Raw genomic sequence first — 56,079 nt, 5'->3', positions numbered from 1 at the left:
CAGCGGGTTGTCCTTCATCAGGTTGTCGATCTCGCCGCCGTCGGACTGCTCCAGCGCTTCTGCGCTGCGGCCCAGGGTGGACAGCAGGCGCTCGAGGAAGGCATCCCGCTGTGCGGCATCCAGAAGGCCCTGTTCGTCCACCGGCAGCGCCAGGAACCAGATCAGCGGGTCGCTCATGTCACCCAGGCGAAACACCAGCGCCAGGCGGGCACGACCCTGCCAGGGTTCCGGCCAGGGGACCTGGCCGCTCTCGAAGTCTGCCAGGGTCTCGAGCGCGCAGGGGTGCACACGCCGTCCCATATGATAGAGACGCACCTCGGCACCGGTCAGGGTGAAAAAGTCGTGAAGACGATGGATCGCTTGCATGGCCCCTCCGAAAGATCAGCGTGCACTCTATCGCGCCGCTCGAGGAGTGTCAGCCGTCCACGGCGGAAATTTGTGCATCCCTCGCACTGTATTTTGCTGCACCGCTGGTGAATTTTTGATCAAGCGCCGCGAAAGAGCGTCAGAAGCGGCTCGGGGTCATCTGTCAAAGGGTTATCCACAGGGACATTCAGCGCTTCTGTGAATGAATGATGGTGGGGATAAGTCGGTGAGGTGACAGTTAGCCGACGGCTGTCGGCGGTTGTTCCCGGGAAGGGCGATCGCAATAGCAGGAGGCTATGGTTCACCCTGGGATTTTTCACTGCGTCTGCTATCGATTTGGAATATAATGCAGTTCGTTTATTCCAAATCATGCTGAGCCATCGAGCAGCCCAGGATTGAAGTGGCGATGGATGCCTCCACCTGTCACCCTCCCGGGCCATGCCGCACTGGCCGCCCCAATCGTTTTCAAGGAGCCGTCCATGGTTCGTCATCTGGCTGTTTCTCTTGCCGCCGCAGGTGCCATCGGTCTCGCTGCCGGTGCCCACGCCGACACCCTGAAAGTCGGCATGTCCGGTGGTTACTTTCCCTTTACCTTCGTCGAGCAGGACACCCTCAAGGGCTTCGAGGTCGACGTGATGGAAGCAGTGGCCGAAGAGATGGGCACCGAGGTGGAGTTCGTCACCGCCAACTTCTCAGGATTGTTCGGCATGCTCGAGTCGGGGCGCATCGACACCATCGCCAACCAGATCACCATCACCGAGGAGCGTGAGCAGAAGTACCTGTTCACCTCGCCCTACGTGTATGACGGTGCTCAGGTGGTGACCAAGGAAGGCAATGACGAGGTCTCCGGTGTCGAGGATCTGGCGGGCAAGACCGTGGCCGTCAACCTGGGCTCCAACTACGAGCAGTTGCTGCGCGAGCTGCCCTACGCCGACGAGATCGATATCCGCACCTATGAGAGCAACATCGAGCAGGACACCGCGCTGGGTCGTGTCGATGCCTTCGTCATGGATCGCGTCAGCGCCACCCAGGTGATCAAGGAAAAGCCACTGCCGTTGGCGCTGGCCGGCAAGCCGTTCTCCGAGATTCGCAATGCGCTGCCGTTCCGTCAGGACGACCAGGAACTGCGCGACGAGGTCGACCAGGCGCTTGACACCCTGCGTGAAGATGGCACCTTGAGCGAGATCTCCGAGCGCTGGTTCGATGCCGATATCACCACGCCCTGAGCGGTGATCGACTCTCCATGAGCATTCTCGACCTCGACTACATGCTCGGGCTGGTGCCCATCCTGCTCAGCTACCTTCCCCTGACCCTGGGGATGGCGCTGGCCGGGATGGCGCTGGCTCTGGTGCTGGCCTGTGGCCTGGCGGTGATCCGGGTACTCAAGATCCCGGTTCTCAACGGCCTGACGCTGTGGTTCATCTCGTTCTTTCGCGGTACGCCGCTGCTGGTGCAGCTGTTCCTGTTCTACTACGGGCTGCCCCAGGTGCTGTCGTTTCTGACCACCATCGATGGCATCACCGCCACCATCATGGGGCTGACGCTGCACTTCTCGGCCTATATGGCGGAGTCGATCCGCGCCGCCATCGTCGGTGTGGATCGCAGTCAGACCGAGGCGGCCCTGTCCATCGGCATGACCAACGGCCAGTTGATGCGCCGGATCGTGCTGCCCCAGGCCACTCGCATCGCGGTGCCGACGTTGATGAACTACTTCATCGACATGATCAAGGCCACCTCGCTGGCGTTCACCCTGGGCGTCACCGAGCTGATGGGGGCGACCCAGAAAGAGGCCGCCGGCAGCTTCCTGTACTTCGAGGCCTTCATCACCGTGGCGCTGATCTACTGGGCCATCGTCGAGGCGCTGGCCTGGCTGCAGCGGCGCCTGGAATCCCGACTCAACGAGGCCTATCGTCGATGATCAAGCTAGAGCGACTGACCAAGCGCTTCGGTGATACCACCGTGCTCGACGGTATCGACCTGGAGATCCAGCAGGGCGAGATCATCGTGGTGATCGGCCCCTCCGGGACCGGCAAGTCGACGTTGCTGCGCTGTCTCAACTTTCTCGAGCAGCCCGATGGAGGCCGATTGACCTTGGGTCCGCTGAATCTGGACCTGACCCAGGCCAGCAAGTCCGAGATCCTGGCTGCCCGTCGACACACGGCCTTCGTGTTCCAGAACTACGCGCTGTTTGCCAACAAGACGGCGCTTGAGAACATCGCCGAGGGCCTGATCGTGGTCAACCGCTGGCCCAGGGCCAAGGCCCACCAGCGGGCACGGGAGATCCTCGAGCGCATCGGCATGTCGGACAAGGCGGACGCCTATCCGGCGTCGCTGTCCGGGGGCCAGCAGCAGCGGGTGGGGATCGGCCGCGCCATGGCCGCCCAGGCCGAGGTGATCCTGTTCGACGAACCCACCTCATCGCTGGATCCCGAGTGGGTCGACGAGGTGCTGGCACTGATGAAGCAGTTGGCGCGTGAACGCCAGACCATGCTGGTGGTCACCCACGAGATGGCCTTTGCCCGTGACGTGGCCGACCGGGTGGTGTTCATGGAGGGCGGGCGCATCGTCGAGCAGGGGCCTCCCTCGGAGCTGTTCCATGCACCGCAGGACCCGCGTACCCGAGACTTCCTGCGCAAGGTACTGCCCGCCGCCGAGCCCCTGTAGGCCGAATCGCTCATCCATCCGGCGAGATCCTCGTTCGAGAAAGTCTGCACGTCGAGTCGTGCCCTACGAGGTGCCGCATTTCCAGCGGTTTCTTGGGGGGCGCGTGTTGCTGCCGGGCTGGCCCTCGCTGGTCCGGCACGCGACAATGGCGTGCACCAAGCCCATTTTCAAAGCGGAGGCATCATGCCCACCGAACCTTCCGTCCACGACGCCCTGGGCGCGGCTCTGCGTGAGCTCGAGGCGACCATGAAGGCCGCCAACATGTGGCGTATGGACAAGCCGGAGGCCGCCGCCTTCAACAGTCGGCAGCCGTTCTGCATCGATACCATGTCGCTGCCTCAGTGGCTGCGCTTCGTGTTTATCGCCAGGCTCGATGCCCTGGTCGAGCAGCGTGCGCCCCTGCCCGCCAGTTGCGATGTGGCCCCGGCGGTGGACGCCTACCTGATCCAGGAAGGCGCGCGCGCCCAGGACCGGATGCTGTTGCAGAAGGTGATCGAGGATATCGACCGGCTGATCACCGAGAACTGAATCGCCGGTAACGGAAGAAGTCCCCAGCGAGGAGAAGGCGATGCCCTGGTACTTTGCCTATGGCAGCAACATGAACATTGAGCGTGTCGCCGCGCGCATCGGTGAGACCCGGCGTGTGCTGGCCGGCAGCCTGGAAGGCTACGCGCTGCGCTTCAACAAGGCCTCCCGGGTGCCGGGCATCGCCCACGCCAATGTGGTGCCGGCGCCGGGCGATCGGGTCGAGGGCGCGCTGTTCGAACTCCTCGAACCCGAGCAGATCCGGCAGATGGATCCCTTCGAAGGTTACCCGCACGAGTACGACCGTCATCGTCTGCCGGTGATTACCGAACAGGGGCCGATCGAGGCCTGGGTCTATATCGCCGGCGCCGAACGCCAGGGGGAGGGGCTGCGGCCCGCCCGCGAGTACCTCGAGCACCTGCTGGCCGGTCGAGACTTCCTCAGCGAGGGCTACCACCAGGCGCTGGCGGCGGTAGAGGCCGTCGAGCACCTCGACGATGCCACTCTTGGGCGACTGGGGCTGTCACGCCATCATCCCCGCTAAGGCTTGTACGATAAGTGCCTGCGCTCGGTAATACGGCGTTAAAAATCGCGTCAAAATGCTCATTTACACCTCGTAAACTGCGCTTTCTTACCGATTTTTGCCTTGTCTAACCATCGCTCGCCGGCTTTTCGTACTAAGCCTAGGCCTCTGCTTGCCCTGTTACCGCAGCCCCTCCCTCGAGAATTGCAGCGGCAACTGCCACGCGAGCGACCACAGAAGCCATCTTGTGACGGTGACAGCACAGCGCCCGCTCCTGCCAGGCAGGAGCGGGCGCTGCGTGTTAGCGGTCGAGCCCTGGATCAGAAGCGGTAGCTGATACCGGCCATGATCACGTAGGGGTCCACCTCGATCTCGCCGATGTCATCGCCGTTGAGGTCGACGTCGCTGTCGATATCCAGATACCACACCGCCATGTTGGCCGCCCAGTGGTCGTCGATGACCAGGTCGAGGCCCGCCTGGCCGGCCCAGCCCCAGGACTCTTCCAGATCGAGATCAGCACCTTCCAGCGCGATATCCTCGTCGGAGAAGTGGGTGTAGTTGACCCCCAGGCCGACGTAGGGCTGCACCCGCGCCTCGGTGCCACCGAAGGGGTAGTACTGCACGGTCAGAGTCGGCGGCAGGTGCTCGACGCTGGCGCCGATATCGGTGCCACCTACGTTCAGGTCGACGTCGTGTTCGAAGGGCTCGGCGGCCAGCAGTTCGACGCCGAACTTGTCGTGGAAGCGATAGCCCAGGGTGAAGGCGAAGCCGTTGTCGTCATGGACGTCGGTGTCCATGGTGCCCCCCATCAGAGAGCCGTTGTCGGAGTCAGGCTTGACCTTGGCCACACCGATGCGGGTATAGATGTCGCCCTTGCCGTAGGCGGCAAAGGCCTGGCTGCTGGCGAGGGCGCTGCCGGCGATGGCGGCGACCAGAGCAGTGGTGATCAGGGGATGGCGCATGGTGTTCTCCTTGCGTACTGGCAAAAGTGGGCGAGCCCGATTGCCAAGCAGTGTATGCCGCATCGAGAACGTGGTTATTGATCTACCTCAATACCTCCTTTGGTCGACAAAAATGAACCGGCAACGCACCAAAAAAGGCGCCTGGCAAAGCCAGACGCCTTCGATGCTGCGGTTGGAATGCGGCGCGATCGAGCTGACGGTTCAACCGCTTATTTCAAGAGCGCGCAGGCGCTGTTTTCAAGACAGCGCAAGCGCTTAGAAACGATAGGTGACGCCGGCACCGATGGTCATCGGATCGATCTCGGCCTCGCCAACATCGTGGCCGTCGACCTCGATATCGGAATCGACATCGGCGTAGCGGGCGTAGGTGCCGACCAGCAGGTTGTCTGTGACGCTGAGGTCGAGACCCACCTGGGCTGCGGCGCCGTAGGAGCTATCGAGGTCGGCGTTGAAGCTCTCGTCGGAGAAGTGGGTGTAGTTCATGCCCACGCCAACGTAGGGGTGGACGCGAGCGTTTTCCACGCCGCCCAGCGGGTAGTAGTTGAGCATCAGGTTGACCGGGGTACGGTCGACGCTGCCCACATTACCGCCGTTGACCGCGATATCGTGCTCCATGGCCTCGGAGCCGTTGAGCTCGACACCGAACTTGTCGTGGAACAGGTAGCCAGCGCCGTAGGCGAAGCCGTTCTCCTCGGAGACATCGAGATCTTGGTTGGCGATGTCGCCGTTGTCCGAGGTGGGATCGGCCTTCTCGAAGCCACCGCGCACGTAGATGTCACCTGCCTGATAGGCCAGGGCAGACTGGGCGGCGAAGGTGGTGGTAGCGAGCAGGGCTGCGGTGCCCATCAGTCGAGTCATGTTCATGCGGGACCTCCTTGATGATCCGATGGCATCCTTCCCGAGGGAAGTAACCTTGTACGCTTCGCAGTTTACGAACGGTGTTTCTAAATGTCTTGTAGAAATATTTAATTGGCCAGATAGCAGTAACTAGCCAGAATTTATGGAACTAAATCGACTTGGGCGGGTAGGTAATGTAAATGCTGTACAATTTTTTTGCACATTGTGGCGTAGACGTCGATGCGCGCTTGTGCACTGCATAAACGCTCGCCGTCCGGCGATAAATCGTCTTCACTGTGGGAGAAGACTCCGGAGGAGAGAGCGGGATGGTGGCCAGACGAAGGCGTGAGAGGTTGCTCGGCATGTCGACGCTGCCCTGGGGCGGGGCGGCACTGGTGCTCGCTCTGACCGCTCTGTTGGCGGTGTGGCTGCTGCTGGAACCCTGGCTGATTCGTGATCTCCCGACGCCGGCGAGGCTGGCCATGGTAGTTCTGGGCGTGTGGGCGCTGGGCGGGGGGTTGTCCATGCCGCTGCACTTCTCCGCGGTGCCCGGCTGGTGGCGTCTGGCGGGGGCCATGCCCTGGTATCCGCTGGCGCTGGTCAGCTTTATCGTGCTGCTGCTGTGTCGCTACGCCGGCCTGTTTTGAACGGGGCTGATGTGCACGGCTAAGGTGGGCAGGGCGGTTCGACCGTCAGTGAGCGTCGAGCGCCAGGTGCGTGCTGGATGTGTCCCGTAACGAAGAAGGCCGCCCGAGGGCGGCCTTCTTGCGTGGCAGACGATCACCGACGATCAGGCGTCTTCCAGGGTGTCGAACTGCTCGGTGATCTCCTTGCTCGGCTCGGCGGTCATCAAGCTCACCACCACGATGGCGATGTAGGCGAAGATCACGCCGGGCACGATCTCGTAAAGATCGAACAGGCCGCCGGACATCTCGGCCCAGGCCACCACGGTGATACCACCGACCACGATACCGGCCAGCGCGCCCCACTGGTTCATGCGACGCCAGTACAGCGACATGATCAGTGCAGGACCGAAGGCGGCGCCGAAACCGGCCCAGGCGTAGGACACCAGTCCCAGTACCGTGGAGTCCGGGTTCATCGCCAGCAGGTAGGCGATGACGGCGATGCCGATGACCGCAAAGCGGCCGACCCAGACCAGCTCGGACTGGCTGGCGTCGGGGCGGAACAGCGCCTTGTAGAAGTCATCGGTCAGGGCAGAGGACGACACCAGCAGCTGGGAGTCGGCGGTGGACATGACCGCAGCCAGGATGGCGGCGAGCAGCACACCGGCGACCAGCGGATGGAAGATGGCGTTGACCATGACCATGAAGATGGTCTCGCCGTCACCCAGGTCGCGGGTCATGTAGACCAGGCCCAGCAGACCGACCGCCATGGCGCAGACCAGGCACAGGCCCGACCAGGTCACGGCGATGCGACGGGCGGCGGGGATGTCGGCTTCGGAGCGGATGGCCGCGAAACGCGCCAGGATGTGCGGCTGGCCGAAGTAGCCAAGGCCCCAGGCCAGCGAACTGATGATGCCGATGGCGGTCAGGGTTTCACCGGTGGACGCATCGACGAACCAGCTCAGCATGTCGGGGTTCTCGGCCAGGATCTGCTGGCCACTGCCGCTGAAGCCACCCAGTTCGGTCAGGGCGATGACCGGCACGACCAGCAGCGCCGCTGCCATCATCAGACCCTGGATCAGGTCAGTCCAGGAGACCGCCAGGAAGCCGCCAAAGAAGGTATAGGAGATGATGGCCAGCGTACCGACGGTCACCGCGATGGTGTAGTCGAAGCCGAATACCGTCTCGAACAGCTTGCCGCCGGCAACCAGGCCGGAGCTGGTGTAGAACAGGAAGAACAAGAGGATGAAGACCGCCGAGATCACCCGCAACAGCGGTGCCTTCTCGCGAAAGCGCTTGGCGAAGAAGTCCGGCAGGGTCAGGGCGTCATTGGCCTTGAAGGTGTAGACGCGCATGCGCCGGGCGACAATCAGCCAGTTGAGCCAGGTGCCGATCAACAGGCCCACGGCGATCCAGGAGGCCGACAGACCGCTGACGTAGGCCGCACCGGGCAGACCCAGCAGCAGCCAGCCCGACATGTCCGAGGCGCCGGCAGATATCGCCGACGTCCAGGGGCCAAGCGAGCGGCCACCAAGGATATAGTCGGACAGATTGGTGGTGCGCTTGTAAGCAATGATACCGATGACCAGCATCAATATCAGATACAGCGCGAACGTGATGCCAATGGTGGCGTTGTTTTCGACCATGGGAGCGTTCCTTGTGGTTTTTGTCGTGGGTGGTTGGCGTTCTCAAGTCACCGGCCCTGTGTCGAGCGCGATGATCTCCCCGTGTGGGCGCGGTCGTCACGCGCGTCCCTGCGATCCGGCGCTCCCCTCGGGGTAGTGGGTGAGCGCCGGTTGCCGACGGTGCGCCGACCGTCGGGTGAGTGCGTTGGACCAGCAGGCCAGGGCCTGACTTACTCGTCCCCTAGCGCCAGCAGCGAGGCGTTGCCGCCGAGTGCCGCCGTGTTGTTGGTCACCGTCTTCTCGGTGGCGAAACGCAACAGGTAGTTGGGGCCGCCGGCCTTGGGACCGGTGCCGGAGAGCCCCTGACCGCCGAAGGGTTGAACGCCTACGACAGCACCAATGATATTGCGGTTGATGTAGACGTTGCCAACGCGCACTTTCCGCGCTATTTCATCGGCAAAGGATTCGTTGCGGCTGTGCACGCCGAAGGTCAGGCCATAACCACGCGCGTTGATCGAGGCGATCACCTTGTCGAGCTCGCTGGACTTCCAGCGCACCACGTGCAGCACCGGGCCGAACTGTTCACGCTCGAGCGCATCGATACCATCGATGGTGAAGGCCGCCGGGGCGACAAAGGTGCCTTCACTGGTGTGCTCGGGCTTCAGCGGCGTTTCGCTGATCAGACGTCCTTCACCCTTCAGCCGATCGATATGCGCCTGCAGGTTCTTGCGCGCGTCCTCGTCGATCACCGGGCCTACGTCGGTGCCGAGGTCGCGTGGGTCACCCACGTGGAGTTCGGCCATGGCGCCGTCGAGGATCTGTAGCACACGGTCGGCGACGTCGTCCTGCAGGTAGAGCACCCGCAAGGCCGAGCAGCGCTGTCCGGCGCTCTGGAAGGCCGAGTGGATGACGTCGGCGACGACCTGCTCGGGCAGGGCGGTGGAGTCGACGATCATCGCGTTCATGCCGCCGGTCTCGGCCACCAGTGTCGGCAGCGGCGCATTCTCACGCTCGGCCAGGGCGCGGTTGATGATCTGGGCGGTATCGGTACCGCCGGTGAAGACCACCCCGGTGATCCGCGAATCGCCGGTCAGCACGCTGCCCACGGTGGGGCCGTCGCCGGGCAGCAACTGCACCACTTCACGCGGCATGCCGGCCTGGTACAGCAGCTCGACCACCCGGTGGGCAACGATCGACGTCTGCTCGGCGGGCTTGGCCAGCACGGTATTGCCGGCCACCGCGGTGGCGACCATCTGGCCGCAGAAGATTGCCACCGGGAAGTTCCACGGGCTGATCGCGGCGAACACCCCCTTGCCGCCCATGTGCAGACGATTGGACTCGCCGGTGGGGCCGGGCAGCTCGGTGGGCTCACCGAAGATCTCCTCGGCGCGCACCGCATAGTAGCGACAGAAGTCCACCGCTTCGCGGATCTCGTCGACGCCGTCGGTCAACAGCTTGCCACCTTCACGCGAGCACAGCGCCATCAGCTCCGCCAGGTGCTCTTCCATCAGGTCGGCGAAGCGCCTCAGGATGTCGGCGCGCTCCTTGACCGGGGTGACCTCCCATGCCGGGAAGGCAGCCCAGGCCGCGTCCACCGCCCGCTCGGTCTGTTCGCGGGTGGTCCACTGCACGCTACCGACCACCTGGCGACGGTCGTAAGGACTGGTGACTTCGTGGGTCTGGGCGGGGTCCTCGGCGACCTCGAAGGCCAGCAGCGGACGCGCCTGGTAGCGGGTATCCATGTGCTTGCCCATGGCCTCCATCAGCGGCTGGTACTGGCTGTTGATGGTCAGGTTGACGCCGCGGGAGTTGGGGCGGTGCTCGCCATAGATGTCGCGAGGCAGCGGAATCTGGGGATTGGACAGGCTGTCGAACTGTCGCAGTGTCTCGATGGGATGGACGCACAGCGACTCCACCGGCACCTTGGGGTCCACCAGCTGATGCACGAAGGAGGAGTTGGCACCGTTCTCGAGCAGTCGGCGAACCAGGTAGGGCAGCAGGTCCTTGTGGGCGCCCACTGGGGCGTAGATACGGCAGTAGGTGCCTTCAGGTGCACGCTTTAGCGCGGCATCGTAGAGTGCCTCGCCCATGCCGTGCAGGCGCTGGAACTCGAGGGCTCGGCTGGTGTGGTTGGCCTGCTCGAGGATGGTGGTGATGGTATGGGCGTTATGGGTGGCGAACTGCGGGAAGATGCGACCCTTGGTGGCATCGGACAGCAGGAAGCGCGCGCAGGCCAGGTAGGCCACATCGGTGGATGCCTTGCGGGTGAACACCGGATAGCCGTCGACGCCGAGCTGCTGGGACTCCTTGATCTCGGTGTCCCAGTAGGCACCCTTGACCAGACGCAACGGGATCTCGTCACCCTGGAAGTCGGCCAGACGGTTGAGGTAGTGCAGCACCGGCAGGGCGCGCTTGGAGTAGGCCTGCACCACCAGACCGAAGTGGCCCCAGCCGCGGCAGATGTCGCTCTCGTAGACGGCGCGGAAGACCTCCAGCGACAACTCCAGGCGGTCGACCTCCTCGGCGTCGATGGTCACCGCCACGTCATTGTCACGGGCCAGCTTGGCCAGCTCCTTGACGCTGCCCACCAGCTCCTCGAGGACCTGTTCGCGGCGGCCAAACTCGTAGCGCGGGTGCAGCGCGGACAGCTTGATCGAGATCGACGGTGCCGGCGTCCTGTCGCCCAGGTTGCGGCTGGTCTTGCCGACCTGGCGGATGGCGGTGGCGTAGTCGTCGAAGTAGCGGCCGGCATCGCGCCGGGTACGGGCGGCCTCGCCCAGCATGTCGTAGGAGTAGGTGTAGCCCTTGTCGAACAGCGGCTTGGAGCGCTTGAGCGCTTCGTCGATATCACGCCCCAGCACGAACTGCTTGCCCATCACCTTCATGGCTTCGACCATGGCCCGGCGAATGACCGGCTCGCCCATGCGGTTGACCATCTTGTTGATGAAACCGCTGGGCTTGCCATCCTTGGGCTTGTCCAGGCTCACCACCCGGCCGGTCATCAAAAGGCCCCAGGTGGAGGCGTTGACCATCCAGGACTCGCTCTTGCCGAGGTGGGCCTTCCAGTCGGCCGGGCCCAGTCGATCTTCGATCAGCGCATCGGCGGTGGCCTTGTCGGGGATGCGCAGCATCGCCTCGGCCAGACACATCAGCATCAAGCCTTCGTGGGTATCCAGGCTGTACTGCTGCAGCAGCTCGTCGATGGTATCGACGGCGGTGTCCATCTCGCGCACTTCGCGCACGAGAGAAGCCGTCTTGTCGGCGACGCGCTCGATGTGCTCGTCCTTGCCATCGATCAGCTTGATCAATTCACTTACGAAGGCGTTTTCTTCGACCACGTAGTGATCGCTGATGCGCGCAAAGAGTGTATCCAGATCCTGCTGCCAGGTGGAGTTGTCGAGCATATTGTTGGCGTTGAGCATGTCAGTCCCCAAATGGTGAACCGCCGCGGGCGGAGAAAGGGCTTGCCGCAAAGTCGATCGCGGACGTGCAGTCGCGCAATCCGGGCATGTTGGCAAGACTAGGTTGCATGCCTCTTCCATGCTTGCCAAATGCACCGAAGGATTTGGCAAATCCACGGGCGTTATCGACTAACCCTAGCTTTAATGTGCCGATTTGGCAGTCAGATGGTGGAGATTCGGTGACGAAATCTCGCTGACATGACGTCGCGTCTGGCTGGGAGGATGGCCGTAATGCTTGCGGTAGGCGCGGGACAGGGCGCTCTGGTGGGCGAAGCCGGTGAGGGCGGCGATTTCCGACAACGGCAGGCGACTGCGCATCAGCAGCTGACGTGACGCCTCCAGGCGTCGACGCATCACGTACTGCCAGGGTGACAGGCCCGTCTGGGCGCGGAAGCGTTCGGTAAAGTGGGTTTCGCTGAGGCAGGCGAAGGCCGCCAGATCGGCGACCTTGAAGCGACGCGCCAGGTGATCGTCGATGTAGCGGTCGAGCGCGCGCAGGTCGATGCGCCGGTGGTGCATCGCGCCGGTTTCATCGCCGGCCAGACGCGCATGCAACGAGCCCAGCAGAGTGGTCGCCAGGCGCTCCTGATGCAGGGCAGGGACGGGGCCCTCTAGCGCCAACTGATTCATTTCGGCCACCACGAAACCCAGGAACTGTTTCAGAGGTGCGTCCAGGGTGAAGAAACGTGGCGCGTCGAACAGCCTGGCCAGTTCATGATGATGGCCGGTGAGCGCCAGGGCGTCATCGGGAAGGTCGAGGATCAGTTGGCGGTTGTTGCCGGTGCCGGCGTAGTAGTGGAGGTGGTTGGCGGGCACGATGCAGCCGCAGAATGCCTCGATGGTGCCGCCAAGGCCTTCGATGTCGAAGTCGGCGCGCCCGGCCAGGGCGATCACGATCTGATGGTAGTCGTGGGAGTGATGCCGGGTCGCGGTGTCCAGGGGGATCTGCCTGATGGCGCTGCTCATCGGGGGGCTCCCGCAGGCGGTAACGAGGACGTCATCATACCCGATGGGTACAGGATTCTCACTGACTGTCAGTCCCCCCTGGGCTGCTCCCTGAGGCGGATACGAGCGGCCAGGTGGTCGCGCAGTGCACGCAGGTCCTCCTGTCCGGCGCTGTCCAGCAGGGCCTTGCCTCGGGTCACCCGGCCAAAGCGCCCGTGTTCATCGACCAGGCTGCGAGCGCGGCGTCGGACGCCGTCCAGGTACTCGTCGTGGCGAATCGGATAAAGGATGACGGCATTCCATTCATCTTCGCCAACTGTGCTGTCGAGAGCACGGTCGAATAGGTCAAGCAGGTGCTGTGGCTCGGTGCGGTATCGTGGCGTGCCGGACAGCATCAACACCGCGAGCACCGCGACGAAGACGACCAGACAGACGACGAACACGAGCAGAAACAAGGACAAGGTCATGGCACGGTAGATCGCTTGAAACGGGAAAGGAGGGCTGATCGCAAGGCTCTCACATCCAGCCGCACATGTCGCGGGTCCCGATCTGCGTTGACGCTGGTGTGGTGGCAGGGGCGTTCATTGCATATTGTTACATTATGGATGGATGTGAGGCCGCACGACCTCGAGATCGTCGTCGGGGTGACGGCCTGTCCGGCCATCCGCCGCGACACCAGCTCTGACCCCCGTTCTGAACAGACAGGAATGCAGAGAGGAATGCCGAAAGTAGAGGGACACCGGGCAATAGCATGGCGTGCCGGCCAGTATCGCACCATCGCCGGCCATGATCGTCAGATAGTGTTCCGCCCTTGTATTTCCGGAACCGTGTAAACGAGGAGATGTGATGGCTCTGTTGGTCTCCCTGCTGCTGGCTGTCGCGCTGGGGTGGCTCGCCCAGCGTACCGGTCTTTGCATGGTGCGTGCGGTTCAGGGGATACGCATGTGGCGGCCGGGTCTGTTGCTGACCATCGTCGGCTGCGGCGTCTGGTTCTGGCTTGCCAGCCCCCTGTTCATCCATTTCCCTCTTGGCGAGGTGCTCAGACGTCACGCGATCGGGTGGCCCTTCGCCGTCGGTGGGCTGCTGTTTGGCCTGGCCGCGGCGGTCAATCATGGCTGTTCGATCTCGACCCTTTCCGCCCTGGCGCGGGGGCAGTGGCACATGCTCGCCACCATTCTGGGCTGGGTTCTGGGGTGGTGGATGCTGTACCTGGGCGCCCCTGATATCTCCTACACCCGTCTGACGACGACCTTCACGCCGGCCTGGTGGCTGGTACTGAGTATCGTCGCAGTCTCGCTGCTGGCGATCTGGCGGCTGTCGCCGGCTCACCGCCGTATCTACGCGGGTGTCATGGTGTTCGGCGCGGTAGGCGGTCTGTTGGGCGTGCTGGAACCACTGTGGTCACCGAGCCAGTTGATTCGAGACGTCACCGAGCGGCCGCTGGCGATGGACATGGCCGTCGCCTGGCCTAGCCTCGGACGCGTCCTGATCAGCGTCGCGATCCTGGCGGGAATGCTGGTAGCGGCGCGAGCCCACTTCCGACCGGGCGAGTATCAGGGGGCCCTGGGGCGCTGGGTGAAGCATCTGCTGGCCGGAATCGTGATGGGCATCGGCGCCTCGCTTGCGCTGGGTGGCAACGATCTACAGCTATTGATCGCGTTGCCGGCAGGCTCGCCGGGAGCGGTCGTCGCCCTGATCTGCATGATCGCCGGCATCTGGATCGGGCTCGCCATCGAGGAACGTTGGGAGCGACGCCAGGACCGGGACTAGGCGCGGCCAATGGCGGTCGGCAAGCATCCCGACAGCCGATTGTCAGACTGGCGGTGCGACCAGCGCTTGACGCTCTGCGGCTGGCACTGTCCCTCGAATGTCAGCCGTACAAGGTTCAACTGGCCGATGGCAACAGCACCTTGAGCGCGGCGATGCGAGCGTTGAGCACCTCGATGGCGACCTCGAGAGCCTCCCGTTTACGCGTTATCTGGCCGATATCACCTTCGTCGAAGGCCTCGTTCAACTCCTGCTGGCGCTGTTCCACCATCTGCTGACCCTCCCGTACGCGTGACTCGGCCTGGCTGAGCACGTCTTCGCCGGTGCAGCCGCTTCGGACGCCATCCAGGGCGAGTTCCAGCTCATTCACCCGTGCGGTGTCCTCGGCATGACGCGCGAAGGCGAGGTCATGCTCGAGTGCCTGCGCGCGCTGATCGCAGCTATCCCTCGCGCCATCGGCCATGGCAAGTGTGCTCACCAGCAGCCAGACAGGCGTCAGCAGCAGGGTGTGGCGGTAAAAAGGCATACGGCGTCCCCACGACTTTATGATTGTGGCGCCAGCCTAGCGTGCGAAAACCGAGCTTGAACAGGGGCCCATCGAAGGGGGGCGTAGTCTTTAAGTATGAGGCCGATTCAGCGGTAGCGGCATGAATGGCGACATGCCGGGGCTCGCAGAACCCGGGGCGCTGAACAGGCAAGGCCAAAGCACGAGACAGTGCTCGAAAACGACGCCTGATCGCAGGATGGGGGGGAGGTCAGGGGAGCGCGCAGCGGGAAGGGAGCGCTGTGAAAGGCAGAGCGAAGCGAAATAAAGGACGCTGCGAAATAAGGGGCGCAGCGGGTCAGCTTGCGAAGAAAGGATGCAAGAGCACTGTGACCGAGAAAGGGGAGGCCCTGGAGCGGGTGAAGGGAATCGAACCCTCGTCTTAAGCTTGGGAAGCTTCTGCTCTACCATTGAGCTACACCCGCAAGGCGTTTTTGATAGTAATCTCCGTTGGTTACGCCTTGCAAGCAAAAGGCTCGTGCGGCGTGATTTTCGTCAACCGGACGAGCCCGGAGCCACGCCGCAGTCATCTGGCTTGTGGTGGCGACAATGACTGCGGTGCGGTAGTGATGCCTATCACACGCCACGATCAGAGCTTGCGAATCGCCGCCGAGACGTTGTGGGCGCCGTCCAGGATCTCGCGTATCACCAGTTGCGCCTCGCCGACCCGTTGCTGGCTGAGGTCACTGCGGGTGGCCACCTCGGTGATCTTCTGGTTGGCCAGTCGAATGCGTTGGTTGTTGTCGTTGAGCACCTGGGTGATCTGCTCGGCGGCGCGGGTGGAGCCCTGGGACAGTTCGCGAACCTCCTGGGCCACCACCGCAAATCCGCGGCCATGCTCGCCAGCGCGCGCCGCTTCGACCGCCGCATTCAGCGCCAGCAGGTTGGTCTGCTGGGCGATCCGCGAGATGGAGTCGGTTATGTTGTTGATCGCTCGCGTCTGCTCCTCCAGGGCGGCCACGATGGCTTGGGTCGCCTTGATCTCGTCGGCGGCCTGGCGCGACGACTCGACAGCCTCTTCGAGCTGGACCAGACCATTGTCGGCGATGGTCTCGGTCTGCTCCGCGGTGACTCGGGCGGACTCCACGGCACTGCGAGCGGCATCGTCGGCCTCGACAGAGCGGGTGATGTCGGTGGCGAACTTGACGACGCGTGTCACCCGGCCGGTTTCGTCGATCACCGGGTTGTAGGTGGCCTCGAGCCAGACGGTGCGCCCACTGGCGGTTATGCGTCTGAAGCGTCCCTGCTTGAAGGTGTTGGCGGCCAGTTCCTGCCAGAAGTCGGGGTGATCTCGATAGAAGGTATCGTCGCAGAACATCCTGTGATGCCGTCCAAGGATGTCGTCGAGACGATAGCCCATGGTGGTCAGGAAGTTGCCGTTGGCACGCAGTATTTCGCCTTCCGGTGTGAATTCGATCACCGCCATGGACGCGTCGAGGGCGCTGAGCACAGCATCCTGACCGGACGCCGCAAGGCGATCGTCGGTGACGTCATTGGCAATCTTGAGAATGTAGTGAATCTTGCCTCGAGCGGAGCGCACAGGAAGGTAGGTCGCCTCCAGCCATAACGGATTGCCATTGGCGTCGATGCGGCGAAAGGTGCCGGTTTTCGACTGGCCGTCCGCCAGCCCCCGCCAGAATGCCTCGTAGGCGGGGTCCTGATGCACCTCTGGCGGGCAGAACATGCGGTGGTGCTGGCCGCGTATCTGATCGAGCCGATAGCCGACGGTGGCAAGAAAGGCATCACTGGCTTCGCGGATGGTGCCGTCGGGACGAAAGACAATACAGGCGGTGTGGCTAGTCAGTGCGCGATACAGGGCGCTTATTCTTCTGGCCGATACCATCAAGTTACCTCGGGAGTGGAAGGTGCTGGGAGCAAGGTCGAAGCAGGTTCTTGTTTTTTCTTTTTAAAATGCCTTTTCCATCCTGGAGCCGGCACTGGAGCCGAACGAGTATCGGCCGATATCGCGCGAGCTTTAGTATCTTGCGCGCATAAATGAGGGAGAGCGCCTGGCCGCGCAGGAAAAGCCTGCGGGTCAAACGATGGAACACGGCGAGTTGGGGGCAGGAAGGCAGCGGCCCGCCACCATTCGGTGCGGGCCTGACGGAAATAGGCACAGGGAAAGGAAAAGGCAAGACCGCTTGGGTTGCGGACAGCAATACCCGGTAGGCCTTTTCGGGTCAGCGTCGACTTGAGTGTCAGAGCGAACCGGCCAATACCAGCGTCAGTCCGTAGGCGGCCACGCCGGCAGCGACCGGCCAGCCCAGCGATCGCGTTCGATACCATACCGCCAGCGTCGCCAGTACCCCCACGCCAGTGGCGCTCCAGCTGGCGATGCTCGGCTGTGCTGGTACCAACGAGACGCCCAGCACGGCGGCGATCATCAAAGGCCCCAGCACCGACAGCCACTGCGGCATCGGTTCGACGCTGTCTTCCGTCTGGCGCTCGGCGAGACGACGGCGCATCCATATCAGGGGCGCCATTCGCATCAGCAGGGTGCCCAGGGTGGTCGCTACCACCGCCATCCACAGCGTAGTGGTCATGATCGACTCCTTGTGACCGGTGAACGTTTGACGATAAAGAAGCAAAGTGCGCCGCACAGAGCCGCCAGGGGGATGCCGGCATTGGCCACCCCCAGCACCGCCAGCAGGGCGCCTGCGGCGATGGTCACCAGGGTCGCCAGGCCCCAGCGGAAGCTGGACAGGCGAGGCACCACCAACACGAGAAACAGGGCAGGCAGGGCAAAGGGCATCACCTCTCCCAGCAGCGGCCAGCGTTCTACTACCCATTCGCCCCCCAGTGCACCCACTGCGGTACCGGCGATCCAGGCCAGCCAGGCCAGCAGGGCGGCGCCGGTGTACCAGCCAAGCCGAGCCGCCTCCGGCAGTTGCGGCAGACGCGTCAGCGCCAGGGCGAAGACCTGGTCGGTCAGACCGTGCATCAGTGCAGGCCACCAGCGGCTCGTGCTCATCGAGGCGGCAAGGTTCGGGGCGTAGACCACGTGGCGAACGTTGATCAATAGGGTCATGGCGACCACCAGCCATAGAGGAGCGCCACCTGCCACCATGCCGACGAACACGAACTGGGAGGCGCCGGCATAGATCAGGGTAGAGATGGCGACGGCTTCCCAGGCACTGAAGCCCGCCTGGACGGCTACCAGGCCAAAGGAGATGGCGATGGGGATATAGCCGCCGAGCAGCGGGATCGCCTCGCGGACGCCGGTCACCCAGGGGCTGGCACGCAAAGGAGTCGTCGTGGTGGTCATCGAGAGGTTTCCGGTGGATGGTAGACGATGGTCAGGGTGGCGGAAGTGGCCTGGTTGTCGGACGCGTAGAGGTGTGGACGATCCGCCGCGAAGGTGACGCTCTGGCCCGGGCCCAGGGTGTGGCTCTCGTGCTCGGGGCCGGTGGTCAACCGGCCGGAGATCACCGTGACGGTCTCGTGCACGCCCGCGGGGTGCGCTTCGCTGAGCCGATAGACGTCAGGGTCCAGGCGCATCCAGTAGACGTCGACGGCCGGTTGGCTATCGCCCTGATCGATCAACTGGACCTGCACGCCCTGGTCATCCAGCGCCGTGGTCACGGGTTTTATCAGGGTGCCGAAAGGCACCTCGAGGCAGCTCGCCAGGCGCCACAGGGTGTCCAGGGTAGGGTTGCCGTTGCCCTGTTCCAGCCGAGACAGGTTCGACTTGGCGACGCCGGCGTCGCTGGCCAGGCGGGATAGCGACCAGCCACGCAATTGGCGCAGATGCTGAAGATGCCGGCCGAGTGCTTCGGCATGCAGCGTGTCGTCGCTTGAGAAGCTAGCTTGGGAGAAGGGCTCGATCATGAGGTCACTGTTCGGTTGAGCTGTTGTTCCATTTATCGAACGTTCTGTAAAAGGAACATAGGACGAATGTTGCGATGGCGTCAAGCCTGAGCTCGCACTGGGGCGGGAGAAGACTCATGCGCTGTATCCGTCATGGACCAAACCGCAAGGGGCGTGATTACGTCGTCGGTGACGTGCACGGCCAGTACGCCCAGTTGATGGAAGCGCTGGAGAGAGTCGACTTCGATGTCGCCCGGGACCGGCTGTTCTGCGTCGGTGATCTGGTCGACAGGGGAGAGGCATCGCTCGCCTGTCTGACGCTGGCGCTCGAGCCCTGGTGCTTTGCGGTGATGGGCAATCACGAACAGATGGCGATCACCGCCCTGGCCGAAGGCGGAGGAATGGCCTGGGATCTGTGGCAGCGCAATGGCGGCAACTGGGTCTTTCTCGATGGTGTCGAGGAGGCCCGTAGCACCATGAACGCCGCCCGCCCGCATCTTCCGCTGGCTCGGGAAATCGTCGCGGGACATCGTCGCCTGGGCGTGGTGCACGCCGATCCACCCGACGACTGGGGCCAGATCGAGCAGACCTCGTCCGAGCACCTGCTATGGTCGCGGCGTAGATTCCGACGTGACAGCGGCGGCAGCCTGGACTCGACCCGCGTCGAGGGCGTCGATGCGGTGGTGGTGGGGCACACCATCGTCGAGGCACCGCTGTGGCTTGGCAATGTGCTGCATCTGGATACCGGTGCCTGTGCCGGCGGGCGCCTCACGCTGGCCGCTGTTGACGACATCCTTGATGCCATTCCCTGATCGACCTGGCCGGCGGTGCCCGTTGATGGCCGTCGCGTAGTGGCAGAGTCGATCTCTTGCCACAGACCTTGGAACCGACGCAGAACGCTGTGGTCAGTAGGGCGCTTCTCTCACCGCTGTGCACCGTCGGGCCCAGGAGAGGAAAAAAAATTTTCGATGAAAGGAGAACTTTTCTGGTGACGACTGTCATATGTGGTACAGACAGCATGCGCGATGGCAGTCGTTAGCAGTGTTGATCTGGTTTGCTAAATCGATCGTTGCGCCTCATGGCTTCCATGGGGCGTTTTTTTTGCTTGGGCGAAGGTGCTCTCCCTCTCTTCCCTTTCCATTGGGCCCGGGCATATCAGGCATGCTCCATGAACGCCCCTTACGGTTTGCACAAGCGCCAGGGGCATCTGGAGGATCGGGGAGGCCGATGCAAGGCGGTGGTGCCAGGCAATGGTGTCAGCGTTGGCGCTACCGACAGCACGCCCACCGCCGGCATCGTGATGCCGGCGGTGGGCGTCTACAGAAGGCGTTGCGCAACAGGAGGGGTCAGGCGCTTCGTTGATGGCGTCGCATGGTGAGCACGGCGGTAAGCACGTCGCGGCGGGTGACGATACCCACCAGTCGGCCCTGTTCGGTGACGGGATACACCTTGGGTTTTGCTCCCAGCATTTCCTGGGCCAGATCGACGATGCTCTTGGTGGGAGACACCGACAGCACTTCGTTACGCATCATTTCATGGACCAGCGGTGCCTCGTGATCCAGATAGAGGCTCTCGATCACCTTGCCCAGCACGTCCTGCTCGGAGATGAAGCCGATCAGGTGATCGCCGTTGTCCACCACCGGGGCCCCTGGCAATCGGTGCAGAGCGAGACCTTCCGCCAGGGTGGAAATGGAGGTCTTGCCGCTGACGCGGTAGCAGTCCTTGGACATGATGTCCCGGACGATCGATGGAGGTGCCTTGTGTGGCATAACCGCTCTCCTTTGAAGCGGCCCGGCGCCATGCGTCGGGCCCTTGACCGTCAAGCGCCTGGACCGCACTCCAGGCAGCGTTCGGTGATCGCCGGACCCCTGCGCAGATGCACGTTGAGGTCCCTCAGTGCTGTTCTCAGGCCTTCTTCGACCACCGGGTGGTAGAAGGGCATTTCCAGCAGGCGATCCACGGTCAATCGTTGGTCGATGGACCAGGCCAACAGGTGGCCCAGGTGTTCCGCCCTTGGGCCGAACATTTCCGCGCCGAGAAGAATTCCCGAGCCGTGCTCAGCGTAGAGCCTCAGCATGCCTCGGTTCTGCCGCATCACCGTGGACCGTCCCTGATCCTCGAACGAGACCTCACCGATGGCCACGTTGGTCAGTTGTTCATCCCGACGCTTGAGTTCAGCGTAGCCTACTCCAGCGCTTGCCATCTGCGGATCGGTAAACACCACCGCCAACGGAGTACGCCTGCGACCGGCGCGAATATCCGGGTAGCGTCCGGCGTTTTCGCCTGCGATGCGTCCCTCGTCGGACGCCTCGTGCAGCAGGGGAAGATCCTGGTTGGCATCACCGGCGATAAAGATCGGTGCGGGCGAACCGTCATCGAAGCGACACTGCATGGTCAGCGGATCGAACACCGGCACACCGCGGTCGTTGAGTTCCAGCCCGGTCTTCGGCAGGTCCAGCTTGTCCACGTTGGGCCGACGTCCGGTGGCCGCCAGCAGGTAGTCGAAACGCTCGGTCTTCTCGGTGTTGCTGTCGCGACAGTGGAAGGTCACCACCACCTGATCGCCGTCCCGGTCGACCTTCTTGACGGTGGCGTCGGGGTCCAGCGGAAACCCTGTGTTGAACTCCTTGTCGGCGAGCGCCTTGAGATCGGGGTCGCCGAGCGGACCGATGGCGCCGCCGACGCCGAACATGCGCACTCGCACGCCCAGATGGTGCAGCGCCTGACCGAGTTCGAGGCCGATGACGCCGGGCCCGAATACCACCACCGACTCGGGCAGGTCATCCCATTCGAACAGGTCGTCGTTGATGATCAGGCGATCCCCGGCGGCATTGAGAAAGTCGGGCCAGGAGGGGCGGGAGCCGGTGGCGATGACGATGCGCTTGGCCTTGATACGCGTATGGTCGCCCACCACCAGGGTGTTGGCGTCTTCGAAGCGAGCTGCACCGACGATGCGGTCGTCTTCCTCGATGCGGGCCATCGAACTCAGTACGCTGCCGACGAAACGATCCCGCTCCCGCTTAAGGCGTTGCATGACTGCGGGGCCGTCGACGCTGACGCCGCTGACCTTGACCCCGAAGCCCTCGGAGTCACGTGCCTGCTGGGCCACGTCGGCGGCGGAAATCAGCAGCTTGGACGGCATGCAGCCGACCCGTGCGCAGGTGGTGCCGTAGGCGCCGGATTCGATCAGCACCAGCTTGTCGGTATGTTGTCGCGCCGCGTGCCAGGCACCAAGGCCGGCGCTTCCTGCTCCGATAATGGCGATCTCGACCTGTCTTTCCTGCATGATGTCTCTCCTGGGAGCTGAACATGGCGCTGTGGGGAACCCGTGGGGGTGACCTCTATCAAAACAGTAGGACAGTTGAGGCGGGTTTCTCTATCAATCAGGCGTTGCTGTTACATCAAAGCCTGTATTGGCACACTGAAATGGGCCATCGGAGATACCGGTGGCGTCATTCGACCCTGGAGGTAAGTTCTCTGATGGACGCGCGAGAGTATCTGGCCCGCAAGGGGCTCGACGGTGAGCGAGATAAGGAAAGGCCCAACACCCTCGAGGAAAAGGCCTGGGACCGAGCGCGTGAGTCCCACGACCATCGTCCCAGGGCCGGGACACCCCATGACTGGGAAGACTGGGAGCGTTACCACGATGTCCTTGCCGAAGGCGCTGAAAGCCTGGAGCAGAAGATTGACGCCGAGGCCCATCGCCAGGCCCAGGAGCAGGCAGCGCGTGACGCGCAGCCGCAGCGTGCGCAGGCTGGGGCGATGGATAACACTGCAAGTAGTCCTGCGCATAGCCCGGAAAGTGGCCCGGCAAATAGCCCTGCGGTGGAGCACTTCACCCCACCGCCTGCGCCCGAGCAGAAGGAAGGCACCGATGCGCATGCGTCCAGCACCAGTGACGAGGCCGTGACATCCTCGCCCCAGGTGGCGTCGGCGTTGATGGCGTCGCCAGCGGCCCGGCTCGCCTTGATGGTGCTGGTGCTGCTGATGCCCCCGCTGGCGGTGGCGGTGGCCGAAGGTGGTTCGCGCCGGATCGCGATTGCGTTCCTGCTGACCCTGCTGGGCTGGCTGCCTGGGGTGGCGTACGGGGCCTGGTGGTTGAAGCAGGTCAATCATTGAGACGAGCAGGGCTCAGAGGGGGCAAGCGTTGGGCCGAAGAGGGTGTTCGCGTATACTGCCGTAAACCTTTTTGACTATTGGGAGTTTACGGTGGGCTATCTGGTGGTGGTCACCGCCCTGTGGGCGTTCTCGTTTTCGCTGATTGGTGTCTATCTGGCCGGTCAGGTGGACAGCTATTTCGCGGTGATGATGCGGGTGGGGCTGGCGGCGCTGGTGTTCCTGCCGTTGTTGAAGCCCGGCCTGCTCGATCTGCGCCACAAGCTCGCGCTGATGGCACTTGGTGCCGTCCAGCTTGGCATCATGTACATCTTCTTCTACCAGTCCTTCGTGCTCCTGTCGGTGCCGGAGGTGCTGCTGTTCACCATCTTCACGCCGCTGTACATCGCCATTCTGGATGACCTGGCGTTTGGTCGTTTCACGCCCTTCCATCTGGTCACTGCAGGGCTTGCGGTGATCGGCGCGGCGGTCATTCGCTACAAGGGTGTCAACGACGACTTCTGGCTGGGATTCCTGGTGGTGCAGGGGGCCAATCTCTGCTTTGCCATGGGGCAGGTCGGCTATCGGCGCCTGTCGGCGGCACTGCCCCCCTCGTTGCCTCGCCACCATGTGTTCGCCTGGTTCTACCTGGGTGCGGCCTGCATCGCGCTGCCGGCCTTCGCGCTGTTGGGAAGCACCTCGGGGCTGCCGACGACACCCCTGCAGTGGGGGGTGCTGCTGTGGCTGGGACTGGTCGCCTCTGGGCTCGGCTACTTCCTGTGGAACCTGGGCGCGGTGCGGGTGGATGCAGGCGCCCTGGCAATCATGAACAACATGCTGATTCCTGCTGGCCTTGCGGTGAACCTGGTGATCTGGAACCGCGAGGCTGATCTGGTACGTCTGGCCATGGGAGGCGCCATCATCGCCGGTTCGCTGTGGCTCAACGCCTGGTGGCAGCGGCGTCACAGGACGGCGCCGGTCTAATTCATCGTCAGTCTAGGTGATCATCGATCTGGGCCATGCGTTGGCCTGAGGCGCCGGGCGCGGTTTGCTCCGCCAGGCCCCCCTCGCCATAATGAGCGGTCGCCAAGGGAAGGATGCGTGGATGCAATCGTTCAAGAACATCGGACTGATCGGGCGCCTGGGCAGCGCCAAGGTGGTCGAGACCCTCAAGCGGCTGATTCGTTTTCTGGATGACGCCGGCTACCACGTGATCGTGGAAGACCGTACCGCCTCGGCGTTGCTGGAACGTGGCCACGCCGAGGCCAGTCGCCGCATGCTCGGTGAACTGTGTGATCTGGTGATCGTGGTCGGGGGCGACGGCAGCCTGCTGGGCGCGGCCCGCACCCTGTGTCGCAGCGGAACCCTGGTACTGGGGGTCAATCGCGGACGGCTGGGCTTCTTGACCGATATCTCGCCGGATGAGCTCGAGGCCCGTGTCGGTGAGGTGCTGGCCGGACAGTACGAGGTCGAACAGCGCTTTCTGCTCGACGCCGAGCTCTACCGCGGGGATTCCCTGGTGGGCAGCGGCGATGCCCTCAATGAAGTGGTACTGCACCCGGGCAAGGCGGTGCGGATGATCGAGTTCGAACTGTTCATCGATGGCCAGTTCGTCTACAGCCAGCGCAGCGATGGCCTGATCATCGCCACGCCGACCGGTTCCACCGCCTACGCCATGTCCGGCGGTGGCCCGATCATGCATCCGAAGCTCGACGTGGTGACGCTGGTACCGATGTTCCCGCACACCCTGTCGAGCCGGCCCATCGTGATCGACGCCGGCTGCGAGATACGCTGTCATATCGGTGAGACCAACCAGACCTATCCCCACATCAGCTGTGACGGCCAGACCCGTGCCGTGGCCAAGCCCGATGATGTTCTGGTGATCCGGCGCAAGCCCCAGAACGTTCAACTGGTGCACCCTCTGGGTCACAACTTCTATGACGTCCTGCGCAGCAAGCTGGGCTGGAGCAACAGGCTGGGAGATTGACGTGAGCAGGCGACTGGACGGCTACGACCTGATCGGTGACGTTCATGGCTGCGGCGCCACCCTGGCGGCGCTGCTGGAACGGCTGGGGTATCACCTGCGCGGCGGTGTCTATCGTCACCCCCAGCGCAAGGCGATCTTCCTCGGGGACCTGATCGACCGTGGCCCGCGTATCCGCCTGGCGGTCTCCATCGCCAGACGCATGGTGGAAGAGGGCGAAGCCTATATCGTGCTGGGCAATCACGAGATCAATGCCCTGACGTACACCCAGAAGGCCCCGCCTGAGCACGGCAGGGAATGGCTACGCCCGCATACACCGCGTCACAACCGCATCATTCGTGAAACCCTCGAGCAGTACCATGACCACCCTCAGGAGTGGGATGATGCCCTGGCGTGGTTTCGCCAGATCCCCCTGTGTCTCGAGATCGACGGCATCCGGGTAGTCCACGCCTGCTGGGACGACCGCCTGATCGAATCCTTCAGGCAGCTGCGGCCCGACGGCTGTCTGGACCACGACTTCCTGCTCCAGGCCTCGAGCCCGGGTACCGAAGAGTCGAGGATCCTCGAGCGCCTGACCCGCGGCGGTTCCATCGACCTGCCCGGGGACACGGTCATCCATTCCGGAGACGGTTTCACTCGACGAAGCTTTCGGACCCACTTCTGGGCACGAGACCCTCGCACCTGGGGTGACGTGGTGTTCCAGCCGGACAATCTACCGGGAGACCTCGAGGACCGGCCGTTGAGCGACAGCGAACGGGCCAGCCTCAGCTACTATGGCCCCGACCAGCCCCCGTTGTTCATCGGCCACTACTGGTGCGAAGGCGTGCCGGCCTTGCCGGCCCCGAATATTGCCTGTCTCGACTACAGCGCGGTGAAGTTCGGTCGACTGGTGGCCTATCGCTACAGCTTTGAATCCCGCCTCGACGCCAATCACTTTGTATGGGTGCCGGTGCCCAGGGATGTGCGTGCGAGGCCCTTGCCCCGAGAGATCGTCTTCGATTGATACAAAACGTTACATTAAAATCGAGCACCCGACTGAACCCTTTATCAAAAGCGGCGTCTGAGTAGGTGTTCCCTTGAATGATCCCTTGCTCTTGTCCGGCGGCCCCCTCCGCCGGACTTTTTCTGTGTGGATGAAAAAGACATCCTGCCATGCCCGGCTTGCCGTCGGGCCTTTCGCCCATCTGCGCCGCGTGTGACCGCTGCCCCTACCGGCCAACGTCATTTCAGGCCATCATCTCTGGGCCGCTACCCTTTTTCGCGCTGGAGACGCCATGTTCCGGGTCATGCTGATCCCCCACGATATCGATACTCGCGAGCTGCGACAGACGCTCTGGTCGCACCGCATCGGACACCGTATCACCGACGAGGACGACGGCCAGGTACTGTGGCTGATGGACCCGAAACAGCAGGATGCTCTGGCCGAGGTGATCACGCGCTGGCAGCGGGGGGAGGCGATACCCGCGCCGAGGGCCTCGAAGCCGAGACCGGCACGTCACTGGTGGCCGCTGCTGCGCCAGCATCCGGTCACGCTGTCGGTGCTCGGGCTGTGTCTTCTGGTGTTTGGTGCCATCGCCGTGTGGGGAGACATGGTGCTGGCGTGGTTGGCGATCGTGCCTGTGGGCATCCGTGGCGGGGCGCTGGCCGTTGGCAGCATCCCCGATGCGCTGGCGGCGGGGCAGGTATGGCGCCCGCTGTCGCCGATCTTTCTGCACTTCGGCTGGATGCACCTGATCTTCAACATGATGTGGCTGTGGTATTTCGGCCGCCAGGTGGAGACCCTGCACGGCCCGCTGCGCATGCTGACGCTGGTGGTGGTGGCGGGGCTTGCCGGCAACCTGGCCCAGTACGCCACCGGCACGGTGCTGTTCGGTGGCATGTCAGGCGTCGACTTTGCGTTGCTTGGCTACGTCTGGTTGATGTCCCGTCGCGCGCCGGCCAGCGGCTTCTTCGTGCCACAGATGCTGGTGCTGTTCATGCTCGGCTGGATGGTCTTCACCATGACCGACGTCGCCGGGCTGGTGGGCTTTGGCAATGTGGCCAACGAGGCGCACCTGGGCGGTCTGCTCGTGGGGCTGGTGCTGGGCTGGTATCATTCCCGCAAATCACGTCTTCACTAGAGCGATGCCATGAGCGACATGACCTTCGAGCGAATGATTTCCCAGATGACGCCGTCGATCTACCAGAGCCTCAAGCAGGCGGTGTCGCTGCGCAAGTGGCCGGACGGGCGAATGCTGACGGCCGAGCAGATCGAGCTGTGCATGGAAGCGGTAATGCGCTACGAGCACGACAACAATGTGCCCGAGGAGAGCCGCATCGGCTACCTGGAGCAACGCACCTGCGGCGCTGGGCCCGGTGGGCCATCGAGCAGTGCCGGGGTTTCCGAAGACATGGCGGGGCTCGCCCGGGATGCCAGTCGTGACTGAAGTACTTGCCCACGGATGTCTGTCCAAGATGGGGGTCGAACCCGACTCCCCTGCGCGCTACACCCTCAAGGCCGGCGAGAACCGTCTGCCGCTCAACGACTACCTGGGCGGCACCCTGCGACTCGAGTGGAGCGGGGCGATCGCCTGTACCCACTGTGGGCGTGCGACCAAGAAGAGCTTCGGGCAAGGCCACTGCTATCCCTGCTTCAAGCGCCTGGCCCAGTGCGACAGCTGCATCATGAAGCCCGAGCTGTGCCACTTTTTCGAGGGGACCTGTCGCGAGCCCGAGTGGGGCGAGCGGTTCTGCTTCCAGCCCCACGTCGTCTACCTGTCCAACGCTTCCGGGCTCAAGGTCGGGATCACCCGCAATACCCAGATGCCGACGCGCTGGCTCGACCAGGGCGCGATCCAGGCGTTGCCGATCCTCGAGGTGGACAGTCGTCAGCAGTCTGGCTTCGTCGAGGTGCTGTTCAAGAACGAGGTGTCGGATCGCACCAACTGGCGGGCGATGCTCAAGGGCCAGGTCGAGGAACTGGATCTGGCCGCAGAGCGCGACCGTCTGCTGGAGAGGCTGTCGGCGGGGCTGGGCGATCTACGCGAGCGCTTCGGCGCCGATGCTATCCGTCCCCTGGACGGCAGCCCACGTCGCTTCGACTACCCGGTACTGGAGTACCCCACCAAGGTCACGTCTCACAACCTCGACAAGAATCCGCGAGTCGAGGGCACCCTGATGGGAATCAAGGGCCAGTATCTGATCTTCGATACCGGAGTGATCAATCTTCGCAAGTACACCGGCTACGAGATGTCGCTGGCGGCTTGATCAACGTCACCGGCAGCGACAGGCGCTGCCAGCGACCCAGGGAGCGCTGTCATGTACGTGCTGCATATCGCCAATCGACAGACGTCGTCGTGGTCGCTGAGGGCCTGGCTGACCTTGCGCCAGCTCGAGATTCCCTTCGAGCTGGCCTTTCACCCCTTCGATGAGCAGGGCAACAGTCACGCCGACTTTCGTCGGTTTTCGCCCTCGGGGCGAGTTCCCTGTCTGCATCATGACGAACGGGTGGTGTGGGACTCGCTGGCCATCATCGAATACCTGGCCGAGCGTCATTCCGAAATCTGGCCTGAGCATGTGGACGCCAGGTGCTGGGCCAGAAGTGCCTGTGCCGAGATGCATTCCGGTTTCAGCGCGCTCAGGCAGCAGTGTGCGATGCACTGCGCGCTGCGCGTGCGCTTGAACGAAAAGACGCCCGAGTTGCTGGATGACCTGCATCGGCTGAACGAACTGTTTGAAGACGGCTTGACGCGCTTTGGTGGACCTTACCTGTGCGGCGAGCGGTTTAGCGCCGCAGACGCCTTTTTCGCCCCCATCGCCTTCAGGATGCGAACCTACGACCTGCCCATGGGTGGCCCGTCTCGCGACTACCTCGAGCGACTCCTCGCCTTGCCCGCCATGCGCCAATGGCAAAGCGAGGCGGTTTGCGAGCCGTTCCGTGAGTTACCTCTCGAGGCGCAGATCCTCGCCAGCGGCACTGTGCTCAAGGACTTGCGCTGAAGGATCTGCGCTGAAATATCTGTGTTAGGTCATCTGACCATACCTGTCAGAGCATACGATGCCCGATTCCGCTGTCGCAGAATCGGGCCGATCAGCCGCCTTTCGACCGCGTCCGTTGTTTCAACCTTCTGCGCTGGTCTCGCTGGCCTGTGGTGTCGGCGGCATCAGATGCTTGGGCAGGTTCTGCCGCCTGGCATCGGTCCTCGGGCCGTAGTGGGTCGACAGGTAGTCGAGGATGGTGGCTTCCATTTCGGGATTGAACTGCCACAGGCCCTGGGTCTCCTGCATCCAGTCGATCAGGTAGGCCCAGTGCTCGCGTGACCCCCTGTTCTGGGTGACCAGGGCGGCGGAGTGGCAGACGGTGCAGTTGCCCTTGACCGTCTGCCAGCCCTCGGCCATCACGAACCCGCTGTCCGGGTCGGTCTCGAGGGGGGCATCTGTGGCTTGCCCAGAGGCCTCGCCTGTCGATTGAGCCAGGCCAAAGGGGCTGAACAGCACTGCGCCGAGCAGCAGGCCGGTCATCAAGATCGGGCGGGCCGACGACCACGCCCTATGCCTTCTGGTGGTACGAATTCCCATGCCAGTCTCCTCCCTCAGCCGACCTGAACCGCGATGCGGTGACAGGCGTTGTTGAGGTAGCCCTTGGGGTTCCAGCCGGGCACCACCATGGGCTGGGACTGGCCGTTTTCGTCCACCGCCCGGGCCCACACCTCGTAATAGCCTGGCTCGGGGAACTCGACCTGGGTGGTAAAGCGCTGCCAGGCGAGGCGATTGGGTGCGTCGTTGAGGCTGGCCTTCTGCCAGGTGGCACCGAAGTCGATTGAGGTGTGTACCTCGGATACCGACAGATCCCCCGCCCAGGCGTGACCGCGCACCTCCATCGGCTGGCCTTGGGCGTGCTCGATCCCTGATCGCGGGTAGGTGATCAGGGACTTCACCGGCATCGACTGGATGGTGACGAAGTCTTCCTTGGCCACCTCAGTGCCCGGTGCCACCGGGTTCGCCGGCACGCTGTAGGAGGGAGGCGCCATCTTGGCCCCATCGTGCTTCTGGTTGCGTACGACGATCTGCTTGAGCCACTTGCCCGAGACCGAGCCCGGCCAGCCGCCGCACACCAGGCGCAGCGGGTAGCCGTTCTGGTAGGGAATGTCCTCGCCGTTCATCGCCCAGGCGATCAGCGACTCGTCCTCCAGGGCCTTTTCCATCGGCACACCGCGGGAGATCGCTTCCTTGTCGGCGGCGCCGCTGGCATGGCGATCGGCGCCGTAGTAACCGATATAGACGGCGTCGTCGGCGATGCCACAGGCCTCCAGCACATCGCGAAGTCGTACCCCGGTAAAGGTCGGGCAGGCCACCGCACCGGTGGTCCACTGGTTGCCGCTGGCGGCGGGGACGTACTCGCTGCGACCATTGCCGCCGCACTCTACCTGAAGCTGGTAGGTGTGCTCGGAGAAGCGCTCCTTCAGCTCGGCGATGGTGAAGGTGGTGGGGTTCTGGCACGACTCGCCGGTGATTTCCAGCGTCCAGGTGGCGGGATCGATCTCGGCTCGCTCCGGGGGCAGGCCGTTGTTGCGCACGAACATGTAGCGCGCCGGGGTAATGTCATCGTCGAGCAGATGGGCCGGTGTCTCGGCGTTGATCGGACGGTCGTTGAGGACCCTCAGCCCCTCCTTGCCCTCGATCTCGAAGGCTTCGTCGCTCTGGGCCAGGGCTGCGGGTATCAGGCCTCCCGGCATGAAGCGTGCGAAGGGAATGCTGGCGCCGAGTACCGCGCTCATGGCCAGCAGGCTGGAGCCGGTGAGAAATCCACGACGGCTGACGGGATCCACCTGCCGCCCCCACAGCTTGCGATCGGCGTCCACGGGATCCTTGGCGTAGAGGGCGTGCAGGCCCTTGGTCTGGCGGCGCATGCAGAACTCCTTATATTTTAATTGTAGGTCGTTATTCCAGAGGATCCTTGTAGCGTAGGTGGTGGCACCGGCGGCAGCCAGGGACAGTTGGAAGGCGGCAATGGGACCAGCGCTGGCGCATAGCGGCCTGGAGGCGGTGGCGTCTCGCGAGGCTTTATCCGAAACGTCGACTAGCGAAGGTTGGACAAGCCTCAGAATAGTGACCCCTGACGGTGGGGCGGCCTGAAGCTCTCGGTATCAAGCTCACTATCAGTATCAAGACCGCTATCAAGGCCGCTATCACTACGTCGTGACAGGCCCAGGCGACGGCAGGCCTTGCGGAAGCGCTGATCGAGCAGTTCGGCGAAGACGCCCTGGCCGCGCATGCGGTGGCCGAAGCGACTGTCGTAGTCCTGGCCGTTGCGGCACTGGCGAATCAGGCTCATGACCTTGGCGGCGCGCTCAGGATAGTGGGCCTCGAGCCACGCCTCGAACAGCGGCGCGACCTCGCGTGGCAGGCGCAGCAGCATCCAGCCGGCGGTGCTGGCGCCGGCGTCCCTGGCGGCCTGGAGCAGACGCTCGAGTTCATGGTCGGTAAGCCCGGGAATCACCGGCGAGACCAGGGTGCCCACCGGTACACCGGCATCGGCAAGCTCGCCGATGACCCTGAGTCGGGCTCGGGGTGAGGCGGTGCGCGGCTCCAGCTGACGCTTGAGTTCGGTGTCCAGGCTGGTGAGGCTGACCATCACCCGCACCAGGCGGCGGCTTGCCAGTTCGCTCAACAGGTCCTTGTCGCGCAGGATCAGCGCGCTCTTGGTCACCAGGGTGACCGGATGACGCCACTCCAGCAGCCGTTCGAGCAGCGCCCTGGTGGTTCGGTGTTCGGCCTCGATGGGCTGGTAGGCGTCGGTGTTGCCGGACAGGTTGATCGGACGGCAGACGTAGCCGGGCTTGCACAATTCCTCGGTGAGGCGTTCCACCAGGCCGGTGCGGGCGATCAGGCGGGTCTCGAAGTCGAGACCGGGTGACAGGTCCCAGTAGGCATGACTGGGCCGCGCGTAGCAGTAGATGCAGCCATGTTCGCAGCCACGGTAGGGGTTGATCGAGCGATCGAAGGGCAGGTCTGGCGAGCGGTTCCACGACAGCGCGCTCTTGGCGCTCTCGGTGGCGGTGACGGTGGCGATGCGATCAGGCGTTGCCTCTTGCCACCAGCCGTCGTCCACCTGTTCGCTACGGGTGAGAGCAAAACGATTGGCGGGATCATAGGTCGCGCCGCGGCCCTTCAAGGGGCCCGCAGCGCTTCTTTGCTGGCCGTCGTCGTGATAGTGATCCATGCCGGCAAGGCTAGTCGAATACTGTCTATATATCCAGCAATGTGATATCTCGAACGAACGCGGAGCAGAGCTAGGGGCTGAATAAGGAGATAAACGGGGGCTGAACAAGAGCTGAACGGGGAGCACAACGGCAAGAGGCCGCCCAAGGGCGGCCTCCTGTCGACTTGCCGGTGGAAGCGTTATTGCTTCGGCGTAAAGGAGCCGGCTTCCTGACGCTGGGGGTATTCCTCGAAGGTGGCCATGAAGTCCGCCACGATCTTGCCTACAGGGGAGAAGGCATACATGCGGCGCAGCTGCCAGTCGTCGTAGTAGGAAGAGTCTTCCGGGGCCATCTCGAACGGATCGGCACGCAGGTCGATCAACAGCGGTGCCTTGAGCTGCGTCTGCTGACGGCGCCAAGCGTCCATGCCCTCGTGCTCCTGGATGCTGAAGTGTGCCTTGTACTGGCCGAAGCGCACGGCACCCAGGGAACCATCATCGACGAAGGCGAAGAAGGTGTCGCGCGGCCACTCGCCGGCGTCCTCGGCGCCGGTCAGGTGGGGCAGCATGTTGTAGCCATCCAGGTGCACGTTGAAGTCCTTGTCACCGGCGGTGTAGCCGTCAAGCAGCTGCTCCTTGATGTCCGGCTCGCCAGCGGCGGCGATCAGGGTCGGGAACATGTCCTCAAGCGAAAGGATCTCGTTGGACACCTGGCCCGGTTCGATCTGACCCGGCCACCTCATCATGAACGGCACCCGAATGCCGCCTTCCCAGGTAGTGGCCTTCTCGCCACGGAAGGGCGAAGTGCCGCCATCCGGCCAGGTGAACTTCTCGGCGCCGTTGTCGGTGGTGTAGATGACGATGGTGTTCTCGTCGGCACCCAGTTCCTCGAGCTTGTCGAGCAGTTGGCCCACCAGGGCGTCGTGCTCGGTCATGCCATCGGCGTAGATGCCAAGTCCGGTGCGGCCTTCACTCTCTTCCTTGAGGTGGGTGAAGATGTGCATGCGGGTGGTGTTGTACCACACGAACCAGGGGGTGTCGGAAGATTCCTGGCGCTCGATGAAGTCCTCGGCGGCGGTCAGGAATTCCTCGTCGATGGTCTCCATACGCTGTTTTGTCAGCGGGCCGGTGTCCTCGATCTGGCCATCCGCGGAAGAGCGAATGACACCACGGGGGCCGAACTGTTCACGGAAGCCAGGATCGGTGGGGTAGTCGGCGTTCTCCGGCTCTTCCTCGGCGTTCAGGTGGTAGAGGTTGCCGAAGAATTCGTCGAAGCCGTGGTTGGTCGGCAGGTACTCGTCGCGATCGCCGAGGTGGTTCTTGCCGAACTGGCCGGTAGCGTAGCCCATCGGCTTGAGGATCTCGGCGATGGTCGGGTCTTCCGGCTGCAGGCCGAGCGGATCGCCGGGCATGCCGATCTTGAGAAGACCGGTACGCTTGGGTGACTGCCCGGTGATGAAGGCCGCGCGCCCAGCGGTACAACTCTGCTGGCCATAGGCGTCGGTGAAGCGGATGCCTTCTTCGGCGATGCTGTCGATGTTGGGCGTGGTGTAGCCCATCATGCCGCTGTTGTAGGCGCTGGTGTTAAACCAGCCGATGTCATCGCCCATGATGACCAGGATGTTGGGCTTGTCTGATGACGCCTCGGAGGAGGTTTCTTCTTCGGTAGCGGACGCTGGCTGAATGCTGGCTGCCAGGCCGACCGCAGCAATCGATGCCGCCACGATGCCCTTCCAGGGCGAAGGTATTGCCGACGAATACACTTTCATGATCGTTCCCTTAAATTAAATGATGTCATTGACATGGCATTGATACAGCGGAGTGATGTGTTGGCCTGCTCTCCTTGCTGGTCGACGTACGGCTTGCTGGTCAGGTCCTGACAGCCGACGCGTGACGGCCGGCGGTATCGTTGTATTTCCTCCGATTCCCGCCCGCTGGGCTGGAGCCAGGGGGAGGGAAGGCCGAGTCTGCTGGCTCAGCTAAAAGTGTGCCTTGATGGGCATGCAAGACAGCATAGTAAACGATCATTGCTTGTGCATGACCAACTTCCCCGAGCCTGCCCAAATGGTTGTCTCATTTGCTTTGCCATCGTCGACTCGACCGTCAGGGTGCCAGTGACCTCGCCCTCTGTGTCGTTGGTCATCGCCCTCTGTGTCATTGGTCGTGGCCCTTGGCACCTTCTCCCTTGGCTGAGTTTGAACCGCTGTTTCTGCCTGGACCCTCCCTCGGGTGGGGCGGACCGCTGAGGACACAAGAGGGAGCAAAAGCTTGCTCCACGACAAATAGGCCCCTCTCATGCCTGAATGTTTGTCCAGTAGTCTAAGGGCGGACACCTGGCGTAGCCGCACCGAGAGTCACCAGGAGGGTGTCCTTCGAGGGCGAAGGAGAGCGAAGGCAGATGAATATAGGCTTGAACGCAGTGGAAACAATGGCGCTGGCGCTGGTCCTGCTGATGGTGGGCATTCAGCTTCGGCGCCGGGTGGAGTGGCTCGAGCGCATGTGCGTACCGACGCCGGTGGTCGGGGGCATCGGCTTCGCCGTGCTGGTATGGCTGCTGCGATCGATGGACGTGCTGACGCTGGACCTGGACACCAGCGTTCAGGATCCGATGATGATCGCCTTCTTCGCCACGGTAGGGCTCGGTGGCAGCCTCTCGGTGCTGGCCAGGGGCGGGCGTTCGCTGGTGATCTTCCTGTTGACCTGCTGGGCCCTGGTGCTGGTGCAGAATGGTATCGGTATCGGCGTCGCCTCGATGATCGGGCTCGACCCCTTGATCGGCCTGATGGCGGGCGGGCCTTCGCTGGAAGGCGGCTTTGGCGGTGCGGCGGCCTTCGGGCCAGAGGCGGAAGCGCTTGGTGCCGACGGCGCCCTGACCGCCGCCATGACGGCGGCCACCTACGGTGTCATCACCGGTAGTCTGCTGGGCGCGCCTCTCGCCCGCTGGTTGATCGAGCGGTTCAAGCTTCGCATCGAGGCCGAGGAGGTCGGCGGGCTTGCCGATCTGCACGAGGAGCACCTGAGCGAAGATGATCAGACGCTGACCCCGCATCGGGTACTGAAGGCCATGGCGGTGGTGGTGCCGGTGATGGTCATCGGCCTGGCCTGCCGCGAATTCATGAAAGAGAAACTCGGCATCGTGCTGCCAAGCTACGTCGGGGCCATGTTCGTGGCCATTGTGCTGCGCAACCTGAACGATCACCTTCGCCTGGTCGAGGTGTCCGAGCGTGCCATCAATCTGATCGGAGAAGTCAGCCTGGCGATCTTCCTGACCATGGCCATGATGAACCTGAAGATCTGGCAGCTGCAGGGCATGGGACTTGGCCTGGCGCTGATCCTGATGATCCAGACGCTGGTGATCATTGCCATCGCGGCGCTGGTGGTCTTTCGTTCGCTCGGCAGCAACTACGACGCCGCCGTACTCTCCGCCGGCTTTATCGGTTTTGGCCTGGGCGCTACGCCCAACGCCTTCGCCAACATGGGCGCCGTCTGCGACCACTATAAGGTGGTATCGAGCAAGGCCTACATCATCGTTCCGCTGTGTGGCGCCGTCTTGATCGACATGGTCTCCGTGCCCGCCATCACCTGGTGTCTCAACGTCTTTGCCTGAGGTCACGCTCGAGCGGTATCACCAGTAGAACCGTTTCATGAATAGATACCGACGCCGTGCCCACCCGGGCGCGGCGTCGGTCGTCCTGTCGAATCATGATGAATGCGGGGGCCTCGAACGGGGCTCGAACGGGGTTTGAATGAGGCAAGGCGACCCGCAGCACGACCCGCAGCACGACCTGCAGCACGACCTGCAGCATAGACGCTCGATCGCGGATCCGTTTCCGAGGGAAGATCGCCTTTCGGTGATCTGCTAAGCTCGGCGGCTTGTTGCCCGCCTGTTTGCGTGTCTGAAGGCTCGGGCGGTCTTTTTCTTATTCGCCGCCCGGGCGGCGTTTGTGCCATCAGGATATCGCCGTGCGTGACCAGTCCTCGTCCTCTACTCCCGCCTCGACGCTTGACTCGACCCTTGAGTCACCCCTTGCTTCAACTCTTTCCTCCAATATTGGCCGCATTCCTTCGCTGGACCTTGAGGCCCGCCGCCTGGCCAGTGCACGTCTCGATAGCCTGACCAAGCCCCCCGGCAGCCTGGGTCGACTCGAGAAGCTCGCTGCGGATCTGGCGGCGATGACCGGAGAGCCGTTACCCCGGGTCGACCCTGCGGCCATCATCGTGTTCGCCGCAGACCACGGGGTGGCGGCGGAAGGCGTGTCGGCCTTTCCGGCCTCGGTCACCGCCCAGATGGTCGCCAACTTCGCCCGCGGGGGCGCCGCCATCAACGTTTTCGCCCGCCAGATCAATGCCCGGCTCGAGGTCGTCGACGTTGGGGTGGCCACGCCCAGCGACCAGGTGCCGGGTGTGGTGCTCGATCGGGTGCGGGCGGGCAGCGGCAATATCGCCTGCGAGGACGCCATGAGTCCCGACGAGGTAAAGGCGGCGCTTGAGGTCGGCATTCGTGCCGTCGAGCGCGCCCGCGCTGCGGGTGCCCGCTGTGTCATCCTGGGAGAGATGGGCATCGCCAACACCACCGCAAGCAGTGCTCTGCTGGCCGCCTTTACCGGCCTTTCCGCCGAGGAGGTGGTGGGGCGTGGCACCGGTATCGACGATGCGCGTCTGGACCACAAGCGCAAGGTCATCGCCAGGGCGCTGGCACGGGGCACTGGCGATACCGCCCTCGATACACTGGCGCGTCTGGGCGGGCTCGAGATCGCCGCCATGGCAGGGGCCTGCCTGGGCGCAGCGACGGGTCGCACGCCGGTGCTGGTGGACGGTTTTATCGCCACGGTAGCGGCCCTTGCGGCGACTCGGCTGGCGCCTGGCGTGCGCGACTACCTGGTGTTTGGCCATCGCAGCGATGAGGCCGGTCACGGTGAGGCGCTGGCCGCACTCGGCGGTGAGCCGCTGTTGTCACTTGGCCTGCGCCTGGGCGAAGGCAGCGGCGCGGCCCTGGCGTATCCGCTGCTCGCCAGTGCCTGCGCCATGCTCAGCGAGATGGCGACATTCGCCGACGCCGGAGTCGAGGGTGGCCCGTCGGCATGAGGCGAGCAGACGTCGTGAGAGTAGATGACGACAGCGCGGCCAGGGGGTGGTGGTTCCCATGACGCTGCCGCCACTGAGCCCCGAGTTGCTGGCGTTGGTGCTCGCCGCCCTGGTGCTGGACCTTTGGCTGGGAGATCCACGCTGGTTGCCGCATCCGGTGGTCGGCATGGGCCGACTGATCGGCGCCCTGGAAGCGCGGCTTAACCGTGGCAGGCCGCAGGCGCGTCGAGCCAAGGGCGTGGTGCTCACGCTGGTGGTGGTGGGGCTTGCATGGACGCTGGCCACTCTGGCGATTGGCCTTGCCGGTGTCGTCTCGCCCTGGCTGGCGCTGGTGGTGGAGGGCTTGCTTTTGTGGACCTGCCTTGCCTGCCGGGGCCTGGTGCAGGCGGCCCGCGCGGTGGCCACACCGCTGGCAAGGGGCGATCTGTATCAGGCGCGGCGCGCGGTCTCGGCCATCGTCGGGCGCGATACCCGGGAGCTCGACGAGGCCGGGGTGAGCCGAGCGTGCGTCGAGAGCGTGGCCGAAAATACCGTCGATGGCATCACCGCACCGCTGTTCTGGGCTCTGCTTGGCGGTGCGCCCCTGGCCTTGGCCTACAAGGCAGCCAATACTCTGGATTCCATGGTCGGCCATCGCAGCGATCGCTACCGCGAGTTCGGCTGGGCCTCGGCTCGCTTCGACGATCTGGTCAACCTGCTGCCGGCTCGGCTGACGGCGCTGGCCATGTGGTGTCTTGCTGCGGTGGTTCCGGGGCTGCGCAGGCGCGGCGCCTGGTCGGCGACGTGCCGGCAGGCACCGGCCCACCCCAGTCCCAACGCCGGCTGGCCGGAGGCCATGGTGGCCAATCTGCTCAGCGTCGAGCTGGGCGGGGTAAACCGCTACGGCGATCAGATCAGCGACCGGGCGCGGCTGGGTACGCCCACCGAGACGTTAAAGGCGCGTCACATCGACGCCGCGATTCGCTGTCTCTACGCCGGTACGGCGGGCGTGCTGACACTGCTGGCCTTGATCATCCTGGTGCTGGAGGCCGTGCGATGACATCGACCCACACTCGGCACCTGAGCGACACAAGCGCGAGCCAGACGCCAACGCAGGGCCAGGGCTCTTGCTGGCCTGATCACGGCGGCCAGGGCGCGACGCTGCTCGACAGACTTGGCCTGTCGTCGGTGACACCGACCATGGATGTGAGCGCGAGCCTCAACCCGCTGGGCCCGCCGGCCTGGCTTGCTGATTGGCTCGCCCGCGCCATGAACGAGGTGCGCCACTATCCTGACCCCGAGCACCGGGACGCCGTGGCGGCCCTGGCGGCGTCTCTGGGGATAGCGCCACCGTCGGTGGTGTTGACCAACGGCGGCGCCGAGGCGATCCACCTGGTGGCCCGGGCCTATCGTCGCACCCGCGCCTTGATCATCGAGCCGACCTTTGGTGAGTACGCCCGGGCATGCCGGCTCAACGATATCGAGATCGAGCGTTTGCAGCTCAGCGGAGATGACTTCCGGCTGGACGTCGAGGCGCTCTCGGCGCGCCTTGCCCCTGTCGATCTGGTGTTTGTGTGTCGCCCCAACAATCCCACCGGCACGCGCCTTCCCAGAAGTGACGTGGAAGCGCTGGTGGCGGCGGCCAGGCGCAGCGACACCCTGGTGGTCATCGACGAAGCCTTCGTCGACTTTGCCGACGATGAAGCCCCGCTCACCGATCTGGTGGAACAGGGCGAGCCGCTGGTGCTGTTGCGCTCGTTGACCAAGTTTTACGCCCTGGCGGGGCTGCGGCTTGGCTATCTGGTGGCGTCCCCGCAGCGCTGTCGTGCGCTGCAACACCATCAGGTGGCCTGGAGCGTCAACGGCCTGGCTGCCGCAGTAGTTCCCGAGCTGCTGGCCGATGGCGACTTTGCGCGTCGCACGCGCGACTGGCTTCACTCCGAGCGTGCCTATCTGACGGCAGGCCTGCGCGATCTGGGCCTGACGGTGGTGGACTCCCAGGCCAATTTCGTGCTGTTCAGGCCGCCGGGCCAGCCGTCGCAGGCCAATGGCGAAGCCTTGTTGTCGTATCTGGCACGTCATGGTTGTCTGGCTCGCCACACCCACACCTTCAACGGGTTGGACGGCGCCTGGATTCGCGTGGCGCTGCAGCGCCGAGCCGACAATGATCGCCTGCTCAGATGGCTTGGCGACTGGCTCGGCGACTGGCTCGGCGACGCCCAGTCTCGTGGAGAGAACCGATGATCGCCTTTGTCAGCGGTGGCGTGCGTTCGGGCAAGAGTCACGTTGCCGAACAGGCGGCACTGGCGCTCCACGCCGACAAGCCCCGGGGGCAGCTCTGGTACCTGGCAACCGCCAGGGCCGAGGAGGGCGAGATGGCCACGCGGGTGGCGCGCCACCAGGCCCGGCGTGACAGCCGCTGGCATACGCTGGAGGCACCGCAGGACCTGTTGGTCGCCTGGCGTCAGGTGAGCACAGGCGACACCGTGCTGCTGGATTGCCTGACGCTGTGGTCGAGTCAGCGCCTGTTTGCCGACGGCCTCGAGCGTGACGACCGGCGCGCTGCGGCGAGAGACGCCTTTAACCAACTAGCAGCGCTGCTCGCGGACGCTCGACGACGTGATATCGCGCTGGTGGTCGTATCCAACGACCTCAACGAGGAATTGCCGCCGAAGGACGCCTTGGTGCGCTGGTACCTGAGCGAGCTCCAGCGTCTGCACCTGCTGTTGGCGCGGTGTGCCGATCGGGTGGTGGAGGTGGTCGCGGGGCAGGCCATCGAGTGGAAGCCGGCGGGGGAACGTCCCGCTGACGTGAGGGCAGGAGCGGGCAACAGGCTGGGTAGAGGAGAACCGAGTGAGTGATCAAAGGCCGCGAGTGCTGCCGGCACTGGCCGGGCTGGGGCTGGCGATCCAGTTTCTGACCCGGATACCGTTGCCGGTGATGATCGACTGGAACGGCGCCAACCGCCGCTGGGCGGCGCGTTGCTACCCGCTGGTGGGGCTCTTGATCGGCGTGCTGCTGGCCGTGGCCGCCGCGCTGACCTCAGCGCTGCCCACGCCGATCCAGGCACTGGTGCTGCTGACGCTGTGGGTGGCGCTGTCCGGTGGGCTGCACCTGGACGGTGTGATGGACCTGGCCGATGCGCTGGGCAGCAATGCGCCGCTCGAGCGCCGCTGGCAGATCATGAAGGACCCGCAGGTCGGCAGTTTTGGCGTGCTGGCGCTGGTGTTCCTGCTGGCCTGGAAGGCGGTCCTGTTGTGGTGGTGGCTCACGACCGACGGGGCTCTGCTGTGGCTGGTCGTGGTACCCGCCCTGGCCAGAGCCAGCGCGGTGGCGCTGCTGATCGGCGTACCCGCTGCTCGGCCCGAGGGACTCGCCCATAGCTGGCAGCAGGGCCTTGGCTGGCGCGACCTGGTGCTTGCCCTGGTTCCTCTTCTGGTGGTGGTTTCCGCGGGACTGCTGCTGGAGCCGGGCGGGACGAACGTAGCCGGGCTGGTGGGGGTTCTGCTCGCCAGCGGGGGCTTTACCTGGGTCTTCGCCCGGGGGATGATCCGAGCCTTTCACGGCATCAACGGCGATATGCTGGGCAGTGCCATCGAGGGAGGAGAACTATGGCTTCTGATGTGTGTCTCGAGCTGGTGGTGGTTCGCCACGGGCTGACCCAGTGGAACCTGGACAAGCGCTACCAGGGCCAGCGCGATATCGAGCTGTTGATGCCCGACGCCCTGGCCGATATGGATCGGCTGCGCCTGGAACTGGAAGGCGAGCGCTTCGACGCCGTGGTGTCGAGCGACCTGACCCGCTGCCGCCAGACCCTGGCCCATATCGCCGAGGGACGTGGCTGGCCGGAGCCTCGCCTGGACCAACGCCTGCGCGAGAACGACTTCGGCGAGTTCGAGGGGCGCAACTGGGAAGAGCTCAAGGACGATCCGGTCTACCGGGAGTGGATCGACAGCGCCGGGGAGCTGGCGCCTCCCGGTGGTGAATCCGCCCAGGACCTGCGTGACCGGCTGGCGCTGGCCCTTGGCGCCATCTTCGATGCCGCCGTCGAGGCAGGCCACCGGCGCGTGCTGGTGGTCACCCACGGCGGGGTGATCCGCGAACTGCGCCGAGAGTTCGAGGGCGTGCCGTTCTGGGAGGGCGTCGTCGGTCAGGCCGCAGGTCGGCGCTGGACACTCATTCGACAGGCAGAGGGCATCACATGCACGTCTTCATCGGCGGTACCGCGTCAGGCAAGCGTCAGCGGGTAGCCGAGCGCTACCCCGAGGCACGTTGGCGCGACGCCGACGAGATGATGAGACGGGTGCCCGGTGCTGGCGCTGGTCCCGCCATCGACGATGGCGACACCCTCGTCATCAGCGGCTGGCTTGCCTGGCTCGAGGCCGAACTTGGGGCCGGACGTGAGAACGAACGTGAAAACGAGTCAGCAAGCGCCGACGATGACCGGCTGGGCCAGCGCTGGCGCCAGGCCTTCACTGGCTGGGCCAGTTCGCCGGGACGGCGCGTGCTGGTGCTTGACGAGGTGGGGCGCGGCATCGTCCCGGTGGACCCGGCCCAGCGCCGTCTGCGTGATCTGATGGGCTGGCTGTCCCAGGACGCAGTGCGCCTGGCAAGCCAGGTACACTACGTTCGCCATGGCCTGACCATGCGACTCGATGGGAAGGATGCTGCCGCAGCGGGCCGAGCGGACTGAGCGAACTGGGCCGGCATGGCCCCCATCGAACAAGCCGAACGGCGCTTTTCGTTGACGCCCGCTGTGCCGATTGCTAGCTTACGCGCACTCTCAGGTGCCCCGAAACGTGCCAGCATGACCATGGCGTCAGTCCTCTGTGACGCAAGACGCCGTGGCCAGAAATAGACACGAGGGGTGAAACGGGAAGTCGGTGCCAATCCGACGCTGCCCCCGCAACGGTGATCGAGTCAAGCGCGCTCACCACGCCACTGTGACAGGGTCCTTGACCCCTGATGCGACCGGACCCTGTGTCCCGCTCAGCCAGTCACGGGAAGGCGAACGCGCCGAACCGTCGAAACGCTTCGATGGTTCATCTCGTCAGCCCGGAGACCGGCCTGAAGAGCCATGCCAAGGGGCGGTGGGGTCCCGACGCGCAGCGCTTGCCTGTCAGTTTGGTGTTCTTGACGCTCCCGGGTGTCCTGTCCAGCGTTCTGTGTCCCCTGTTCGCTCCTCGGCCTTCGAGGGTCTACGCCGTGCGGGTGCGCACGGTGCCAAGGGATACACCATGTCGTCTGCTTTCTTCGCCCCTGCTCGTCTTTCTGTTGCCTGCCGCTCCCGTGGCCTGCGTCTGTGCGTCGGCCTTGCCGCCGCCCCTTGGCTACTGGTGAGCCAGGCCAGCGCCCAGCAGTCCGCTTCCTCCGACGTGACGACCGCCGAGCCGTCCTCCGTCGAACAGGCCTCTATTGAGCCCACCACCGAGCCCGCCACCGAACTCGACCCGTTGGTGGTGTCGGCGACGCTTTCGCCGCGTACCGCCAGTCAGTCGCTGTCCTCGGTCAGCGTCATCGATGAAGAGGCGCTAAGACGCCGCGATCCGGTCAGCATTACCGACGCCCTGCGTGGCCAGCCCGGTGTGGACGTGTCCACCAGCGGTGGCTTCGGCAAGCAGGCGAGCGTCTTTATTCGCGGAACTGACAGCTCCGCTACTGTGATGATGATCGACGGTATCCGCCTGCGCTCGGCCACCACTGGAGCACCTGCCTGGCAGTACCTGGAGCCGCGCATGTTCGAGCGCATCGAGGTGGTCCGCGGGCCTCGTGGTGCGCTCTACGGTGCCGACGCGGTGGGCGGGGTGGTTCAGCTGTTCACCGACAAGCCCGATGAACAGGGACCGACGCCCAGCGTGCAGCTCGGTACCGGCTCCTTCAATACCCAGCGGGCCTCGGCCAGTCTGTCGGGCCGCGAGGGCGGCACCTCCTACCAGTTCAGCGCCACCCGCCTGGACAGCGACGGCACCGAGGTTCGCGATGGCGGCGAGGACAAGGCCTACGACAACACTTCGGGTCTGGTGAGCCTGTCTCACACCTTCGACAACGGCGCCAACCTCGGACTGCTGGGACTACGTGCCCGTGGCAACAACGAATACGAAGGTGGTGACTCCGACTATGTGCAGCAGGTGGCCGGTGTCTACGCCGAGATGCCGGTGACCGATATCTGGTCGTCGCGTCTTACCCTGAGCGAGGCCCGCGATGAGCTGGAGTCGCATTCTGAATCCTTTGGCACTTCGGTGATCGATACCGAGACGCGTACCGCGCGCTGGGACAATACCCTGCTGCTGGGCGCCCACGAGCTGATCGCCGGCGCCGAGTATCAGGAAGACAAGGTCGATGGCACCACCGAGTACCAAGAGACCAGTCGCGACAATGTGGCGGTGTTCGCCCAGGCGTTGATGGACTTTGAGCCATTCTCGATGCAGGCGGGCCTGCGCCACGACGACAACGAGGCGTTCGGCGATGAGGTCACCGGCCACCTGGCACTGGGCTACGCCTTCGACGATCAGCACACCCTGCGTGCTAGCTACGGCACCGCCTTCCGTGCCCCGACCTTCAACGACCTATATCTTCCAGAGTTCTTCAATTACAGCAATAGCGACCTTGACGCCGAAGAGTCCGAAACCTGGGAGCTCGGCCTGCGCGGCCAGTACCAGCGAATGTTCTGGGATCTGGCGCTCTACCAGACCAACGTCGATGATCTGATCGCATCGGGGGACGACGGTCTGGTCAACGTGGATGAGGCTCGAATTCGTGGGGTGGAGCTTGCCACCGGGCTCGAGCTCGACCAGTGGACCCTGGCCGCCAGCGTCGCCTATACCGACCCGGAAGACCGCGACACGGGCAAGCAATTGAGAAGGCGCGCTTCCCAGACCCTGCGCCTGGACGCCGATCGTCAGCTGGGTGACTGGAATCTGGGGGCCTCCTTCGTCGCCCAGGACCACCGCTACAATGACGTCGACAACGACGAGCGTCTGGCCGGCTACGGCACCTTGGACCTGCGCGCCGGCTGGGCCTTTGCGCCGGACTGGAAGGCCAACCTGACGCTCGAGAACGTCTTCGATCGCGAGTACGTGACCGCGAGCAATGGCACACTCTGGGACTACGAAAACCCGGGACGTGCCGCCTACCTGAGCGTCGGCTTCAACCTGTGATCATCTGCCGCTCGCTTGTCTCGGCCAGCGCTGGCCTGGTGCTGTCGGCGCTGGCCAGTGCCGCCATGGCGTCCTCTTCGCCCGGCGGGTACGAGGACATCTGCGTGGTTGATGACACCGAGCGGGAGCTATGCCTGTCGGCGCCGGCAGAGCGTATCGTGGCGCTGTCGCCCAGCGTCACCGAGATGCTGTTCGCGGCAGGGGCCGGCGAGCGGGTGGTGGGGGTAGTCAGCTTCAGCGACTATCCCGAGGCCGCGCGCTCGCTGCCCCAGGTGGGCAGCTACGATAGACTCGACCTCGAGTCGTTACTGGCGCTTGACTCCGACCTGGTGGTGGCCTGGGCCGGCGGTAATCCTGGCCAGCAGGTCGAACGCCTGGATGAACTCGGCCTGCCGGTGTTCCGCTCGGACGCCGCCAACTTCGAGCAGATCGCCACGACGCTTGAGCGGTTCGGCCGCCTGGCCGGTTCGGCGGATACCGGCGACACCGCGGCCCGGGAGCTGCGAGAATCGGTAGCGGCCCTCGGCGAACGCTACGTTGACGCAGCACCGGTCGAGGTCTTCTATCAGGTATGGGAGCAGCCGCTGATGACCGTCAACGGTGAGCACTGGATCAGTCGGGCGCTGTCACTTTGTGGCGGCGTCAATCTATTCGCCGACGAGGCGCCGCTGGTGCCTCGACTGTCGCGGGAGGCGGTGCTGGCCGCGGACCCGGAAGTCATCATCACCGGTGGCATGGGCAAGGCGGACTCCACCTGGCTCGATGCCTGGCGCCAGTGGCCGCAGATGACCGCCGTGGCCCGCGACAACCTCTATTTCATCAACCCCGATCTGGTGCAGCGGGCGACGCCGCGCCTGGTCGAGGGCACCCGAGCCCTGTGCCAACATCTGGATGCTGCCCGTGAACGCCGCTGACTCCAGCGCTACCTTTCGGCCCACCCGGCGAGGTCGTCCGCTGGGCCTGCTGGCGCTGCTCGGTGTGGTGTCGGTGGTGCTGGCCGTGTCGGTGGGCAGCGTCGCGCTGTCACCGATGGAGCTGTGGCTGACGCTGACCGGGCAGGGCAGCCCCCTCCACCAGACCTTGGTGTGGGAGCTGCGCCTGCCCCGTGCGCTGGCCGCCTTCGGTACCGGTGCCTTGCTGGCCCTGGCCGGCGCCCTGATGCAGGTATTGCTGCGCAATCCGCTGGCCGACCCCTATGTGCTCGGGCTCTCCGGCGGGGCCTCGGTGGCGGCGCTGTGTGCCATGCTGGCTGGCCTTGGCGCGGCGCTGGTCTCGGCCTCGGCCTTTGCCGGCGCGCTGGTGTCGATCCTGGTGGTATTTGGCCTGGCCCATGGCAGCGGCAGCTGGTCACCGGCACGCCTGCTGCTGACCGGGGTCGTCATGGCCTCCGGCTGGGGCGCGATCATCACCTTCCTGCTGGCGGTCAGCCCGGTGGAGGAGCTGCCGGGCATGCTCTACTGGCTGATGGGCGATATGGCCTATGCCCGCAGTCCCTGGCCGGTACTGGTGATCGCCGCGCTGTCGGCGCTGGTGCTGGTGCCGCTGGGGCGGACCCTCAACGTGCTTGCCCGCGGCGGCCAGCAGGCGCTGGCGCTGGGCGTGGCGGTGCGTCCGCTGGAATGGGGGCTGTATCTGGCGGCGAGCCTGGCCACCGCCACCGCGGTGACCACCGCCGGATCGGTGGGGTTCGTCGGCCTGATGGTGCCGCATATGCTGCGCCTTCGCCTGGGTGCCGACCAGCGCCTGATCCTGCCGGCCTCGTTGCTGGCCGGTGGCTGCCTGCTGACCCTGGCCGATACCCTGGCGCGGACCCTGATCGCCCCCCAGCAGTTGCCGGTAGGGGTGATCACCGCGCTGATCGGGGTGCCGAGTTTTCTCTACCTGCTGCATCGCAGCCACGGCAAGGGATAGGGGCGCTCATGGCTGTCAGACCCGCATCCACCGACCAGGCGCTGCCATCCTGTTCGCTGTCCTGCGAAGCGCTGGTGATCGACGTGCCCGGCAGGGCGGATGGTCAGCCGCTGTCCTTTTCCATCGAGCCCGGCAGTCGCTGGGGCATCCTCGGGCCCAACGGCGCCGGCAAGAGCACGCTCCTGCATACCCTGGCCGGATTAAGGGCGCCGCGCCATGGGCGCTTGACGCTTGATGGCCAGCCGCTGACCGACTGGCGACGGCGCGCCGTCGCCCAGCGACTGGGCGTGGTGTTCCAGGAGCGCCATGACGAGTTTCCGGCCAGCGTGCTGGAGACCGCGCTGATCGGCCGCCATCCCTTCCTCCGGGCCTGGCAGAACGAAAGCGAGGACGACGTCCAGCGCGCCCTGGGCGCGCTTGAACGCCTCGATATCGCTCATCTGGCCCACAGGCCGCTGGCGACCCTGTCCGGCGGTGAACGTCAGCGGGTCAGCCTGGCCACGGTACTGACCCAGGCGCCGCAGATCTGGCTGGTGGACGAACCCACCAACCACCTCGACCTGCATCATCAGGTGGCCACCATGGCGCTGCTCGACGAACAGGCAAGCCAAGGGGCCGCCGTGGTGATGTGTCTGCACGATCTCAATCTGGCGGCGCGCTGGTGCGACCATCTGCTGCTTTTGTATCCCGACGGCGCGGCCTGCTGGGGGCCACGCGACGATATGCTGGTGACGTCGGCCCTCGAGCGGCTCTACGACCAGCCGTTGAGCGTCGCCGAGGTCGATGGCGCCGCCGTCTTCATGCCGCGGGTGGCTTCGTCGCTCAATTCGCCGCGCCCCATCAAGGAAGTTTCCCATGACGCACACGTCCCCTACGACGCCGTCCCCCACGACACAGACTCCGAAGAACGTTGATCCCGAGCGCCACGCCCGGCGCATGGCCGCCAAGCAGCGGATCATGGCCGAGCGCATCGCCAGTGCCGACAAGGAGCAGGGCGTACTGCTGGTATTGACCGGCCCTGGCAAGGGCAAGAGTTCATCCGGCTTCGGCATGCTGGCCCGTGCACTTGGCCACGACATGAAGGTGGGCGTGGTGCAGTTCATCAAGGGTGCCTTCTCCACCGGGGAGGAGGCCTTCTATCGCCGCCAGCCGGGGGTAGCGTTCCACGTCATGGGCGAGGGCTACACCTGGGACACCCAGGACAGGGAGCGCGATGTCGCCGCCGCCGAAGCCGCCTGGGACAAGGCCCGCGAGTTGCTTCAGGATCCCGATATCGCGCTGGTACTGCTCGATGAGCTGAACATCGCCCTGCGCTACGGTTATCTGGATCTCGACCGGGTACTGGACGACCTGCAGGTCAGGCCGGCGATGCAGCATGTGGTGGTGACCGGGCGCCACGCGCCCCAGGCGCTGATCGAACTGGCCGATACGGTCACCGAGATGAAGGTGGTCAAGCACGCCTTCAAGGATCAAGGGATCAAGGCCCAGAAGGGTATCGAGCTTTGATCGAATCCCCAGAAGGGTATCGAGCTGTAAGGGAGCGCTAGTATGGCAACGCTGATGATCCAGGGCACCACCTCGGATGCCGGCAAGTCCACGGTGGTCGCCGGTCTGTGCCGGGCACTGTCGCGGCGCGGGTTCAGCGTTGCCCCGTTCAAGCCCCAGAACATGGCGCTGAACAGTGCCGTCACCGTGGATGGCGGCGAGATCGGTCGCTCCACCGCGCTGCAGGCCCAGGCTGCCCGCGTAGCGCCGCACAGCGACATGAACCCTGTGCTGTTGAAGCCCGAAAGCGACAAGGGCGCCCAGGTCATCCTGGCCGGTCGCGTCCACGGCAGCATGGCCGCGTTGGACTACCACGCTTACAAGACCACCGCCCGACAGACGGTGATGGACTGCCATCGCCGGCTGTCCGAGCGCTTCGACGTCATCATCGCCGAAGGGGCGGGCAGCCCTGCGGAGGTCAATCTACGCGAAGGTGACATCGCCAACATGGGCTTCGCCGAGGCGGTGGACTGTCCGGTACTGCTGGTCGGAGATATCGACAGAGGCGGCGTCTTTGCCCAGCTATGCGGTACCCTGGCGCTGGTCAGCGCGTCCGAAAACGCGCGGATCAAGGGTTTCGTGATCAACCGCTTTCGCGGCGATATCGGGCTGCTGGAACCGGGGCTTGAGTGGCTGGCCGAGCGCGAGGCGAGGCCGGTGCTCGGTGTGCTTCCCTATCTGCAGGGGCTGTGGCTCGACGCCGAGGACAGCCTGTCGCTGGAGCAGCGGCTTGATCACGCGGGGGGTGACATGCTCAAGGTGGTGGTGCCGGCCCTACCGCGGATCAGCAACCACACCGACCTCGATCCACTACGCCTGCACCCCCGCGTCAGCCTGAGCCTTGTCGGCCCCGACCAGCCGATGCCCGATGCCGACGTCATCCTGTTGCCGGGCAGCAAGAACACCCGGGCGGATCTGGCCTGGCTGCGCAGCCAAGGGTGGGATGAGCGTATCCGGCGTCATCTGCGTTACGGCGGGCGGGTGCTGGGTGTCTGCGGCGGTTTTCAGATGCTGGGGGAATGGATCGACGATCCTGACGGCATCGAGGGCGAGCCCGGCGGCGTCGAAGGGCTCGGGTGGCTTGCCATGTCTACTACCATGCGCCCCGACAAGCGCCTTAAACGCGTCAGCGGGCGCATCGACACCGCCGACGGCTGCTGCAGCATCCACGGCTACGAGATTCATCAGGGCGTCAGCCGGGGCGAGGCGCTTTCGCGGCCATTAATGCGTCTGGAAGGACGAGACGAGGGTGCCGTCAGCCAGGATGGCCAGATCATGGGTACCTATCTGCACGGGCTGTTCGACGGCCCCGACGCCTGCGAAGCATTGCTCGCCCGCCTCGGGCTTCCGCCCGAGGACACCCGCCGGGTAGACCTCGACGCCCACCGCGAACGTCAACTCGACCGCCTGGCCGACACCATCGAGCAGCATCTGGATATGGAGAAGGTTCTGCGCCTGATCGGTTGAGGAAGATGGTCCGATATCGGCGCGCATCTGAGGCAACCAAGTCTCTGCGCTCGAAGAAGTGACGGCGTATGCCATTTGAGCGCAATGTCTTTGTCAATTGCCCGTTCGATGAGGCGTACTATTATCCGCTATTGCGTCCCTTGCTCTTCACCATCATCTACGTTGATTTGCTCACTCAGCAGGCTCGTGATGTAGTCAAGGACTCTGTCAGGCTGCTCGCGATGGGGCACGTGGCCACATCCCTCCAGCAACACCATTCGTGACGGCCCTTGAGGTAGTTGCGCGTAGCGTTCGGGCTGCTCTGGCGAGCCGTATTCGTCCTGGTCACCGTGCAGCGCCAGTACAGGACACCGGACCCGTCTGAGGGTGTCATCCAGGGCCCAGCCCCGAAAGTCGGGGTCCAGCCAGGTCTCTACCCAGGCGTCGAGCACCCAGCGGGCCTTGTCCCCATGGTACTTCTTCAGGCGCTCGATCTGGCCGGGCAGGGCGAACGTATCGCGGGCCTGTCGGATGCCCGAAAGCGTGCGTTCTTCCACAAAGGCCTGGGCCGCCAGGGTAATCAGCGCCTGGCAATCGTCGTAGTGGGCAGCGATACCGGCAGCCATGCAGCCGCCCACGCTATGGCCCAGAACAACGAAACCCTCGAGCTTTAACGCACGATGAAGCGCGGCAAAGCCCTGGTGCGCTTCGTCGGCGATAAAGGTGTGGGTCAGTCGGTCTGGGTGGCGCGTGGATTGGCCGAAGCCCAGTCGATCGTAAGCGATCACTTCGCGGCCGGTGGTCTGGCACAGGGCTTCGGGAAAATCCCGCCATAGCTCAACGCAGCCCAGCGAGTCATGCAGCAACACGATGGGCGCGCCCTGGGTATCAGGCTCGGGACGCCATCGACGAACAAACAGCGATTGCCGGTCTGTGTCGTGAAGTGACACCTGAAGGTCAGATACCTGGGGCATGAAGTGGCTCGCTGGCAGCAACATATCAAGCTCACTCTAGCGAGTGGCCGCTGGCCTGCCAAGCAAGCGCTAGGTTTGGACAGGTTGCTTTCAGGACGGGTCGCTTTTAGGACAGGTCGCTTTTTAATACAGGGCCATGCCAGTGCCAGAGCCGCTTCAAGGATACGCCTTGGCAAGTTACGTACTGTCGGCAAAGCGTTCGGGGTCATCGGAAATGACGGTGGTCACGCCCCATTTCCAGTACTTGGCGAAGGCCACCGGATCATTGGCGGTATAGCACAGCAGCGGTGTGCCGCTCTGGGTGACTTCCCGAGCCCGCTCTTCCTTCAGCTTCTTCCAGTCGCAGTGCAGACTGTAGGCCTGCACCGCTTCCATGTCGTGCCGCCAGTTCTTGCCGATCTTGTCGACCAGCACCCCAAGGGCGAGCTGGTCGGGCGTGGCGATGCTGCGCGCGTGATCGAGGGCCGCCGGGCTGAAGGAAGACACCAGTCGACGTTCGAACGGCAGCGCTTCCAGCAGACGCGGGATCACCGATTCGGCCAATGCTTCGGGGTCGCGTCCCCGGGTCACCTTGAGTTCCAGGTTGACCGCCATACCGCGTCGATCGATCAGATTGAGCATGTCGTCGAGTGTCGCCATGCGCTCACCGCGAAAGCGCTCGGCGTACCAGGCGCCGACGTCGTATTCCCTGGCCTGTTCCAGACGCAACTTGCTCAACTTGCCGCGCCCGTTGGAGCAGCGCCGCATGCCGGGGTCGTGCCAGATCACCGGGGTGCCATCACCCAGCAATTGCACATCGAGCTCGACCCAGGTGATACCGGCTTCCCAGGCAAGCTGGACGGCACTCAGGGTATTTTCCGGTGCATGGGCCGACAGGCCGCGATGCGCCATCAGGCGGGGCAGGTCGATAAGGGGCGTGCGAGATGTCGTCATGGGCTCTCCTTGGCTTGGCGTCACAACATGGCACCGGCTTTCGTCATCATCGGACATGACCGTCCTGCTAGCCAGAGGCTGCACGCCTCCATGTTGGGCCACAAAGATGACCGAACGGCGACGACATGAACACCCCATCTGTCGCAGCGGTACGCCGAGGGCGGTGTCGCTGCCTGGAATATGCTAGTCTCGCCGGTTTCGACAAGTGGGTCAGCGCCGGTCGGCGCCAGCAATTAGAGGTCAGTGATGAAGGTCGTCAAAATCAACGAGCCCCAGCAGCGGGAAGCCTGCCTGGCACGCCTGTGTGCGGAAGCCTACGGTCATCAGGCGGGTATCGCCCCCCTAGTCACCTTCGCCGGCGTCATCGGGGTGCTGTTCAAGCAGGAAGCCGCCCGGCTTCTCGCTCTGGTGGACGATCAGTCCCGTCCCATCGCGCTGGCCCTGCTGGTCAGCGACGAAGCCGGTACCAGTATGAATGTGGCCCAGTTGACGTCGCTGGATCCTGACGCCGAAAGTGCGGTCGACGGCGGCAACAAGACCAGCGCGGAAAGCGAGAGCCAGGGCGAGGCGCAAAAGCCGGCCGGCAAGGGCAAGCTGAATCCCGCCCTTCGCCTGGTGGCGGAACTGGCGCTGCGGGCGCCGCTGCGGGTGGACGTGGTCAGCGATGCCCAGAAGGCCGAGTTTAGCGCCGCCGGTATCCAGCGCTGGATCAAGGGCCCGGGCGAGCTGCAGATCGGTCTGGGGCCAAAGCATACGGCCACCAGCCTCGACAATCTGCCGCGTACCCTGACCGTGGACGAAGCCTCCGTGGTGGCCAACTTCAAGCAGGACAAGGCGTTGTTCGAAGATTACAAGAACCGCTTCGTCAGAGGCCTGGAGTCCTTCCCGCGGACGTTGTGATCAGCGACGGAAGGGCACCTGTTGGGTCCTTCCCGCGGACGCTATGAACTAGTAGAAGTGGTAGCAACAACGAAGCCCCGGCCCTTACCTCTTTTGGAGGCGAGGGCCGGGGCTTCGTCGTTGGGCAAAGGGTCGGCGCTTGCCGGGCCGAGGTGGTTGTTGATCCGCTCGCGGGCAGCAAGAACGGAGGTGGCCCGGGTCACGCCGTCAGGGATCGATGCCCGTCGATCCGTATAGGTTGCTCAGCCCTCGCTGGTGAGGCTGAACGATCCCTTCATCATCGAGGAGTGGCCGGGGAAGGAGCAGAAGAAGGTCAGATCCTGGTCGGCGAGTCCTTCGGTGTCGAAGGTGATGCTGGTGGATTCGCCGCCGCCGATGATGTCGGTGGCGGCCAGGATGCGGTCATCCTCCGGCAGGTAGTTGCTGTCGAGTCCCGCCTGCATGCCGGCGGAGGCGATCTCCTGATAGGCGTCGGTAGGGGCCAGCACCCAGTTGTGTCCCATCACGTCTTTCGCCATGGAGCCCGAGTGGGTCAACGTCAGACTGACGGTCTCGCAGCTGGCGGGTACGCTCAGCTCGCTCTTGTCGTACTGCATCTGGTCAGTGGAATCGATGGTCAGCCGGCACTCTTCGGCGACGTTGTCCGCGGCGCCGTCATCCGCTACCGCCATGGCAGAGAACAGCGGCACGGCGGTGATCGCGAGGATGGAGGCGGAGGAAAGCAGGGCATGTTTCATGACAGCGTCCTTTTCATTGCTGGATAGGGTGGGTGCAGGGTTTGCCACGACCGTTCACGGCGTTCAGCAAAGGGAAGCGCGGTGCACCACACAAGATGTATCCATGTTTATATATGAACTGTATACAGTTGGTGAGTCTCGTAGACATCAATGGAGCTGTCAAGCGCCGACAGTGATCCCGTGGCCACGGCTGTGCCGACGGCAAATCCAGTTTGGACTTGACCGAGGTCGAGCAGAGCGCTTGACTGGGCGTACATACCCGTTAGCAGCGTAAGGAAGCCTTTCATGGCCAAGCGGATTCAATTCGCACGCACCGGCGATTCCGAGGTGCTGGAACTCGTCGATACACCGGCGGCCGAGCCGGGCCCCGGCGAGGTACGCGTCGCCAATGAGGCGGTGGGCCTCAACTTCATCGATATCTACTTCCGCACCGGTCTGTATCCGGCGCCGTCCCTGCCGTCGGGCCTGGGAACCGAAGGCGCTGGCGTGGTCGACGCCGTGGGCGAGGGGGTCGATCATCTGCAGGTAGGCGACCGCGTGGCCTACGCCCAGGGGCCCCTGGGCGCCTACGCTGAACTGCACACCCTGCCGGCGGACAAGGTAGTGGCGCTGCCCGAGGGGATCAGTTGCGAGACCGCAGCGGGGGCCATGCTCAAGGGGCTGACGGTGCAGTACCTGCTGCGTCAGACCTACCCGCTGCAGGGTGGCGAGACCATCCTGTTCCACGCCGCCGCCGGTGGGGTGGGGTCGATTGCCTGTCAGTGGGCCAAGGCCCTGGGCGTCAAGCTGATCGGCACGGTCAGCTCCGTCGAGAAGGCAGAGCTTGCCAAGCGCAACGGCGCCTGGGCGACCATCGACTACACCAAGGAAGACGTGGTCGAAAGGGTGCGCGAGCTGACCGGCGGCGAGATGGTCGACGTGGTCTACGACAGCGTCGGCAAGGACACCTGGGAGACCTCGCTGGACTGCCTGAAGCCGCGCGGCCTGATGGTCAGCTTCGGCAACGCCTCCGGACCGGTCGAGGGGGTCAACATCGGCATCCTCAACCAGAAGGGCGCGCTCTACGTCACTCGGCCGAGCCTCAACGGCTACGCCGACAGCCCGGAGCGGCTGCAGGACATGGCCGACGAGCTGTTCGACATGATCGAGAGCGGCAAGGTAAAGATCGACGTGGCCCAGCGCTTCGCCCTGGCGGAGGCCGGCAAGGCCCAGGACGCCTTGGCGTCACGCAAGACCACCGGGTCTACCGTGCTGCTGCCCTGAGCGATCGATCGCCGATCCCTATCTTCTTGATCGAACTTGTCCTCCGGACAGAGCGGGCCCGCCAAGTTGGCGGGCCCGCTTGCATTTCAGGGAGGCGTCGGCCTGACGGCGGAGTGGCTTGCGTACCGGCTGCCCTGCTCGCCGTCGGTTCTGCTTGGCGCTACAGCGACGCCCCCAGCTCGCGAATCATCTTCTCGCGCCGCTTGAGGGCGGCCAGTCCCTCGTCGCCCAGGCGATCGGCCACCTCGGTCAGCAGGCCCTGGGCCAGCAGGAAGAAGGCGCCCATGGCGTTGGAGAAGAACAGGCTGTCGGTAGGCACCAGGAAACGGTATTCGGCGACCCGGGCAAGCGGAGACGACTCGCTGTCGGTCAGGGCGACCACCCGAATCCCCGCCCGCGCCGCCACCCGTGCGGTTTCCAGCACGCTGGTGGTGTAGGGAAAGCAGCTGATCACCACTAGCAGGTCCCCTTCATCCAGTTGCGCCAGGGCGTCGGCCACCCCCTGGTGTCCCGCATCCAGCTCCCCGGTATCGGCACGCAGCATGCCAAGCCCATAGGCCATGAACTGCGCCAGCGACGCAAACTGGCGTTGCCCGTGGACCCTGACCCGACGGGCGAGGGCCAGCAGCTCGACCACCCGGTCGTAGTCATCGGCGTCGAGTCGCTCGAGCAGGCCGGCGAAGTTGGCGCTCTCCTGGCGTCCGAGCCGGGCCAACCGGGCGACACCCTGACCCTGGTCGCGATCGGTCGACAGCCTCGAGGCCAGGTCGCTGTAGAAGTGCTCGCCGCCGTCGGCCAGATCCCGCCGAAACACCGCCTGCAGCTCGCCGAAGCCGTCGAAGCCCAGGCGCTGGGCCAGCCGGGTCAAGGTCGAGGGGTTCACCTCGAGCCGCCCGGCCAGCTCGCTGATCGAGGCCACCGCACTCGCCTGCGGCGACTCCAGCAGCGCCATCAGCACCCGCAACGATCGTTTGCCCAGGCGAACGTCGCCGTCACCGGCCTGGATCTGCGCCGCCAGTTCCTTCAGGTCGCCGAGGGTGCTCGATTCGCCGAGGCGAACAGGGCGGTGCCGAGCGCTCCGCTCGGTCGGTGGCTTGGTGGCGGGCTTCGAGTCGCGAGAGGGCATGGCGTCTCCTTGAATGACGAGCGGGCCAGTGTGCCAGCTTGGCGGGCGTCTGTCCGGTGAGGCGTAGACACGATTTGCATATATGCATTGTGTAAAAATAGAATGCATTTAATATTTGCATTTATGCGATGTCGTATCTACCCGCTGGAGGTTCCATGAGCCGCGTCTTTCACCGCCACCTCAAGGCGTCCTATCCCACCGCGGTGGCAGGCGATGGGCCCTATCTGATCGATGCCGCAGGCAAGCGCTACCTCGATGCCTGTGGCGGCGCGGCGGTGTCCTGCCTGGGGCATAGCGATCCCGAGGTGCAGGCCGCGATCAGCGAACAGGTCAAGCGCATGGCCTACGCCCATTCAAGCTTCTTTACCTCGGAGCCGATGGAGGCGCTGGCCGACTTTCTGGTCGATCGCGCGCCCCAGGGCATCGGCAGCGTCTACTTCGTCTCCGGCGGTTCCGAAGCGGTGGAAGCGGCGCTGAAGATGGCGCGCCAGTACTTTCTCGAGATCGGCCAGACAGAGCGCACCCAGGTCATCGCCCGGCGCCAGAGCTACCACGGCAATACTCTTGGGGCGCTGGCCACCGGCGGAAACGCCTGGCGTCGGCGTCCCTTCGAACCGCTGTTGGCCGACACCACCCACGTCAGCCCCTGTTACGCCTATCGCGGCCAGCGCGCGGACGAAAGCGCCGAAGCCTACGGCGAGCGACTCGCGGTGGAACTCGAGGACACCATCGAGCGGCTGGGGCCACGCCGGGTCATGGCCTTCGTCGCCGAGCCGGTGGTGGGGGCGACCCTTGGCGCGGTGCCGGCGGTGCCCGGATACTTTCGGCGGGTGCGCGAGATCTGCGATCGTCACGGTATCCTGCTGATTCTCGATGAGGTGATGTGCGGCATGGGGCGCACCGGTCGCCTGTTTGCCTGCGAGCAGGAAGGCGTCAGCCCCGACCTTCTGACCGTGGCCAAGGGCCTGGGCGGTGGCTACCAGCCCATCGGCGCCACCCTGGCCAGTGCGCGTATCCGCGACACCATTGCCGAGGGCACCGGCTTCTTCCAGCATGGCCACACCTATATCGGCCACGCCACCGCCTGCGCCGCGGCGCTGGCGGTGCAGCGCGCG

At 64.4% G+C, this 56,079-nt stretch carries 55 protein-coding genes, 1 tRNA gene and 1 riboswitch (1 of these 57 only partly in view); of the genes, 33 read left to right on the top strand and 23 right to left on the bottom strand.

The genetic code is table 11. From position 1 onward, the window contains the following. A protein-coding gene (locus NH448_RS12900; RefSeq protein ID WP_108450182.1) for a DUF3549 family protein crosses the window boundary here: on the bottom strand, positions 1-366 show its beginning. It extends 672 nt beyond the left edge of the window; the window shows 366 of its 1,038 coding nt (coding positions 1-366); the start codon lies at positions 364-366; its stop codon lies off the left edge, out of view. Positions 367-845: 479 nt separating this feature from the next. Here NH448_RS12900 and NH448_RS12895 point away from each other — a divergent pair, with 479 nt between their 5' ends. The 5 genes from NH448_RS12895 (at position 846) to NH448_RS12875 (ending at position 4,099) form a co-directional block, all read left to right on the top strand. Continuing rightward, complete coding sequence (locus NH448_RS12895; protein ID WP_045995126.1) at positions 846-1,592, top strand: amino acid ABC transporter substrate-binding protein; 747 nt, start codon at positions 846-848, stop codon at positions 1,590-1,592. Positions 1,593-1,609: 17 nt separating this feature from the next. After that, positions 1,610-2,284, top strand: a complete 675-nt coding sequence (locus NH448_RS12890) for an amino acid ABC transporter permease (RefSeq protein WP_108450181.1) — start codon at positions 1,610-1,612, stop codon at positions 2,282-2,284. Beyond that, the gene (locus tag NH448_RS12885; protein WP_108450180.1) at positions 2,281-3,030 is read left to right on the top strand and encodes an amino acid ABC transporter ATP-binding protein; all 750 of its coding nucleotides are present in this window, start codon (positions 2,281-2,283) and stop codon (positions 3,028-3,030) included. Before NH448_RS12890 ends, NH448_RS12885 begins: the two co-directional genes overlap by 4 nt. A 183-nt stretch (positions 3,031-3,213) precedes the next feature. Next, positions 3,214-3,558, top strand: a complete 345-nt coding sequence (locus tag NH448_RS12880) for a YqcC family protein (RefSeq protein ID WP_253028858.1) — start codon at positions 3,214-3,216, stop codon at positions 3,556-3,558. Between the two features lie 40 nt (positions 3,559-3,598). Beyond that, complete coding sequence (locus NH448_RS12875; protein ID WP_253028857.1) at positions 3,599-4,099, top strand: gamma-glutamylcyclotransferase family protein; 501 nt, start codon at positions 3,599-3,601, stop codon at positions 4,097-4,099. Between the two features lie 299 nt (positions 4,100-4,398). Here NH448_RS12875 and NH448_RS12870 read toward each other — a convergent pair whose 3' ends face one another. Both NH448_RS12870 and NH448_RS12865 read right to left on the bottom strand, forming a co-directional pair. Continuing rightward, positions 4,399-5,040 carry an OmpW family outer membrane protein gene (locus NH448_RS12870; protein ID WP_253028856.1) on the bottom strand — a complete coding sequence of 214 codons (642 nt, stop codon included), beginning with the start codon at positions 5,038-5,040 and terminating at the stop codon, positions 4,399-4,401. A 255-nt stretch (positions 5,041-5,295) separates the two neighbouring features. Next, the gene (locus NH448_RS12865) at positions 5,296-5,904 is read right to left on the bottom strand and encodes an OmpW family outer membrane protein (RefSeq protein WP_108450177.1); all 609 of its coding nucleotides are present in this window, start codon (positions 5,902-5,904) and stop codon (positions 5,296-5,298) included. A gap of 299 nt (positions 5,905-6,203) precedes the next feature. Between NH448_RS12865 and NH448_RS12860 the strand changes: the two genes are divergently transcribed. Further along, positions 6,204-6,524 (top strand): hypothetical protein, encoded by a 321-nt coding sequence (locus NH448_RS12860; RefSeq protein ID WP_108450176.1) that lies wholly within the window; start codon positions 6,204-6,206, stop codon positions 6,522-6,524. A 143-nt stretch (positions 6,525-6,667) separates the two neighbouring features. Here the strand turns inward: NH448_RS12860 and putP are convergent, their stop codons facing one another. From putP to NH448_RS12840, 4 genes are all read right to left on the bottom strand, one after another. After that, the gene (gene putP, locus NH448_RS12855; protein ID WP_045994400.1) at positions 6,668-8,146 is read right to left on the bottom strand and encodes a sodium/proline symporter PutP; all 1,479 of its coding nucleotides are present in this window, start codon (positions 8,144-8,146) and stop codon (positions 6,668-6,670) included. 209 nt (positions 8,147-8,355) lie between these two features. Beyond that, positions 8,356-11,547: a bifunctional proline dehydrogenase/L-glutamate gamma-semialdehyde dehydrogenase PutA gene (gene putA / locus NH448_RS12850; RefSeq protein ID WP_253028855.1), complete on the bottom strand. Its 3,192-nt coding sequence runs from the start codon at positions 11,545-11,547 to the stop codon at positions 8,356-8,358. A gap of 180 nt (positions 11,548-11,727) precedes the next feature. Further along, positions 11,728-12,552 (bottom strand): AraC family transcriptional regulator, encoded by an 825-nt coding sequence (locus NH448_RS12845; protein WP_124803941.1) that lies wholly within the window; start codon positions 12,550-12,552, stop codon positions 11,728-11,730. Positions 12,553-12,620: 68 nt separating this feature from the next. Then, the gene (locus NH448_RS12840) at positions 12,621-12,992 is read right to left on the bottom strand and encodes a hypothetical protein (protein ID WP_045994420.1); all 372 of its coding nucleotides are present in this window, start codon (positions 12,990-12,992) and stop codon (positions 12,621-12,623) included. 385 nt (positions 12,993-13,377) lie between these two features. On the opposite strand from NH448_RS12840, the gene NH448_RS12835 reads away from it, so the two are divergent. Next, a complete protein-coding gene (locus NH448_RS12835) occupies positions 13,378-14,301 on the top strand; it encodes a YeeE/YedE thiosulfate transporter family protein (protein WP_253028854.1) in 924 nt (307 codons plus the stop codon). A 115-nt stretch (positions 14,302-14,416) separates the two neighbouring features. Here the strand turns inward: NH448_RS12835 and NH448_RS12830 are convergent, their stop codons facing one another. The 6 genes from NH448_RS12830 to NH448_RS12805 form a co-directional block, all read right to left on the bottom strand. Further along, positions 14,417-14,824 carry a DUF1090 domain-containing protein gene (locus NH448_RS12830; RefSeq protein ID WP_253028853.1) on the bottom strand — a complete coding sequence of 136 codons (408 nt, stop codon included), beginning with the start codon at positions 14,822-14,824 and terminating at the stop codon, positions 14,417-14,419. 369 nt (positions 14,825-15,193) lie between these two features. Continuing rightward, positions 15,194-15,267: transfer RNA gene (locus NH448_RS12825), tRNA-Gly, on the bottom strand. A 164-nt stretch (positions 15,268-15,431) separates the two neighbouring features. Then, positions 15,432-16,685 (bottom strand): methyl-accepting chemotaxis protein, encoded by a 1,254-nt coding sequence (locus tag NH448_RS12820; protein ID WP_253028852.1) that lies wholly within the window; start codon positions 16,683-16,685, stop codon positions 15,432-15,434. Positions 16,686-17,040: 355 nt separating this feature from the next. Continuing rightward, entirely contained in the window at positions 17,041-17,385 is a 345-nt protein-coding gene (locus NH448_RS12815; protein WP_045994407.1) for an AzlD domain-containing protein, read from the bottom strand. Beyond that, entirely contained in the window at positions 17,382-18,107 is a 726-nt protein-coding gene (locus NH448_RS12810) for an AzlC family ABC transporter permease (protein WP_045994408.1), read from the bottom strand. Before NH448_RS12810 ends, NH448_RS12815 begins: the two co-directional genes overlap by 4 nt. Further along, complete coding sequence (locus NH448_RS12805) at positions 18,104-18,670, bottom strand: XRE family transcriptional regulator (protein ID WP_045994409.1); 567 nt, start codon at positions 18,668-18,670, stop codon at positions 18,104-18,106. The genes NH448_RS12810 and NH448_RS12805 overlap by 4 nt, the downstream gene beginning before the upstream one ends. A 116-nt stretch (positions 18,671-18,786) precedes the next feature. On the opposite strand from NH448_RS12805, the gene NH448_RS12800 reads away from it, so the two are divergent. Then, positions 18,787-19,461 (top strand): metallophosphoesterase, encoded by a 675-nt coding sequence (locus tag NH448_RS12800; protein ID WP_045994410.1) that lies wholly within the window; start codon positions 18,787-18,789, stop codon positions 19,459-19,461. A 534-nt stretch (positions 19,462-19,995) separates the two neighbouring features. Here the strand turns inward: NH448_RS12800 and NH448_RS12795 are convergent. Together NH448_RS12795 and NH448_RS12790 are read right to left on the bottom strand one after the other, a co-directional pair. Further along, on the bottom strand, positions 19,996-20,418 hold the full coding sequence (locus tag NH448_RS12795; protein ID WP_045994411.1) for a CBS domain-containing protein: 423 nt from the start codon (positions 20,416-20,418) through the stop codon (positions 19,996-19,998). Between the two features lie 50 nt (positions 20,419-20,468). After that, complete coding sequence (locus NH448_RS12790; protein ID WP_253028851.1) at positions 20,469-21,935, bottom strand: dihydrolipoyl dehydrogenase; 1,467 nt, start codon at positions 21,933-21,935, stop codon at positions 20,469-20,471. A 194-nt stretch (positions 21,936-22,129) separates the two neighbouring features. Here NH448_RS12790 and NH448_RS12785 point away from each other — a divergent pair, with 194 nt between their 5' ends. From NH448_RS12785 to NH448_RS12750, 8 genes are all read left to right on the top strand, one after another. Further along, positions 22,130-22,768 carry a YqaE/Pmp3 family membrane protein gene (locus tag NH448_RS12785; RefSeq protein ID WP_253028850.1) on the top strand — a complete coding sequence of 213 codons (639 nt, stop codon included), beginning with the start codon at positions 22,130-22,132 and terminating at the stop codon, positions 22,766-22,768. Positions 22,769-22,858: 90 nt separating this feature from the next. Further along, positions 22,859-23,728, top strand: coding sequence for a DMT family transporter (locus NH448_RS12780; protein WP_045994414.1), 870 nt, complete (start codon positions 22,859-22,861; stop codon positions 23,726-23,728). Positions 23,729-23,849: 121 nt separating this feature from the next. Continuing rightward, a complete protein-coding gene (locus tag NH448_RS12775; protein WP_108132991.1) occupies positions 23,850-24,731 on the top strand; it encodes an NAD(+) kinase in 882 nt (293 codons plus the stop codon). A 13-nt stretch (positions 24,732-24,744) separates the two neighbouring features. Next, on the top strand, positions 24,745-25,731 hold the full coding sequence (locus tag NH448_RS12770) for a metallophosphoesterase (RefSeq protein WP_108133024.1): 987 nt from the start codon (positions 24,745-24,747) through the stop codon (positions 25,729-25,731). A 271-nt stretch (positions 25,732-26,002) separates the two neighbouring features. After that, on the top strand, positions 26,003-26,848 hold the full coding sequence (locus NH448_RS12765; RefSeq protein WP_253028849.1) for a rhomboid family intramembrane serine protease: 846 nt from the start codon (positions 26,003-26,005) through the stop codon (positions 26,846-26,848). A 9-nt stretch (positions 26,849-26,857) separates the two neighbouring features. Next, positions 26,858-27,154 (top strand): DUF1315 family protein, encoded by a 297-nt coding sequence (locus NH448_RS12760; RefSeq protein ID WP_045994422.1) that lies wholly within the window; start codon positions 26,858-26,860, stop codon positions 27,152-27,154. A gap of 28 nt (positions 27,155-27,182) precedes the next feature. Further along, positions 27,183-27,974 carry a DUF2797 domain-containing protein gene (locus tag NH448_RS12755; RefSeq protein ID WP_253028869.1) on the top strand — a complete coding sequence of 264 codons (792 nt, stop codon included), beginning with the start codon at positions 27,183-27,185 and terminating at the stop codon, positions 27,972-27,974. A gap of 51 nt (positions 27,975-28,025) precedes the next feature. Beyond that, the gene (locus tag NH448_RS12750; RefSeq protein ID WP_253028848.1) at positions 28,026-28,706 is read left to right on the top strand and encodes a glutathione S-transferase family protein; all 681 of its coding nucleotides are present in this window, start codon (positions 28,026-28,028) and stop codon (positions 28,704-28,706) included. A 120-nt stretch (positions 28,707-28,826) separates the two neighbouring features. Here the strand turns inward: NH448_RS12750 and NH448_RS12745 are convergent, their stop codons facing one another. The 4 genes from NH448_RS12745 to NH448_RS12730 form a co-directional block, all read right to left on the bottom strand. Continuing rightward, on the bottom strand, positions 28,827-29,285 hold the full coding sequence (locus NH448_RS12745) for a hypothetical protein (RefSeq protein WP_205254670.1): 459 nt from the start codon (positions 29,283-29,285) through the stop codon (positions 28,827-28,829). Between the two features lie 14 nt (positions 29,286-29,299). Further along, entirely contained in the window at positions 29,300-30,616 is a 1,317-nt protein-coding gene (locus tag NH448_RS12740) for a sulfite oxidase (RefSeq protein WP_124803927.1), read from the bottom strand. Positions 30,617-30,807: 191 nt separating this feature from the next. Next, a complete protein-coding gene (locus tag NH448_RS12735) occupies positions 30,808-31,929 on the bottom strand; it encodes a PA0069 family radical SAM protein (protein ID WP_253028847.1) in 1,122 nt (373 codons plus the stop codon). A 179-nt stretch (positions 31,930-32,108) separates the two neighbouring features. Then, a complete protein-coding gene (locus NH448_RS12730; protein WP_253028846.1) occupies positions 32,109-33,677 on the bottom strand; it encodes an arylsulfatase in 1,569 nt (522 codons plus the stop codon). Positions 33,678-34,306: 629 nt separating this feature from the next. Between NH448_RS12730 and gltS the strand changes: the two genes are divergently transcribed. From gltS to NH448_RS12660, 14 genes are all read left to right on the top strand, one after another. Continuing rightward, positions 34,307-35,515, top strand: coding sequence for a sodium/glutamate symporter (gltS, locus tag NH448_RS12725; protein WP_253028845.1), 1,209 nt, complete (start codon positions 34,307-34,309; stop codon positions 35,513-35,515). A 356-nt stretch (positions 35,516-35,871) separates the two neighbouring features. Then, complete coding sequence (gene cobT / locus NH448_RS12720; protein WP_275886755.1) at positions 35,872-36,993, top strand: nicotinate-nucleotide--dimethylbenzimidazole phosphoribosyltransferase; 1,122 nt, start codon at positions 35,872-35,874, stop codon at positions 36,991-36,993. A 58-nt stretch (positions 36,994-37,051) separates the two neighbouring features. Beyond that, on the top strand, positions 37,052-38,032 hold the full coding sequence (gene cbiB, locus NH448_RS12715) for an adenosylcobinamide-phosphate synthase CbiB (RefSeq protein WP_108448886.1): 981 nt from the start codon (positions 37,052-37,054) through the stop codon (positions 38,030-38,032). Further along, positions 38,029-39,216, top strand: coding sequence for a threonine-phosphate decarboxylase CobD (cobD, locus tag NH448_RS12710; RefSeq protein ID WP_253028844.1), 1,188 nt, complete (start codon positions 38,029-38,031; stop codon positions 39,214-39,216). The genes cbiB and cobD overlap by 4 nt, the downstream gene beginning before the upstream one ends. Beyond that, entirely contained in the window at positions 39,213-39,833 is a 621-nt protein-coding gene (locus tag NH448_RS12705; protein ID WP_253028843.1) for a bifunctional adenosylcobinamide kinase/adenosylcobinamide-phosphate guanylyltransferase, read from the top strand. The genes cobD and NH448_RS12705 overlap by 4 nt, the downstream gene beginning before the upstream one ends. Beyond that, on the top strand, positions 39,826-40,632 hold the full coding sequence (gene cobS / locus NH448_RS12700; protein WP_253028842.1) for an adenosylcobinamide-GDP ribazoletransferase: 807 nt from the start codon (positions 39,826-39,828) through the stop codon (positions 40,630-40,632). Before NH448_RS12705 ends, cobS begins: the two co-directional genes overlap by 8 nt. After that, a complete protein-coding gene (locus tag NH448_RS12695; protein WP_045994588.1) occupies positions 40,584-41,222 on the top strand; it encodes a histidine phosphatase family protein in 639 nt (212 codons plus the stop codon). The genes cobS and NH448_RS12695 overlap by 49 nt, the downstream gene beginning before the upstream one ends. Further along, complete coding sequence (locus NH448_RS12690) at positions 41,174-41,665, top strand: bifunctional adenosylcobinamide kinase/adenosylcobinamide-phosphate guanylyltransferase (protein WP_253028841.1); 492 nt, start codon at positions 41,174-41,176, stop codon at positions 41,663-41,665. Before NH448_RS12695 ends, NH448_RS12690 begins: the two co-directional genes overlap by 49 nt. 126 nt (positions 41,666-41,791) lie before the next feature. Next, positions 41,792-42,058: riboswitch (cobalamin riboswitch) on the top strand. Positions 42,059-42,209: 151 nt separating this feature from the next. Then, positions 42,210-44,129 (top strand): TonB-dependent receptor, encoded by a 1,920-nt coding sequence (locus NH448_RS12685; RefSeq protein ID WP_253028840.1) that lies wholly within the window; start codon positions 42,210-42,212, stop codon positions 44,127-44,129. Further along, complete coding sequence (locus NH448_RS12680) at positions 44,126-45,043, top strand: cobalamin-binding protein (protein ID WP_366078191.1); 918 nt, start codon at positions 44,126-44,128, stop codon at positions 45,041-45,043. Before NH448_RS12685 ends, NH448_RS12680 begins: the two co-directional genes overlap by 4 nt. Next, on the top strand, positions 45,021-46,040 hold the full coding sequence (locus NH448_RS12675) for an iron ABC transporter permease (protein ID WP_253028839.1): 1,020 nt from the start codon (positions 45,021-45,023) through the stop codon (positions 46,038-46,040). The genes NH448_RS12680 and NH448_RS12675 overlap by 23 nt, the downstream gene beginning before the upstream one ends. Before the next feature lie 8 nt (positions 46,041-46,048). Further along, positions 46,049-46,954: an ABC transporter ATP-binding protein gene (locus tag NH448_RS12670; protein ID WP_253028838.1), complete on the top strand. Its 906-nt coding sequence runs from the start codon at positions 46,049-46,051 to the stop codon at positions 46,952-46,954. Further along, positions 46,896-47,546, top strand: coding sequence for a cob(I)yrinic acid a,c-diamide adenosyltransferase (cobO, locus tag NH448_RS12665; protein WP_253028837.1), 651 nt, complete (start codon positions 46,896-46,898; stop codon positions 47,544-47,546). The genes NH448_RS12670 and cobO overlap by 59 nt, the downstream gene beginning before the upstream one ends. A gap of 42 nt (positions 47,547-47,588) precedes the next feature. Beyond that, a complete protein-coding gene (locus tag NH448_RS12660) occupies positions 47,589-49,052 on the top strand; it encodes a cobyric acid synthase (RefSeq protein WP_253028836.1) in 1,464 nt (487 codons plus the stop codon). A gap of 128 nt (positions 49,053-49,180) precedes the next feature. Here the strand turns inward: NH448_RS12660 and NH448_RS12655 are convergent, their stop codons facing one another. Together NH448_RS12655 and NH448_RS12650 are read right to left on the bottom strand one after the other, a co-directional pair. Beyond that, positions 49,181-50,005: an alpha/beta hydrolase gene (locus NH448_RS12655; protein ID WP_253028835.1), complete on the bottom strand. Its 825-nt coding sequence runs from the start codon at positions 50,003-50,005 to the stop codon at positions 49,181-49,183. A 177-nt stretch (positions 50,006-50,182) separates the two neighbouring features. After that, on the bottom strand, positions 50,183-50,938 hold the full coding sequence (locus NH448_RS12650; protein WP_253028834.1) for a glycerophosphodiester phosphodiesterase family protein: 756 nt from the start codon (positions 50,936-50,938) through the stop codon (positions 50,183-50,185). A gap of 246 nt (positions 50,939-51,184) precedes the next feature. On the opposite strand from NH448_RS12650, the gene NH448_RS12645 reads away from it, so the two are divergent. Then, positions 51,185-51,838: a hypothetical protein gene (locus NH448_RS12645; RefSeq protein WP_213229602.1), complete on the top strand. Its 654-nt coding sequence runs from the start codon at positions 51,185-51,187 to the stop codon at positions 51,836-51,838. Positions 51,839-52,080: 242 nt separating this feature from the next. Here the strand turns inward: NH448_RS12645 and azu are convergent, their stop codons facing one another. Then, positions 52,081-52,575 (bottom strand): azurin, encoded by a 495-nt coding sequence (azu, locus tag NH448_RS12640; protein ID WP_222568957.1) that lies wholly within the window; start codon positions 52,573-52,575, stop codon positions 52,081-52,083. Between the two features lie 285 nt (positions 52,576-52,860). Here azu and NH448_RS12635 point away from each other — a divergent pair, with 285 nt between their 5' ends. Then, on the top strand, positions 52,861-53,838 hold the full coding sequence (locus tag NH448_RS12635) for an NADPH:quinone reductase (RefSeq protein ID WP_045994597.1): 978 nt from the start codon (positions 52,861-52,863) through the stop codon (positions 53,836-53,838). Between the two features lie 160 nt (positions 53,839-53,998). Here NH448_RS12635 and NH448_RS12630 read toward each other — a convergent pair whose 3' ends face one another. After that, the gene (locus NH448_RS12630; protein ID WP_253028833.1) at positions 53,999-54,964 is read right to left on the bottom strand and encodes a MurR/RpiR family transcriptional regulator; all 966 of its coding nucleotides are present in this window, start codon (positions 54,962-54,964) and stop codon (positions 53,999-54,001) included. 155 nt (positions 54,965-55,119) lie between these two features. Here NH448_RS12630 and NH448_RS12625 point away from each other — a divergent pair. Then, a partial coding sequence (locus NH448_RS12625; protein WP_253028832.1) for an aspartate aminotransferase family protein occupies positions 55,120-56,079 on the top strand: 960 nt, incomplete at its 3' end.

This window comes from Halomonas sp. OfavH-34-E, from assembly GCF_024124525.1.
Taxonomy (GTDB): Bacteria; Pseudomonadota; Gammaproteobacteria; order Pseudomonadales; family Halomonadaceae; genus Halomonas; species Halomonas litopenaei.
The sequence above is the reverse complement of the archived record's forward strand: the minus strand, read 5'-3'. Positions and strand labels throughout refer to the sequence as shown.

Coding starts and splice junctions, on each gene's coding strand:
- NH448_RS12895 (WP_045995126.1), top strand. CDS start 846: ATGGTTCGTCATCTGGCTGTTTCTCTTGCCGCCGCAGGTGCCATCGGT.
- NH448_RS12890 (WP_108450181.1), top strand. CDS start 1,610: ATGAGCATTCTCGACCTCGACTACATGCTCGGGCTGGTGCCCATCCTG.
- NH448_RS12885 (WP_108450180.1), top strand. CDS start 2,281: ATGATCAAGCTAGAGCGACTGACCAAGCGCTTCGGTGATACCACCGTG.
- NH448_RS12880 (WP_253028858.1), top strand. CDS start 3,214: ATGCCCACCGAACCTTCCGTCCACGACGCCCTGGGCGCGGCTCTGCGT.
- NH448_RS12875 (WP_253028857.1), top strand. CDS start 3,599: ATGCCCTGGTACTTTGCCTATGGCAGCAACATGAACATTGAGCGTGTC.
- NH448_RS12870 (WP_253028856.1), bottom strand. CDS start 5,040: ATGCGCCATCCCCTGATCACCACTGCTCTGGTCGCCGCCATCGCCGGC.
- NH448_RS12865 (WP_108450177.1), bottom strand. CDS start 5,904: ATGAACATGACTCGACTGATGGGCACCGCAGCCCTGCTCGCTACCACC.
- NH448_RS12860 (WP_108450176.1), top strand. CDS start 6,204: ATGGTGGCCAGACGAAGGCGTGAGAGGTTGCTCGGCATGTCGACGCTG.
- putP (WP_045994400.1), bottom strand. CDS start 8,146: ATGGTCGAAAACAACGCCACCATTGGCATCACGTTCGCGCTGTATCTG.
- putA (WP_253028855.1), bottom strand. CDS start 11,547: ATGCTCAACGCCAACAATATGCTCGACAACTCCACCTGGCAGCAGGAT.
- NH448_RS12845 (WP_124803941.1), bottom strand. CDS start 12,552: ATGAGCAGCGCCATCAGGCAGATCCCCCTGGACACCGCGACCCGGCAT.
- NH448_RS12835 (WP_253028854.1), top strand. CDS start 13,378: ATGGCTCTGTTGGTCTCCCTGCTGCTGGCTGTCGCGCTGGGGTGGCTC.
- NH448_RS12830 (WP_253028853.1), bottom strand. CDS start 14,824: ATGCCTTTTTACCGCCACACCCTGCTGCTGACGCCTGTCTGGCTGCTG.
- NH448_RS12820 (WP_253028852.1), bottom strand. CDS start 16,685: ATGGTATCGGCCAGAAGAATAAGCGCCCTGTATCGCGCACTGACTAGC.
- NH448_RS12815 (WP_045994407.1), bottom strand. CDS start 17,385: ATGACCACTACGCTGTGGATGGCGGTGGTAGCGACCACCCTGGGCACC.
- NH448_RS12810 (WP_045994408.1), bottom strand. CDS start 18,107: ATGACCACCACGACGACTCCTTTGCGTGCCAGCCCCTGGGTGACCGGC.
- NH448_RS12805 (WP_045994409.1), bottom strand. CDS start 18,670: ATGATCGAGCCCTTCTCCCAAGCTAGCTTCTCAAGCGACGACACGCTG.
- NH448_RS12800 (WP_045994410.1), top strand. CDS start 18,787: ATGCGCTGTATCCGTCATGGACCAAACCGCAAGGGGCGTGATTACGTC.
- NH448_RS12795 (WP_045994411.1), bottom strand. CDS start 20,418: ATGCCACACAAGGCACCTCCATCGATCGTCCGGGACATCATGTCCAAG.
- NH448_RS12790 (WP_253028851.1), bottom strand. CDS start 21,935: ATGCAGGAAAGACAGGTCGAGATCGCCATTATCGGAGCAGGAAGCGCC.
- NH448_RS12785 (WP_253028850.1), top strand. CDS start 22,130: ATGGACGCGCGAGAGTATCTGGCCCGCAAGGGGCTCGACGGTGAGCGA.
- NH448_RS12775 (WP_108132991.1), top strand. CDS start 23,850: ATGCAATCGTTCAAGAACATCGGACTGATCGGGCGCCTGGGCAGCGCC.
- NH448_RS12765 (WP_253028849.1), top strand. CDS start 26,003: ATGTTCCGGGTCATGCTGATCCCCCACGATATCGATACTCGCGAGCTG.
- NH448_RS12760 (WP_045994422.1), top strand. CDS start 26,858: ATGAGCGACATGACCTTCGAGCGAATGATTTCCCAGATGACGCCGTCG.
- NH448_RS12755 (WP_253028869.1), top strand. CDS start 27,183: ATGGGGGTCGAACCCGACTCCCCTGCGCGCTACACCCTCAAGGCCGGC.
- NH448_RS12750 (WP_253028848.1), top strand. CDS start 28,026: ATGTACGTGCTGCATATCGCCAATCGACAGACGTCGTCGTGGTCGCTG.
- NH448_RS12745 (WP_205254670.1), bottom strand. CDS start 29,285: ATGGGAATTCGTACCACCAGAAGGCATAGGGCGTGGTCGTCGGCCCGC.
- NH448_RS12740 (WP_124803927.1), bottom strand. CDS start 30,616: ATGCGCCGCCAGACCAAGGGCCTGCACGCCCTCTACGCCAAGGATCCC.
- NH448_RS12735 (WP_253028847.1), bottom strand. CDS start 31,929: ATGGATCACTATCACGACGACGGCCAGCAAAGAAGCGCTGCGGGCCCC.
- NH448_RS12730 (WP_253028846.1), bottom strand. CDS start 33,677: ATGAAAGTGTATTCGTCGGCAATACCTTCGCCCTGGAAGGGCATCGTG.
- gltS (WP_253028845.1), top strand. CDS start 34,307: ATGAATATAGGCTTGAACGCAGTGGAAACAATGGCGCTGGCGCTGGTC.
- cbiB (WP_108448886.1), top strand. CDS start 37,052: ATGACGCTGCCGCCACTGAGCCCCGAGTTGCTGGCGTTGGTGCTCGCC.
- cobD (WP_253028844.1), top strand. CDS start 38,029: ATGACATCGACCCACACTCGGCACCTGAGCGACACAAGCGCGAGCCAG.
- NH448_RS12705 (WP_253028843.1), top strand. CDS start 39,213: ATGATCGCCTTTGTCAGCGGTGGCGTGCGTTCGGGCAAGAGTCACGTT.
- NH448_RS12695 (WP_045994588.1), top strand. CDS start 40,584: ATGGCTTCTGATGTGTGTCTCGAGCTGGTGGTGGTTCGCCACGGGCTG.
- NH448_RS12690 (WP_253028841.1), top strand. CDS start 41,174: ATGCACGTCTTCATCGGCGGTACCGCGTCAGGCAAGCGTCAGCGGGTA.
- NH448_RS12685 (WP_253028840.1), top strand. CDS start 42,210: ATGTCGTCTGCTTTCTTCGCCCCTGCTCGTCTTTCTGTTGCCTGCCGC.
- NH448_RS12675 (WP_253028839.1), top strand. CDS start 45,021: ATGCTGCCCGTGAACGCCGCTGACTCCAGCGCTACCTTTCGGCCCACC.
- NH448_RS12670 (WP_253028838.1), top strand. CDS start 46,049: ATGGCTGTCAGACCCGCATCCACCGACCAGGCGCTGCCATCCTGTTCG.
- cobO (WP_253028837.1), top strand. CDS start 46,896: ATGACGCACACGTCCCCTACGACGCCGTCCCCCACGACACAGACTCCG.
- NH448_RS12660 (WP_253028836.1), top strand. CDS start 47,589: ATGGCAACGCTGATGATCCAGGGCACCACCTCGGATGCCGGCAAGTCC.
- NH448_RS12655 (WP_253028835.1), bottom strand. CDS start 50,005: ATGCCCCAGGTATCTGACCTTCAGGTGTCACTTCACGACACAGACCGG.
- NH448_RS12650 (WP_253028834.1), bottom strand. CDS start 50,938: ATGACGACATCTCGCACGCCCCTTATCGACCTGCCCCGCCTGATGGCG.
- NH448_RS12645 (WP_213229602.1), top strand. CDS start 51,185: ATGAAGGTCGTCAAAATCAACGAGCCCCAGCAGCGGGAAGCCTGCCTG.
- azu (WP_222568957.1), bottom strand. CDS start 52,575: ATGAAACATGCCCTGCTTTCCTCCGCCTCCATCCTCGCGATCACCGCC.
- NH448_RS12635 (WP_045994597.1), top strand. CDS start 52,861: ATGGCCAAGCGGATTCAATTCGCACGCACCGGCGATTCCGAGGTGCTG.
- NH448_RS12630 (WP_253028833.1), bottom strand. CDS start 54,964: ATGCCCTCTCGCGACTCGAAGCCCGCCACCAAGCCACCGACCGAGCGG.